55 protein-coding genes (2 of these 55 only partly in view) are annotated in these 56,610 nt (G+C 60.4%); 29 read left to right on the top strand and 26 right to left on the bottom strand.

Annotated features, from left to right (window positions below):
• The 3 genes in view from GVN17_RS22530 to GVN17_RS22540 are tightly spaced (at most 24 nt apart) and all read left to right on the top strand, a layout consistent with a single transcriptional unit that may run on beyond the window.
• Positions 1-28, top strand: partial view of a CidA/LrgA family protein gene (locus tag GVN17_RS22530; protein WP_166597469.1) — the 3' end only. The gene continues 335 nt to the left of window position 1, outside the view; only the last 28 of its 363 coding nucleotides appear in the window; its start codon lies off the left edge, out of view; its stop codon occupies positions 26-28.
• Positions 25-741 (top strand): LrgB family protein, encoded by a 717-nt coding sequence (locus GVN17_RS22535; protein WP_166597470.1) that lies wholly within the window; start codon positions 25-27, stop codon positions 739-741. The genes GVN17_RS22530 and GVN17_RS22535 overlap by 4 nt, the downstream gene beginning before the upstream one ends.
• 24 nt (positions 742-765) lie before the next feature.
• A complete protein-coding gene (locus GVN17_RS22540; protein WP_166597471.1) occupies positions 766-1,356 on the top strand; it encodes an LON peptidase substrate-binding domain-containing protein in 591 nt (196 codons plus the stop codon).
• 118 nt (positions 1,357-1,474) lie between these two features.
• On the opposite strand, the gene GVN17_RS22545 is transcribed toward GVN17_RS22540, so the two are convergent.
• Complete coding sequence (locus tag GVN17_RS22545; protein WP_166597472.1) at positions 1,475-2,791, bottom strand: bifunctional DedA family/phosphatase PAP2 family protein; 1,317 nt, start codon at positions 2,789-2,791, stop codon at positions 1,475-1,477.
• A 3-nt stretch (positions 2,792-2,794) separates the two neighbouring features.
• Positions 2,795-3,478, bottom strand: a complete 684-nt coding sequence (locus GVN17_RS22550; protein WP_166597473.1) for a DNA-3-methyladenine glycosylase — start codon at positions 3,476-3,478, stop codon at positions 2,795-2,797.
• A 232-nt stretch (positions 3,479-3,710) separates the two neighbouring features.
• Here GVN17_RS22550 and GVN17_RS22555 point away from each other — a divergent pair, with 232 nt between their 5' ends.
• From GVN17_RS22555 to lipA, 12 genes are all read left to right on the top strand, one after another.
• Positions 3,711-4,985: a glutamate-5-semialdehyde dehydrogenase gene (locus GVN17_RS22555; protein WP_166597474.1), complete on the top strand. Its 1,275-nt coding sequence runs from the start codon at positions 3,711-3,713 to the stop codon at positions 4,983-4,985.
• Between the two features lie 43 nt (positions 4,986-5,028).
• Positions 5,029-5,712: a nicotinate-nucleotide adenylyltransferase gene (gene nadD, locus GVN17_RS22560; RefSeq protein ID WP_371928602.1), complete on the top strand. Its 684-nt coding sequence runs from the start codon at positions 5,029-5,031 to the stop codon at positions 5,710-5,712.
• A gap of 17 nt (positions 5,713-5,729) precedes the next feature.
• Positions 5,730-6,158, top strand: coding sequence for a ribosome silencing factor (gene rsfS / locus GVN17_RS22565; RefSeq protein ID WP_166597475.1), 429 nt, complete (start codon positions 5,730-5,732; stop codon positions 6,156-6,158).
• Between the two features lie 9 nt (positions 6,159-6,167).
• A complete protein-coding gene (gene rlmH / locus GVN17_RS22570; RefSeq protein ID WP_166597476.1) occupies positions 6,168-6,635 on the top strand; it encodes a 23S rRNA (pseudouridine(1915)-N(3))-methyltransferase RlmH in 468 nt (155 codons plus the stop codon).
• A gap of 31 nt (positions 6,636-6,666) precedes the next feature.
• On the top strand, positions 6,667-8,568 hold the full coding sequence (gene mrdA, locus GVN17_RS22575; protein ID WP_166597477.1) for a penicillin-binding protein 2: 1,902 nt from the start codon (positions 6,667-6,669) through the stop codon (positions 8,566-8,568).
• A 31-nt stretch (positions 8,569-8,599) separates the two neighbouring features.
• Complete coding sequence (gene rodA, locus GVN17_RS22580) at positions 8,600-9,703, top strand: rod shape-determining protein RodA (RefSeq protein ID WP_166597533.1); 1,104 nt, start codon at positions 8,600-8,602, stop codon at positions 9,701-9,703.
• Between the two features lie 17 nt (positions 9,704-9,720).
• Positions 9,721-10,731 (top strand): lytic murein transglycosylase B, encoded by a 1,011-nt coding sequence (mltB, locus tag GVN17_RS22585; protein WP_166597478.1) that lies wholly within the window; start codon positions 9,721-9,723, stop codon positions 10,729-10,731.
• The gene (locus GVN17_RS22590; protein WP_166597479.1) at positions 10,731-11,762 is read left to right on the top strand and encodes a septal ring lytic transglycosylase RlpA family protein; all 1,032 of its coding nucleotides are present in this window, start codon (positions 10,731-10,733) and stop codon (positions 11,760-11,762) included. Before mltB ends, GVN17_RS22590 begins: the two co-directional genes overlap by 1 nt.
• Before the next feature lie 197 nt (positions 11,763-11,959).
• Positions 11,960-13,120, top strand: coding sequence for a D-alanyl-D-alanine carboxypeptidase family protein (locus GVN17_RS22595; RefSeq protein WP_166597480.1), 1,161 nt, complete (start codon positions 11,960-11,962; stop codon positions 13,118-13,120).
• A 97-nt stretch (positions 13,121-13,217) separates the two neighbouring features.
• On the top strand, positions 13,218-13,493 hold the full coding sequence (locus GVN17_RS22600; RefSeq protein ID WP_166597481.1) for a DUF493 domain-containing protein: 276 nt from the start codon (positions 13,218-13,220) through the stop codon (positions 13,491-13,493).
• Complete coding sequence (gene lipB, locus GVN17_RS22605; RefSeq protein ID WP_166597482.1) at positions 13,493-14,140, top strand: lipoyl(octanoyl) transferase LipB; 648 nt, start codon at positions 13,493-13,495, stop codon at positions 14,138-14,140. The genes GVN17_RS22600 and lipB overlap by 1 nt, the downstream gene beginning before the upstream one ends.
• A 1-nt stretch (position 14,141) precedes the next feature.
• A complete protein-coding gene (gene lipA / locus GVN17_RS22610; RefSeq protein ID WP_256665342.1) occupies positions 14,142-15,182 on the top strand; it encodes a lipoyl synthase in 1,041 nt (346 codons plus the stop codon).
• A gap of 240 nt (positions 15,183-15,422) precedes the next feature.
• Here lipA and GVN17_RS22615 read toward each other — a convergent pair whose 3' ends face one another.
• The 5 genes from GVN17_RS22615 to leuS all read right to left on the bottom strand — a co-directional run bounded on the left by GVN17_RS22615 (position 15,423) and on the right by leuS (position 21,610).
• Positions 15,423-16,757 (bottom strand): lytic murein transglycosylase, encoded by a 1,335-nt coding sequence (locus GVN17_RS22615; RefSeq protein WP_166597483.1) that lies wholly within the window; start codon positions 16,755-16,757, stop codon positions 15,423-15,425.
• Between the two features lie 87 nt (positions 16,758-16,844).
• Positions 16,845-17,003 carry an alternative ribosome rescue factor ArfA gene (gene arfA / locus GVN17_RS22620; protein WP_166597484.1) on the bottom strand — a complete coding sequence of 53 codons (159 nt, stop codon included), beginning with the start codon at positions 17,001-17,003 and terminating at the stop codon, positions 16,845-16,847.
• Between the two features lie 226 nt (positions 17,004-17,229).
• A complete protein-coding gene (holA, locus tag GVN17_RS22625; protein ID WP_166597485.1) occupies positions 17,230-18,267 on the bottom strand; it encodes a DNA polymerase III subunit delta in 1,038 nt (345 codons plus the stop codon).
• Between the two features lie 42 nt (positions 18,268-18,309).
• Positions 18,310-18,915 carry an LPS assembly lipoprotein LptE gene (lptE, locus tag GVN17_RS22630; protein ID WP_166597486.1) on the bottom strand — a complete coding sequence of 202 codons (606 nt, stop codon included), beginning with the start codon at positions 18,913-18,915 and terminating at the stop codon, positions 18,310-18,312.
• Positions 18,916-19,003: 88 nt separating this feature from the next.
• Entirely contained in the window at positions 19,004-21,610 is a 2,607-nt protein-coding gene (gene leuS, locus GVN17_RS22635) for a leucine--tRNA ligase (RefSeq protein WP_166597487.1), read from the bottom strand.
• 303 nt (positions 21,611-21,913) lie between these two features.
• Here leuS and GVN17_RS22640 point away from each other — a divergent pair, with 303 nt between their 5' ends.
• Complete coding sequence (locus tag GVN17_RS22640; RefSeq protein WP_166597488.1) at positions 21,914-22,285, top strand: hypothetical protein; 372 nt, start codon at positions 21,914-21,916, stop codon at positions 22,283-22,285.
• Between the two features lie 86 nt (positions 22,286-22,371).
• Entirely contained in the window at positions 22,372-23,133 is a 762-nt protein-coding gene (locus tag GVN17_RS22645; protein WP_166597489.1) for a YdcF family protein, read from the top strand.
• Positions 23,134-23,271: 138 nt separating this feature from the next.
• Here GVN17_RS22645 and lnt read toward each other — a convergent pair whose 3' ends face one another.
• The 5 genes from lnt to miaB form a co-directional block, all read right to left on the bottom strand.
• The gene (lnt, locus tag GVN17_RS22650; protein ID WP_166597490.1) at positions 23,272-24,792 is read right to left on the bottom strand and encodes an apolipoprotein N-acyltransferase; all 1,521 of its coding nucleotides are present in this window, start codon (positions 24,790-24,792) and stop codon (positions 23,272-23,274) included.
• Positions 24,793-24,822: 30 nt separating this feature from the next.
• Entirely contained in the window at positions 24,823-25,665 is an 843-nt protein-coding gene (locus tag GVN17_RS22655; protein WP_166597491.1) for an HlyC/CorC family transporter, read from the bottom strand.
• 5 nt (positions 25,666-25,670) lie between these two features.
• Entirely contained in the window at positions 25,671-26,171 is a 501-nt protein-coding gene (ybeY, locus tag GVN17_RS22660) for an rRNA maturation RNase YbeY (protein ID WP_166597492.1), read from the bottom strand.
• Complete coding sequence (locus tag GVN17_RS22665) at positions 26,164-27,168, bottom strand: PhoH family protein (protein ID WP_166597493.1); 1,005 nt, start codon at positions 27,166-27,168, stop codon at positions 26,164-26,166. The genes ybeY and GVN17_RS22665 overlap by 8 nt, the downstream gene beginning before the upstream one ends.
• A gap of 325 nt (positions 27,169-27,493) precedes the next feature.
• Positions 27,494-28,822, bottom strand: coding sequence for a tRNA (N6-isopentenyl adenosine(37)-C2)-methylthiotransferase MiaB (gene miaB / locus GVN17_RS22670; RefSeq protein ID WP_166597494.1), 1,329 nt, complete (start codon positions 28,820-28,822; stop codon positions 27,494-27,496).
• A 135-nt stretch (positions 28,823-28,957) separates the two neighbouring features.
• Between miaB and GVN17_RS22675 the strand changes: the two genes are divergently transcribed.
• The gene (locus tag GVN17_RS22675; RefSeq protein WP_166597495.1) at positions 28,958-29,284 is read left to right on the top strand and encodes a DUF1820 family protein; all 327 of its coding nucleotides are present in this window, start codon (positions 28,958-28,960) and stop codon (positions 29,282-29,284) included.
• Between the two features lie 15 nt (positions 29,285-29,299).
• On the opposite strand, the gene GVN17_RS22680 is transcribed toward GVN17_RS22675, so the two are convergent.
• The 4 genes from GVN17_RS22680 to GVN17_RS22695 form a co-directional block, all read right to left on the bottom strand.
• Positions 29,300-29,863, bottom strand: a complete 564-nt coding sequence (locus GVN17_RS22680; protein WP_166597496.1) for a tetratricopeptide repeat protein — start codon at positions 29,861-29,863, stop codon at positions 29,300-29,302.
• 245 nt (positions 29,864-30,108) lie between these two features.
• Positions 30,109-31,392, bottom strand: coding sequence for a glutamate-1-semialdehyde 2,1-aminomutase (hemL, locus tag GVN17_RS22685; protein WP_166597497.1), 1,284 nt, complete (start codon positions 31,390-31,392; stop codon positions 30,109-30,111).
• Between the two features lie 51 nt (positions 31,393-31,443).
• Positions 31,444-32,070: a thiamine phosphate synthase gene (gene thiE, locus GVN17_RS22690; protein ID WP_166597498.1), complete on the bottom strand. Its 627-nt coding sequence runs from the start codon at positions 32,068-32,070 to the stop codon at positions 31,444-31,446.
• Positions 32,071-32,094: 24 nt separating this feature from the next.
• The gene (locus GVN17_RS22695; protein ID WP_166597499.1) at positions 32,095-32,892 is read right to left on the bottom strand and encodes a hydroxymethylpyrimidine/phosphomethylpyrimidine kinase; all 798 of its coding nucleotides are present in this window, start codon (positions 32,890-32,892) and stop codon (positions 32,095-32,097) included.
• 329 nt (positions 32,893-33,221) lie between these two features.
• On the opposite strand from GVN17_RS22695, the gene GVN17_RS22700 reads away from it, so the two are divergent.
• The 4 genes from GVN17_RS22700 (at position 33,222) to GVN17_RS22715 (ending at position 39,327) form a co-directional block, all read left to right on the top strand.
• Complete coding sequence (locus GVN17_RS22700) at positions 33,222-35,177, top strand: hybrid sensor histidine kinase/response regulator (RefSeq protein ID WP_166597500.1); 1,956 nt, start codon at positions 33,222-33,224, stop codon at positions 35,175-35,177.
• A 114-nt stretch (positions 35,178-35,291) separates the two neighbouring features.
• Complete coding sequence (locus GVN17_RS22705) at positions 35,292-36,941, top strand: acyl-CoA dehydrogenase family protein (RefSeq protein ID WP_166597501.1); 1,650 nt, start codon at positions 35,292-35,294, stop codon at positions 36,939-36,941.
• 193 nt (positions 36,942-37,134) lie between these two features.
• A complete protein-coding gene (gene amn, locus GVN17_RS22710; RefSeq protein ID WP_178115759.1) occupies positions 37,135-38,631 on the top strand; it encodes an AMP nucleosidase in 1,497 nt (498 codons plus the stop codon).
• Between the two features lie 63 nt (positions 38,632-38,694).
• Positions 38,695-39,327, top strand: coding sequence for a pseudouridine synthase (locus GVN17_RS22715; RefSeq protein ID WP_166597503.1), 633 nt, complete (start codon positions 38,695-38,697; stop codon positions 39,325-39,327).
• A 154-nt stretch (positions 39,328-39,481) separates the two neighbouring features.
• Here GVN17_RS22715 and GVN17_RS22720 read toward each other — a convergent pair whose 3' ends face one another.
• From GVN17_RS22720 to GVN17_RS29830, 3 genes are all read right to left on the bottom strand, one after another.
• Positions 39,482-39,688, bottom strand: a complete 207-nt coding sequence (locus tag GVN17_RS22720) for a DUF2788 domain-containing protein (protein WP_166597504.1) — start codon at positions 39,686-39,688, stop codon at positions 39,482-39,484.
• A 45-nt stretch (positions 39,689-39,733) separates the two neighbouring features.
• A complete protein-coding gene (locus tag GVN17_RS22725) occupies positions 39,734-40,213 on the bottom strand; it encodes an Lrp/AsnC family transcriptional regulator (RefSeq protein ID WP_166597505.1) in 480 nt (159 codons plus the stop codon).
• A gap of 216 nt (positions 40,214-40,429) precedes the next feature.
• Positions 40,430-41,026 carry a hypothetical protein gene (locus tag GVN17_RS29830; RefSeq protein ID WP_306167759.1) on the bottom strand — a complete coding sequence of 199 codons (597 nt, stop codon included), beginning with the start codon at positions 41,024-41,026 and terminating at the stop codon, positions 40,430-40,432.
• Here GVN17_RS29830 and GVN17_RS22730 point away from each other — a divergent pair.
• A complete protein-coding gene (locus tag GVN17_RS22730; RefSeq protein WP_178115757.1) occupies positions 40,979-41,791 on the top strand; it encodes a DUF6515 family protein in 813 nt (270 codons plus the stop codon). The genes GVN17_RS29830 and GVN17_RS22730 overlap by 48 nt on opposite strands.
• Positions 41,792-41,959: 168 nt before the next feature.
• On the opposite strand, the gene GVN17_RS22735 is transcribed toward GVN17_RS22730, so the two are convergent.
• Complete coding sequence (locus tag GVN17_RS22735) at positions 41,960-42,865, bottom strand: cation diffusion facilitator family transporter (RefSeq protein WP_166597507.1); 906 nt, start codon at positions 42,863-42,865, stop codon at positions 41,960-41,962.
• A gap of 30 nt (positions 42,866-42,895) precedes the next feature.
• On the bottom strand, positions 42,896-43,321 hold the full coding sequence (locus tag GVN17_RS22740; protein ID WP_166597508.1) for a polyribonucleotide nucleotidyltransferase: 426 nt from the start codon (positions 43,319-43,321) through the stop codon (positions 42,896-42,898).
• Between the two features lie 143 nt (positions 43,322-43,464).
• On the opposite strand from GVN17_RS22740, the gene hrpB reads away from it, so the two are divergent.
• Positions 43,465-45,996, top strand: a complete 2,532-nt coding sequence (hrpB, locus tag GVN17_RS22745) for an ATP-dependent helicase HrpB (protein WP_166597509.1) — start codon at positions 43,465-43,467, stop codon at positions 45,994-45,996.
• 111 nt (positions 45,997-46,107) lie between these two features.
• On the opposite strand, the gene GVN17_RS22750 is transcribed toward hrpB, so the two are convergent.
• Positions 46,108-47,199, bottom strand: coding sequence for an endonuclease/exonuclease/phosphatase family protein (locus GVN17_RS22750; protein ID WP_166597510.1), 1,092 nt, complete (start codon positions 47,197-47,199; stop codon positions 46,108-46,110).
• Positions 47,200-47,208: 9 nt separating this feature from the next.
• The gene (locus GVN17_RS22755) at positions 47,209-47,871 is read right to left on the bottom strand and encodes a YciC family protein (protein WP_166597511.1); all 663 of its coding nucleotides are present in this window, start codon (positions 47,869-47,871) and stop codon (positions 47,209-47,211) included.
• A 192-nt stretch (positions 47,872-48,063) separates the two neighbouring features.
• On the opposite strand from GVN17_RS22755, the gene GVN17_RS22760 reads away from it, so the two are divergent.
• The 5 genes from GVN17_RS22760 to GVN17_RS22780 all read left to right on the top strand — a co-directional run bounded on the left by GVN17_RS22760 (position 48,064) and on the right by GVN17_RS22780 (position 52,730).
• Positions 48,064-48,870 carry a DUF2076 domain-containing protein gene (locus GVN17_RS22760; RefSeq protein WP_166597512.1) on the top strand — a complete coding sequence of 269 codons (807 nt, stop codon included), beginning with the start codon at positions 48,064-48,066 and terminating at the stop codon, positions 48,868-48,870.
• A gap of 186 nt (positions 48,871-49,056) precedes the next feature.
• Complete coding sequence (locus GVN17_RS22765; protein WP_166597513.1) at positions 49,057-49,536, top strand: NYN domain-containing protein; 480 nt, start codon at positions 49,057-49,059, stop codon at positions 49,534-49,536.
• A gap of 132 nt (positions 49,537-49,668) precedes the next feature.
• Positions 49,669-50,283 carry a PolC-type DNA polymerase III gene (locus GVN17_RS22770; RefSeq protein ID WP_166597514.1) on the top strand — a complete coding sequence of 205 codons (615 nt, stop codon included), beginning with the start codon at positions 49,669-49,671 and terminating at the stop codon, positions 50,281-50,283.
• A 155-nt stretch (positions 50,284-50,438) separates the two neighbouring features.
• Complete coding sequence (gene yedA / locus GVN17_RS22775; RefSeq protein WP_166597515.1) at positions 50,439-51,338, top strand: drug/metabolite exporter YedA; 900 nt, start codon at positions 50,439-50,441, stop codon at positions 51,336-51,338.
• A gap of 60 nt (positions 51,339-51,398) precedes the next feature.
• Positions 51,399-52,730, top strand: coding sequence for a DEAD/DEAH box helicase (locus GVN17_RS22780; protein ID WP_166597516.1), 1,332 nt, complete (start codon positions 51,399-51,401; stop codon positions 52,728-52,730).
• 164 nt (positions 52,731-52,894) lie between these two features.
• On the opposite strand, the gene GVN17_RS22785 is transcribed toward GVN17_RS22780, so the two are convergent.
• The 3 genes from GVN17_RS22785 to GVN17_RS22795 form a co-directional block, all read right to left on the bottom strand.
• Positions 52,895-54,316, bottom strand: coding sequence for an MBOAT family protein (locus GVN17_RS22785; RefSeq protein ID WP_166597517.1), 1,422 nt, complete (start codon positions 54,314-54,316; stop codon positions 52,895-52,897).
• 35 nt (positions 54,317-54,351) lie between these two features.
• On the bottom strand, positions 54,352-55,557 hold the full coding sequence (locus GVN17_RS22790; protein WP_166597518.1) for a hypothetical protein: 1,206 nt from the start codon (positions 55,555-55,557) through the stop codon (positions 54,352-54,354).
• Positions 55,558-55,767: 210 nt separating this feature from the next.
• Positions 55,768-56,610: the 3' portion of a glycosyltransferase family 4 protein gene (locus GVN17_RS22795; protein ID WP_166597519.1), read on the bottom strand. The gene runs 279 nt beyond the window's last position; the window shows 843 of its 1,122 coding nt (coding positions 280-1,122); the start codon falls outside the window, past its right edge — the gene reads right to left on this strand; it ends in the stop codon at positions 55,768-55,770.

A 56,610-nucleotide genomic window follows, 5' to 3' on the forward strand; every position in this document is an offset into this window, starting at 1 on the left:
CCAGTCCGCGCGCCGGGAGCCATCATGAGTCTGGATTGGCAAGGCGCCTGGCTGTCAGTGATTCACCACCCGCTGTTCGGCATCGCGATCACCCTGGGGGCCTATCAGCTGGTGCTGGCGGGTTATGAGAAAACCCGCTGGGTCTTTTTGCAGCCGGTGCTGGTGTCGATGATCGTTGTCATCGGCGTGCTGGTCGGTTGCGGCCTGGAATACGTTGAATACCGTAAAAGCACTGAAATCCTCAGCATCCTGCTCGGCCCCGCCACGGTGGCGCTGGCGGTGCCGTTGTACTTGAATCTGCGGCGGATTCGGCAGTTGTTCTGGCCGGTCTTGACTACGCTGGTGATTGGCGGCGTGGTGGCGACCGGTTTGTGCCTGATGATCGGGTGGGGGCTGGGCGCCAATCACATGATCCTGATGACCATGGCGCCGAAGTCGGTCACCTCGCCGATCGCCATGCTGGTGGCCGAGCAGATCGGCGGCGTGGCGGCGCTGGCAGCGGTTTTCGTGTTGATCACCGGCGTCATTGGAGGCATATTCGGCCCGGGCCTGCTGACCCTCGCGGGCGTGCAAAGCCCGGAAGCGAGAGGCATGGCGTTGGGGCTGACGGCGCATGCGGTTGGCACCTCGGCCGCATTGCAGGAAGGCGAAGAGTGCGGGGCCTTTGCGGCGCTCGCCATGAGTTTGATGGGTGTCGCCACGGCGCTGTTCCTGCCGCTGGCGGTGTCTCTGGTTGCTTGAAGATGGGTGCTTGAGGATAGATCTATGTCGTTGCCGCTGTTTCCGCTGAACGCCGTGCTCTTTCCGGGGTGTGTACTCGATTTGCAGATTTTCGAGGCGCGCTACCTGGACATGATCAGCCGCTGCATGAAGCAGGGTGAAGGCTTCGGCGTGGTGTGCATCACCGAGGGCAGTGAAGTCGGTGACGTGCCTGAAGGATTCTCGCAGGTCGGTTGCGAAGCACTGGTGACTGACTTTCAACAGCAGAACAACGGCTTGCTGGGCATTCGCGTAGTGGGCGGTCGACGTTTCCGCGTTGTCAGCGCCGAGGCCCAGCGCGACAACCTGTTGTTGGCGGACGTCGAGTGGCTGGAAGAGCCCCAGGACAAGCCGTTGCAGGAAGAAGATGACGATCTGGTCGCGTTGCTGGCCGCTCTGGCCGAACATCCGATGGTGGCGGCATTGAACATGGGGCTCACGGCCAGTGGGCAGCAATCATTGTCGAACCAGTTGGCGTACCTGCTGCCGTTCGCGGAAGAAGACAAGATCGAACTGCTGGAAATAGACGACGCCGAAGAGCGGCTCGACGCGATTCAGGACCTGCTCGATGAGATGCAGGGGGATATGCAAGCCTGACTTGCATGCACTCCCCTGTGGGAGTGAGCTTGCTCGCGGTGACGGCAGGTCATTCAATACATCTGTGCCTGCCACACCTGATCGCGAGCAAGCTCACTCCTACATGTTCAGCGGTGCGTCAGTATTCGTACCTGACCAACCCATGGGTCAGCGAATGCGCCGCAAACCCACCTAACACCAGGACTATCGCTGGCAATATCAACCACCACACCCGCAACGGCAGCGCAGGCAACGACTGTTTGTTCTGCACGAACGCCAGGCTCGTCGCGCAGGTGAAAAACGCCAGCAGCATCCCCGCCAGCACATCCGTAGGCCAGTGCACGCCCAGATAAACCCGCGACACGCAAATCGACGCCGCCGGGATCACCCCCAGCGCCAGCCACGTCAATCGCAATCGCGCCGGTTGCCCGCGACCCGCCAGCACTGCCAGCGTCATGAACAGCGCAAACGAAGCCGAGGCATGTCCGCTGGGCATGCTGTACGTCACCAGTGGCTCGGCCAGGACCTCGGGGCGGGCACGAGCGAAGGTGTTTTTCATGGTCTGGTTGAGGATGGCCGCACCCAGCGTCGTCGAGCAGGCGAAGATCGCATGACGCCACTGGCGGGTGGCCACCAGAATGAGCAGCAGCACGGCAGCTGCACAAAACTGGGTTCTGAAATCCCCCAAGCCAGTCACCAGCACCACGAAGTTTTCCGCGGCGGCGCTGCGATGCTCCTGCACCAATGTCATGACGCCTTGGTCGAGGTGCGCCAGATACGGCCAGCCGAGAAACACCGCGATCAGCAGGATCAAGCTGAGCACGGCGATCAGCCGGATGGCGTAGGGCTTGCCTTGCACGCTGGCATGAATGGCGACGCCCAGGGACACCGCCAGCGCGGCAGCGACAACGCCGGCCTCGGGCCAGAAGCCTTCCGGCAGCGGCAAGCGAAAGGCTGCCCCGGTCGCCCAGCCGGGCAGGATGTACGCCACCGACCAGCCCGCCGCCGCGATGACGCTGACGGCCGCGAAGCGCACGAACGGCATGTCGCACATCCCGGCCACCATCGGCAGCATGGGGCGCAATGGACCAATGAAGCGACCGACCAGAAGGCTTGCGATGCCGTAGCGCTGAAAGTAGGTCTCCGCCCCCGCGATCCATTCGGGGTGGTGCCTCAATCCAGGAAGCCGTCGAATGTTCTGGTGGAAACGTCGCCCCAGAAAGTAAGAAATGAAGTCACCCAGCAAACCGCCGAGGAATCCCAGCAGCAGCGCTTCGCTCAGGGGCAGGATGCCACCGCCCGCCAACGCGGCGATCGCGAACAGCGCGACGGTGCCGGGCACGATGATTCCGGCAATGGCCATGCATTCGAGAAACGACACGAGAAAGACCGCTGCGCCCAGCCAGGAGGGGTTGGCGCTCAGCCATGAGGTAATGCCGTCGAGCCATGAGCCCATGGGTCAGTTTCCTTGCTCGATGATCAAGTAGTCGCGGCCTTCGACTTGGCCACGTCGTAACGGGTTCCGCGTGCAGAAACGCGCGTACGCGGCATCCACGAAGCGGTACATCAGGTGTTCGTCTCGACCGGAGGGAATCCCGAGGCGAGTGGCCTGGATGATGCGCTCAGGCGGCTGGCTCACGTCTTCCACGAAAATCTGCTCGTGATCGAAGCGCTTGCCGTCCCACATCGGCACTTTCAGACCCAGTGCCTTGCACAGCAGCGTCTGTCCCGCGCACAGACGCTCGGGTGCTCGCAGATTGCCGCTGGCGTCGGGATTGTTCAGCTGCATCTGCGCGAGGCTGTTTTCATCGGAGAAGGCGTCGACCCACGGATAGGCCGATTTGATCAGCACGGCGTTGCCTGGCCCCCCGGCGCTGAAGTTCAGCGAATCGCCACCCCTGGCGTAATACATATAGATGTGGCCGCCATCCAGAAACAAAGCCTTACGTTTTTCTGTGTAGCCCAAGGACGCATGGCTGCCTTTTTCCTCCAGGTAATAGGCCTCTGTCTCTATGATGCGTGCCGACAGCCATAATTCGCCGACCTTGTGCCGAACAACCTTGCCCAGCAAATCGCGGGCGAGGGTCTGGGCATCGCGGTTGAAGAAGCGGTCGGGCAAGGCGCGGTGGGCGTGATCGGGCATGGGCGGGCAACGTGAAGGTGTGGCTGGCGATGATAGCAACCCCGGCCTTAATTGCAGCTGAATGGCTGCACGCCGTTCTCGCACATTCATCGTTCCCACAGAAGCTCCGGAAACCGAGTGCATTCCTTCGACAAAACCGGCCTATTTCGACCATCCGCCTGTCGCCGCTGTCGTTCGTCACGCCCGACAGCTATAATCGGCCGCTTTCTTCTCTGCCAAGACCTCTGAGACCATGACTGAGTCCGTTCTTGACTACATGACCCGTCTGGGTCGCGCCGCCCGCGAAGCTTCGCGCGTGATCGGCCGCGCCAGCACCGCGCAGAAAAACCGCGCCCTGGCCGCCACCGCCGCTGCGCTGGATGCTGCACGCGACGAACTGACCGCTGCCAATGAGCAGGATCTGGCGGCTGGTCGCGCCAACGGTCTGGAACCCGCTCTGCTTGAACGTCTCGCCCTGACCCCGGCTCGCATCGACAGCATGATCGCCGGTTTGCGTCAGGTCGCCAGTCTGCCGGACCCGATCGGCACTATTCGTGACATGAACTTTCAGCCTTCGGGCATTCAGGTCGGCAAGATGCGCGTTCCACTGGGCGTGGTCGGCATCATCTATGAGTCGCGTCCGAACGTGACCATCGACGCCGCCAGCCTGTGCCTCAAGTCCGGCAACGCCACCATCCTGCGCGGCGGCTCCGAAGCCATTCACTCCAACCGTGCCATTGCCGCCTGCATCCAGCGCGGTCTCGATGAAGCCGGTCTGCCTGCCGCCGTCGTGCAAGTCGTCGAGACCACCGACCGCGCTGCCGTGGGCGCCCTGATCACCATGCCGGAATACGTGGACGTCATCGTTCCCCGTGGCGGCAAGGGTTTGATCGAGCGCGTCAGTCGCGATGCCAAAGTACCGGTCATCAAACACCTGGATGGCATCTGCCACGTCTACGTCAGTGCCCACGCAGACCTCGCGGCCGCCCAGCGCATTGCATTCAACGCCAAGACCTATCGCTACGGCATCTGCGGTGCGATGGAAACGCTGCTGGTCGATCAGGCCATCGCCGCTGATTTCCTGCCGCAAATGGCTGCCCAGTTCCGCGAGAAAGGCGTCGAACTGCGCGGTTGCGAGCGCACCCGTGAGCTGATTGAAGCCATCCCCGCAACCGAAGAAGACTGGCACACCGAATACCTGGCCCCGATCCTCTCGATCCGCATCGTGACCGGGCTGGATCAGGCCATCGAACACATCAACCACTACGGCTCGCACCACAGCGACGCAATCATCTCCGACTCTCAGGCTCAGACCCGTCGTTTCATGGCCGAAGTCGATTCCAGTTCGGTGATGATCAACGCGCCGACCAGTTTTGCGGATGGCTTCGAATACGGCCTTGGTGCTGAAATCGGGATTTCCACCGACAAGATTCACGCGCGTGGCCCGGTCGGTCTTGAAGGCCTGACGTGCGAGAAGTACATCGTGGTGGGCGACGGTCGTCAGCTGCGCGGGCAGGGGCCTGCCTGACTTGGCCGACGTTCGGCAGCACGCAGGCAATGATGCGAACGCTGTGGCCGAGCCTGCCGGAGAAGGGGTTTCTGTCCCACGCACGCCGAGACGTATCGGGATGCTGGGCGGGACGTTCGATCCTGTGCACATCGGTCATTTGCGCGGCGCACTGGAAGTGGCCGCGTTGCTTGAACTCGATGAGTTACGCCTGACGCCCAGCGCCAGGCCGCCTCATCGCGACACGCCCAGTGTGTCGGCGCAGGACCGTCTCGCGATGGTCCAGAGTGCTGTCCAGGGCGTTTCGCCATTGACGGTGGATGACCGTGAACTGTTGCGGGACAAGCCGTCGTACACCATCGACACGCTGGAATCGATGCGCGCTGAGCTGGCCGTCGATGATCAGCTGTTTTTGTTGCTGGGATGGGATGCCTTTTGCGGGCTGCCCACCTGGCATCGTTGGGAAGAGTTGCTGGAGCACTGCCATATCGTGGTGCTGCAACGCCCGGACGCCGACAGCGAGTCGCCGGACGCCATGCGTAACCTGCTGGCGGCGCGCGCAGTCAGTGACCCAAAAGCCCTGAAAGGGCCTGGCGGACACATTACATTCGTCTGGCAGACACCGCTTTCGGTGTCTGCCACCCAGATCCGCCACCTGCTGGCCAGCGGGAAGTCGGTACGTTTTCTGGTGCCAGACGCAGTACTGGCCTACATCGAGGCACACGGGCTGTACCGTGCGCCCAATTGAAACTGAATGAGTTTTTTATGACACAGCAAAAAATCACCCTTTCCGGCGAAACGCTGGTTGAACTGGCCAAGGCTGCGCTCGAAGACGTCAAGGCCCTGGACATCCTGGTCATCGACGTCAAGGACAAGCACAGCCTGACCGACTACATGGTGATCGCCACCGGTACGTCGAACCGTCAGATCAATGCGATGCTCGACAAGGTTCGCGAGAACGTCAAAGCCAAGGGCGCGCAGCCTCTGGGCGAAGAAGGCAAAGGCGAGAGTGACTGGGTGCTGCTCGACCTGGGCGACGTGATCGTACACATGATGACTGCCGCCGCTCGTCAGTTCTACGACCTGGAACGTCTATGGCAGGGTGCCGAGCAGAGCCGTGCCGCCAGCGCTGCACACCACAGCCCGGAGACGCCGCACGAGCACTTCGACAAGCTCAGCAAAGACCAGAATTAAGGGTTCGTTGTGCGCCTGCGTCTGATTGCTGTCGGTTCACGCATGCCCAAGTGGGTGGAAGAGGGTTGGCACGAATATGCCAAGCGTCTGCCATCCGAGCTGGCCCTTGAACTGGTAGAGATTCCGCTCAACACCCGAGGCAAGAACGCCGACGTGGCACGCCTGATCCGACAGGAAGGCGAGGCCATGCTGGCGAAGGTGCAACCGGGCGAGCGGATCGTCACGCTTGAGGTTCACGGCAAGCCGTGGAGCACCGAGCAGCTGGCAACGGAGCTTGATCGCTGGCGACTGGATTCGCGCACGGTCAACCTTATGGTGGGCGGTCCGGAAGGACTGGCGCCAGAGGTGTGCGCCCGCGCCGAGCAGCGTTGGTCGTTGTCGCCGTTGACGTTGCCGCACCCGTTGGTGCGCATCCTCATCGGTGAGCAGATTTATCGTGCCTGGACGGTATTGTCCGGTCACCCTTATCACAAGTAGCGCTGCTGCCTTCACTGTGAACACGCCCTAAATGTCTCAGCCGATTCGCCTGAAAGACCACGAAAAGGACGCACGCCTTGTGCGCAACCGGGTCGTGGTCGGTGCCGTGATCGTGATCGTGCTGATCTGCGTGCTGGTGGCGCGTCTGTATTTTCTGCAGGTCATTCAGTACGAGTACCACTCGACGCTGTCGGAAAACAACCGGGTGCATGTGCAGCCGATCCCGCCAAGCCGCGGGCTGATTTTCGACCGCAACGGCGTGGTCATCGCCGACAACCGGCCCAGCTTCAACCTGAGCATGACCCGCGAACGCTCTGGTGGTGAATGGGCCAAGGTGCTCGACACCATCGTTGAGGTGCTGGAGCTGACGCCGGATGACCGGATCATCTTCGAGAAACGCATGAAGCAGGGGCGTCGGCCGTTCGAGCCGGTGCCGATTCTGTTTGAGTTGACTGAAGAGCAGATCGCCCGCATCGCCGTGAATCAGTTCCGCCTGCCAGGCGTCGAGGTGGTGGCGCAATTGATGCGCCACTACCCACAGGGCGCGCACTTCGCGCATTCGGTCGGCTACATGGGCCGGATCAACGAGAAAGAGCTGAAAAGCCTCGATTCGGTGAATTACAGCGGCACCCACCACATGGGTAAGACCGGCATCGAACGTTTCTACGAGCCGGAGCTGCACGGTCAGGTCGGTTACGAGGAAGTCGAAACCAACGCCCGTGGCCGCGTGCTGCGCGTGCTGAAACGTACCGACCCGGTGCCAGGCAAAGACATCGTCCTGAGCCTCGACATTCAACTGCAGGAAGCCGCCGAAGCCGCATTGGCCGGACGTCGCGGTGCGGTCGTGGCGCTGGACCCGAACACTGGTGAAGTGCTGGCAATGGTCAGTCAGCCGAGTTTCGACCCGAATCTGTTCGTCACAGGCATCAGTTTCAAGGCCTATTCCGAACTGCGGGACTCGGTGGACCGTCCGCTGTTCAACCGTATCTTGCGCGGCCTGTACCCACCGGGTTCGACCATCAAGCCCGCCGTAGCGATTGCTGGCCTGGACTCCGGCGTCGTCACCGCCAGCACCCGGGTGTTCGACCCCGGCTACTACATGCTGCCGAACTACGATCACAAATACCGTAACTGGAACCGCACCGGTGACGGCTGGGTCGATCTGGACACCGCGATCATGCGGTCCAACGACACCTATTTTTATGACCTCGCCCACAAGGTCGGTATCGATCGGCTGTCTACTTACCTGAACAAGTTCGGCATCGGGCAAAAGGTCTCGCTGGACATGTTCGAGGAATCGCCGGGCCTGATGCCGTCCCGCGACTGGAAACGCATCACCCGCCGCCAGGCCTGGTTCCCGGGCGAGACGCTGATTCTCGGGATCGGTCAGGGCTACATGCAAGCCACCCCACTGCAACTGGCGCAGGCGACCGCACTGGTGGCGAACAAAGGCAAGTGGAACCGCCCACATTTGGCCAGGACCATTGAAGGCCAGAAGCCAGTGGATGAAAACCCGATGCCTGACATCGTGCTGCGCGATCCGTCCGACTGGGCGAAGGTCAATCACGGCATGCAACAGGTCATGCACGGTGCGCGCGGCACCGCACGCAAAGCTGCGATTGGTGCGCAATACCGCATTGCGGGCAAGAGCGGTACGGCCCAGGTCGTGGCCATTCGTCAGGGCGAAAAATACGACCGCTCGAAAGTGCAGGAGCGTCACCGCGACCACGCCTTGTTCGTGGGCTTTGCGCCTGCCGACAACCCGAAAATCGTTGTGGCGGTCATGATTGAAAACGGTGAATCCGGCTCCGGCGCCGCGGCTCCCGTGGTGCGACAGGTCATGGATGCCTGGCTGCTGGACCCGCAAGGTCGTCTGAAACCTGAATACGCCGCCAACACACAGCCTCCGGAGACCGCGGCCCGTGAAGAGTAATTTCGACCGCATCCTCTCCAGCGAAGACGTGATGCGCCGACGCGCCACGTTCTTGCAGAAAATCCATGTCGATGGCCCGCTGCTGATCCTGTTGCTCACGCTGGCCGCCGGCAGCCTGTTCGTCCTGTATTCCGCCAGCGGCAAGAGCTGGGATCTGTTGATCAAACAGACCACGTCGTTTGGTATCGGGCTGGTGTCGATGTTTGTCATTGCCCAACTGGAGCCGCGCTTCATGGCGCGCTGGGTGCCGATTGCCTACGTCCTCGGCGTGCTGTTGCTGGTGGCGGTGGACGTGATGGGCCACAACGCGATGGGCGCGACCCGCTGGATCAACATTCCGGGGGTGATTCGCTTCCAGCCGTCGGAATTCATGAAGATCATCATGCCGGCGACCATCGCCTGGTACCTGTCCAAGCGCACGCTGCCGCCGCACTTGAAGCACGTCGCTGTGAGCCTCGCGCTGATCGGCCTGCCGTTCATTCTGATCGTGCGCCAACCGGACCTCGGCACGTCGCTGCTGATTCTGGCGTCCGGGACGTTCGTGTTGTTCATGGCGGGCTTGCGCTGGCGCTGGATCATCGGCGTGATCGCGGCCGCCGTGCCAGTGGCCGTGGCGATGTGGTTCTTCTTCATGCACGACTACCAGAAGCAGCGAATCCTCACGTTCCTCGACCCGGAAAGCGACCCGCTGGGCACCGGCTGGAACATTATTCAGTCCAAAGCCGCGATAGGTTCGGGCGGCGTGTTCGGTAAAGGCTGGCTGCTCGGCACCCAGTCGCACCTGGACTTCCTGCCGGAAAGCCACACCGACTTCATCATCGCGGTACTGGGTGAAGAGTTCGGCTTGGTGGGGATCTGCGCGCTGCTGCTGATCTATCTGTTGCTGATCGGTCGCGGGCTGGTGATCACTGCGCAAGCGCAGACGCTCTACGGCAAGTTGCTCGCGGGCAGCCTGACCATGACGTTTTTTGTTTACGTTTTCGTCAACATCGGTATGGTCAGCGGTCTGCTGCCGGTCGTGGGGGTGCCGTTGCCCTTCATTAGTTACGGCGGAACTTCGCTGGTGACGCTGCTGTCAGCGTTTGGGGTTTTGATGTCGATCCATACCCACCGCAAGTGGATCGCTCAGGTTTGATTAAGGTGAACAACTCAATGCAAGTAGTGCGTGGCTGGGCTGCTCGATATGCGCCGCTGGTCGGTCTGATGGGCATCCTCGGGTCCGTGCAGGAATCGCTTGCCGGTGATTATGAAGGCTCGCCTCAGGTCGCCCAGTTCGTCAGCGACATGACCCGGGATTACGGGTTCGCGGGCGAGCAGTTGATCGAAGTTTTTCGCAACGTCGAGCGTAAACAGTCGATTCTCGACGCGATTTCCCGGCCCGCCGAACGGGTGAAGCCGTGGAAGGATTACCGGCCGATGTTCCTCACCGAGGCGCGCATCGCACGGGGTGTGGATTTCTGGCGGCAGCATGAGGCGACCCTTGCACGCGCCGAGCAGGAATACGGCGTGCCAGCGCAGGTGATCGTGGCGATCATCGGTGTTGAAACGTTTTTTGGACGCAATACCGGAAATTATCGGGTGATCGATGCATTATCGACCCTGAGTTTCGATTACCCTCCGCGTGCTGACTTCTTTCGCAAAGAGCTGCGCGAGTACCTGTTGCTGTCGCGTGAGGAGCAGGTTGACCCGCTGACGCTCAAGGGCTCGTATGCCGGGGCAATGGGGTTGCCGCAGTTCATGCCGAGCAGTTTCCGGGCCTATGCGGTGGATTTCGACGGCGACGGCCACATCAACATCTGGAACGACCCGGATGATGCAATCGGCAGCGTCGCGAGTTACTTCAAGCGTCACGGCTGGGTCGCGGGTGAACCCGTGGTCAGTCTTGCGACCGCGCGTGGTGACCGTGCCGATGAGGGGCTGAGCCCCGGAATCGAGCCGGTAAAGACCGTCGGGGAGTTGCGAGCCTTGGGGTGGGCGAGTCATGATGCGCTGCGCGATGATATGCCGGTCACGGCGTTTCGCCTCGAAGGCGACAAAGGCCCTGAATACTGGATGGGTTTGAAGAATTTTTACGCAATCACGCGTTACAACCGCAGCGTGATGTACGCCATGGCCGTGCATCAGCTGTCTGAACTGCTTGTTCAAGCTCGGGGCGTCAAGTAATGCGGTCATTGCCGATCAAACAACCATTGAAGCTGATGGCCTTCACGGCGCTGACATTGCTCGTCGTCAGTTGCTCCACCAGTCGACCGACGCAGCAAGGCAACATCATCCGCTCGCAGCCGGGACTGGACATCAACCGGGCACACAAAGATGGCGCTCCGTGGTGGGACGTCGACGTTTCGCGCATCCCCGATGCCGTGCCGACCCTGCACACTGGCCCTTATAAAGCCAACCCATACACCGTGCTCGGCAAAACGTATTTCCCGCTGACCGATTCCGCGAGCTACAGCCAGACCGGCACCGCGTCGTGGTATGGCACCAAGTTCCATGGCCAGAACACCGCCAACGGCGAAGTGTATGACCTGTACGGCATGAGCGCGGCGCACAAGACCTTGCCGCTGCCGAGCTACGTTCGCGTGACCAACCTGGACAACAATCGCACGGTGATCCTGCGGGTCAACGACCGTGGGCCGTTCTATTCAGACCGGATCATCGACCTGTCCTACGCCGCCGCCAAGAAACTCGGGTATGCCGAGATCGGCACGGCGCGCGTGAAAGTCGAAGGCATCGACCCCGCTCAATATTGGGCGCAGCGTGGCAAGCCTGCGCCGTTGATGCTGGATCAGCCGCAAGTTGCGATCAGCGGTCCGACCGCGAGGCCACAACCTGCTGCGCCGGTGATCACGGCATCGGCGGGTACCATCGAGCAATGGACGCCACCCCCGCAGCAGCACGCCGCACCCGTATCGCCTGTACCGATCGACGCAAAAAAAAACGCTTCCGGACAAGTGTCTGGGCTGTTTCTCCAAGTGGGAGCCTTCGCCAACCCGGACGCTGCGGAACTCCTGAGGTCGAAACTGAGCGGGATGGTTCGGGCCCCGGTTTTCGTGAGCTCGATAGCGCGCAATCAACAGACGCTCTATCGCGTGCGGATGGGACCGGTCGACACGCCGGGTGAAGCCCAGCAGCTGCAGAACAGCGTCAGGTCGGCGAATCTGGGGTCGCCGAGTGTCGTGACGTCCGATCAGTAAAAAAAGATCGATGATTCGAACCTTGGCAATGAGGCCGGATCAGAACTTGCCCGACGGACAACTGGCCGTCGGAGAGAGCGTTGTCAGCAGCATTTCACGGGGGCATCTGTAGAATGTCACCCCGTTCGCCAGGGTAGCCTGGCATTACCGCTTTGCCCGCGAGGGCATGTTTGCCCATTAGCAATTTCGAGAGACGGATGAACATCACCACCTTTGCAAAACGCCTTTGCCTTTTAATCCCGCTTTTCACCGCGCCTGCCGTGTTTGCGGCAGAGCAGATGACGCCATCGGCACCGCAACTGGCGGCCAAGGCGTACGTGCTGATGGACGCCAACAGCGGTAACGTGCTGGTCGAGAACAACGGCGACCAGCGTCTGCCACCGGCCAGCCTGACCAAGCTGATGACCGCCTACATCGCGACTCTGGAAATCCGTCGCGGGCAAATCGGCGAAAACGATCCAGTGACCGTCAGCGAAAACGCCTGGCGCACCGGTGGTTCGCGGATGTTCATCAAGGTGGGCAGCCAGGTGACCGTCAGCGACCTGCTGCACGGCATCATCATCCAATCCGGTAACGACGCCAGCGTGGCCCTGTCCGAGCACATCGCGGGCAGCGAAGACGCGTTCGCCGACATGATGAACAAGACCGCTGGCGACCTGGGCATGGTCAACAGTCACTTCATGAACCCGACCGGCCTGCCGAACCCTGATCACTACGCCACCGCCCACGACATGGCGCTGCTGGCCCGTGCGATCATCCACGAAGACCCGGCTCACTATGCGATCTACTCGCAGAAAGAGTTCTTCTGGAACGGCATCAAACAGCCAAACCGTAACCTGCTGCTGTGGCGCGACAAGACCGTTGACGGTCTGAAAACCGGCCACACCGAAGAAGCGGGCTACTGCATGGTGTCCTCGGCCGTTCGTGATGGTATGCGCCTGATCGCCGTGGTCTTCGGCACCAACAGCGAACAAGCCCGTGCCGCCGAAACCCAGAAGCTGCTGACCTACGGTTTCCGTTTCTTCGAAACCCAGACCTTCTACCAGAAGGGCACCGAACTGGCTCAAGCGCCGGTCTGGAAAGGCACCGAGCGTCAGATCAAGGCCGGCCTGGCTGACGATCTGTCCATGACCATGCCTAAAGGCGAGATGAAGAAGCTCACCGCCAGCATGAGCATCAACCCGAAACTGGTTGCGCCTATCGCCAAGGGCGACGTGATCGGCCAGGTTGAAGTGAAACTGGAAGACAAGGTCGTGCGCACCGCTAATCTCATCGCCATGGACTCCGTTGAGGAAGGTGGTATCTTCCGCCGCCTGTGGGACAGCATTCGCATGTTCTTCTACAGTCTGTTCAACTGATCACGGGTTACTCACCGACTGACCGTTGACCCTATGCCCCTGCCGCTGATCGCGGTGGGGGACTGTCCGTTTTCCGGCTTACGAGGCCGTTACTGCCATGACAGATTCCGACGTTAAAGCACCAAAAATCGAATTTCCGTGTGCCGATTATCCGATCAAGATCATCTGCGATACCGGCGCGGGCAACAAAGACAAAGCCATCGAGATCGTTGGCAAACACGCCAAGATCAACGATGAACGCGTGGACGAGCGCCAGAGCAGCAACGGCAAGTACACCACCGTGCAGCTGCATATCCTCGCCACCGACCAGGATCAGCTCTACAACATCAACAGCGAGCTGCGGGCCACAGGTTTCGTGCACATGGTGCTGTGATGGGCGAGCGTCTGGGCTTTCGCGATCTCGGATTGATCGACTACGAGCCTACCTGGCAAGCCATGCAACGCTTCACGGACGGCCGCACTCGCGAGACGCCCGATGAAGTGTGGCTGGTCCAGCATCCCCCGGTTTTCACCCAGGGACAGTCTGGCAAGCCCGAGCATCTCCTCCTTCCGGGTGATATTCCGGTGGTACAGGTCGATCGCGGTGGCCAAGTGACTTATCATGGGCCCGGTCAACTGGTGGCTTATCTGCTGCTGGATGTGCGTCGCCTTGGGTTCGGCGTGCGCGAACTGGTCACCCGGATCGAGCACAGCCTGATTGAGCTGCTGGCCAGTTATGGCGTCACGGCAGCCGCCAAACCCGAAGCGCCGGGGGTCTATGTCGACGGGGCGAAGATTGCCTCTCTGGGCCTTCGTATCCGCAACGGTTGTTCCTTCCATGGTCTGGCGCTCAACGTCGACATGGATCTGGACCCGTTTAAACGGATTAATCCCTGCGGGTATGCGGGGCTGGCGATGACCCAGCTGCGTGAACAGGCAGGCCCGATTGAATTTGCCGAGGTTAGTGCCCGGCTGCGTGCGCAGCTCGTCAAACACCTCGACTACGCTGAGCAGACGACCCTAACGGGCGGAATCGATTGATATGACTACTGCGCATGAGACGGCCGATGCCGTGCAAACCCTGATCCCCACTGTGAACGTGGTCACACCTGAGCGTGTGGCGCGTCCGAAAGTTGAAGCGGGTGTAAAGCTGCGTGGCGCGGAAAAAGTGGCGCGCATCCCGGTGAAGATCATTCCTACGGTTGATCTGCCGAAGAAACCTGACTGGATTCGCGTCCGCATCCCGGTTTCTCCCGAGGTGGATCGCATCAAGGCCCTGCTGCGCAAACATAAGCTGCACAGCGTGTGCGAAGAGGCGTCCTGCCCGAACCTGGGCGAGTGCTTCTCCGGTGGCACCGCTACCTTCATGATCATGGGCGACATCTGCACCCGTCGCTGCCCGTTCTGCGACGTGGGCCATGGTCGTCCGAAAGCACTGGACGTGGACGAGCCGAAGAACCTGGCTGTTGCCATCGCTGACCTGAAACTCAAGTACGTCGTGATCACTTCGGTGGACCGTGATGACCTGCGTGACGGCGGCGCCCAGCACTTCGCCGACTGCATCCGCGAAATCCGCGAACTGTCGCCGAACGTGCAGTTGGAAACCCTGGTTCCGGATTACCGTGGTCGTATGGACATCGCGCTGGAAATCACCGCAGCGACGCCGCCAGACGTGTTCAACCACAACCTGGAAACCGTGCCGCGTCTTTACAAGGCCGCGCGTCCGGGTTCGGACTACCAATGGTCGCTGACCCTGCTCAAGCGCTTCAAGGAAATGGTCCCGCACGTTCCGACCAAATCCGGCCTGATGCTGGGCCTGGGCGAAACCGACGAAGAAGTGATCGAAGTGATGCAGCGCATGCGCGAGCACAACATCGACATGCTGACTCTGGGCCAGTACTTGCAACCGTCCCGTAACCACCTGCCGGTTCAGCGCTTCGTGCACCCGGACACCTTCGCCTGGTTCGCCGAGGAAGGTTACAAGATGGGCTTCAAGAATGTCGCTTCGGGCCCGCTGGTGCGTTCCTCGTACCACGCTGACGAACAGGCCAAGCTGACCAAGTCGTTGCTGACCGCGGGCTGATTTTTCTCGGTATTGCACGCAATAGAAAAGGGCCGGATATCGCTATCCGGCCCTTTTTTTTGCGCGTGTTGTATGGAACGCCGCTGCCTTCTTGTAGGAGCGTGGCTTGTCCCGCGACCTGACGCGAAGCGGCAGTGAATCCGCTTGACGCGCGATATCAGGAAAACCGAGTGATCGATGCTTCGACGACTCCGTCGCCGATCGCGGGACAAGCCGCGCTCCTACAGGCCCATGCTTTCCTTATGGCTTACGCAAACTCTCCAACAACTCCTGCGTCGGGTAACCGTCCGCTGGCCAGCCAAATGACTGCTGGGCGCTACGAATGGCTTTGCGGGTATTGGCGCCAATGATGCCGTCCGGCGCGCCTGCGTCGTATTGGCGGGCCGAGAGCAGGGTTTGCAGTTCAATGCGCTCAGTGCGGCTCAGAGGACGATCTCCGCGCGGCCACTGGCCAATCACATAACCGCCGCCCGTGAATCGCTCAGACAACAGCCCAATGCCCAGCCCGTAGGACGACGAGTTGTTGTACTTGAGGATCGCCCGAAAGTTATCCATCACCAAAAATGCCGGGCCTTTATAGCCCGCAGGCAGCAAGAGTGCCGCCTGCTGTTGCAGCAGGTTGGCGGGGAGGGGGGCGCCGTTGGGCAGCTTCAGACCCAACTGCTGCCACTCAGCGATGGTTTTGCGGGTAGACGCATCGGCCATGGCGTAGTCGAAGCCTTGCCGCAGTTGCACCTCGAAACCCCAAGGCTGGCCTTTCTGCCAACCCGAGCTTTGCAGGTAGTGCGCAGTAGAGGCCAAGGCATCGGCGGGCGAATTCCAGATGTCGCGTCGGCCGTCGCCGTCGAAGTCCACGGCATGGGTGTTGTACGTCGTGGGAATGAACTGCGTCTGCCCCATCGCCCCGGCCCAGGAGCCGAGCATGTTTGGTGCATCGATGTCGCCGTGCTGAATGATTTGCAGCGCGGCGATCAGTTGATCCTGCGCGAACTGAGGACGGCGTCCTTCATAGGCCAGCGTCGCCAGCGAGCGGATCACCGATTGGGTGCCCTGGAACTGGCCGAAGCTGCTTTCCATGCCCCATACGGCGATCAGTGCCTGACGATCCACGCCATAACGCTGCTCGATGGCGCTCAGCACGTCAGCGTACTGCGCGAGCAAGGCCTGGCCCTTGCGCACACGCACAGCCGATATGGCGCCGTCGAGGTATTCCCAGACCGGGCGCGTGAACTCAGGTTGGCTGCGATCGGCTTTGACCACGCTCATGTCCGGCGTCACGCCCGCGAAGGCACTGTCGAAGACGTCCGGGCGAATGCCCGCGCTCAACGCCTGATTGCGAAACATGGATTGCCATTCGGCGAAGCTCATGGCCGGCTGGATTTCAAAATTGGTGTCGTCGGGAGCGGCCACAGCGCTGGAAGGCGTGGGCGCGGCTTTCGCGACGTTCAGAGGGGCGGCTTGAAGCGGGGTGGCGACGGCAGCGGTGGGTTGCTCCGCACAGGCGACCAGTACGAAGAGGCTGGAGGCGGCGATCAATTGGCGGACATGCCAACGACGGGGAAAACTAAAGGGCATTCTGGGGTCCACAGGGATAAACCGTAAGGTGCAGACCTTACCATGTCGGCCCTGTCGGCGGGGCGCCGGTCAGTCACCTGAAATGTTTCAAGCTGCCATAACGGAAGAAGCCTCCCAATCTCTCGACTGGAAGGCTTCGCGGCGGTAGCTGCCTTTGCCCTTGGTGGGTTGTTCCTGACGGCTGCGGAACAGGGGCTGGGCAATGATGGATTTGGCCTTGTTCGGCCGCTTTTTGGCTTTGCTCATGGCGATACTCTCTTTGAGTGGTGGGTGGAGCGGCGGGGATGATCGGGCAGATTGGCGCACAGGTCTAATTGATCTGTCCTATGAATGCTTAGTCCCGAGCTATGGAAATCCCCGTGGGAGCGAATTCATTCGCGAAAAATCCGACGGCCGACAGAAATGCGTGGGTGGTAACGACGTCTCGCGATTGAGTTCGCTCCCACAGCTCGTCGGTGTTGCCCTGTGAGATCTATTCCGACGGCAACGCCAATCGCTGGCCGGCCATCTGGATCGACAATCGGCTGAGGCTGTTCCACACCGAACCCTGTGCCTGACCCTTGATCTGCGCGTCGATGTGTTGAGCGTCCATCAACAGCTGTGCCCAGCGTCGGGCGGAGTGGCGTTGCAGAGCTTTGCTCATCAGCGGTTTGCGCTTGTCCCAAATAGGCGGGCGGGCCTGGCTGAAGGCTTTGTCCAGCGGCACGCCCTGGCTGAACTGCAACGCCAGATTCGCCAGCACCCGCAGCTCCCGAGACAATGCCCAGAGAATCACCGGCGGCTCCACGCCTTCCCCGCGCAGGCCTTCCAGCATGCGCAGCGCGTGAGACGCTTCGCCGTTGAGGATCGCGTCGGTCAGCCCAAACACGTCGAAACGCGCACTGTCCGCCACGGCTGCCTGCACGGTTTCGACGGTAATCTGGCCTTGCTCGGCCATCAGTTTGAGCTTTTCGATTTCTTGAGCAGCCGCCAGAAGGTTGCCTTCCACGCGAGCAGCGATCAGCTCCACCGCGTCGGGGCTGGCGGCCAGCCCGGCCTGCGCCAGACGCTGTCGAATCCATTGTGGCAACTGGCTGGCGTCCACCGGCCAGATTTGCACGAACTGGGTTTGCGGTCCCTCGACCAGCGCTTTGCCCCATTTGGTCTTCTGCGCAGCACCGTCCAGCTTGGGGAGGCTGATCAGCAGCAAGGTATCTTCAGCCGGACGACCGCAGTATTCCAGCAACGCGGCGGCGCCTTTGTCCCCCGGTTTACCGGATGGCAGGCGCAGCTCCAGCAGACGACGTTCGGCGAACAGCGACATGCTGGCCCCGGCTTGCAGCAGGGTGCCCCAATCGAAGCTTGAGTCTGCACTGAAAACCTGACGCTCATCAAAACCCTGCTGACGGGCAGCGGATCGGATGGCGTCGCACGCTTCCTGACATTGCAGCGGGTCATCGCCGCTGACGATGTAGACAGGCGATAACGCACCTTGAAGGTGTTTGGAGAGCTGGGCGGGGGCGAGTTTCATGGGTCAGAAAAGATCAGGGCCGGCGAACCGGCCCTGATGCCATCACTTGGACGGGATTTCGATCGGAGACTGTTGAGGCGTCTCGTCGCGAACACGTTGAGCGGCGGCTTCGGCATCGGCCTGGGCACGAGCGGCGGCGTCAGCCTTGGCTTGCAGTTCGTCCAGACGCTGCGGCGACAGCTGCTGCAGGCGGGCAATCAACTTCTGCACCAGGTCGCTGCGCATTTCCTTGCGGATCTGCTCGGCTTCCTGGTCGGAACCGATCAGGTTGTTGCCGTCATGCACGTAGGTCTTGGTGGACTGTACGTTGTCATCGAGCAGCAGCACGTTCTTGGTGCCGTGGATTTCGTATTTCACCACGGTGGTCAGCTCATACTCGGCCGAGTTGCCGGAACCTGCGTAACTCGCGGTGCGCTGGGTCTCGTCTTCACGGGCCAGGAACAGCTTGTATTGAGCACCGGTGTAAACGTGCACGCCGCTGTTGGTCAGGGTGTTTTTCAGCTCAGTGACAACCTGGCCGTAGACGTCGCGGGCGCTGACGTCCAGCTCCTTGATCGACAAGGCGTTGGTGCCAGTACCGCGCAGCTGGAAACCGCAGGCGCTCAGCAATACCGCGAGGCCCATTACCAGCAGATTGCGTTTGATCATCTTGTTGCTCCCCTTGAATCCGTTTGAGCCCGAAGTGCGGGCTCTGGAAGTGTGTTGGGCGCCTGACCGTGTCAGGCGCCTGATCCAATCAGCTGGCGACGATGTTCACCAGTTTGCCGGGTACGACGATCACTTTGCGAATCGTCAGACCGTCGATGAAGCGCAGCACGTTTTCGTTGGTCCGTGCAGCGGCTTCGACGTCCTCGCGGCTGGCACTGGCTGGCATTTCGATCTGACCGCGCAGCTTGCCGTTGACCTGTACCACCAGTTGCAGCGTGTCCTGCACCAGAGCGGACTCATCCACCACTGGCCAGCCCGCGTCGATCACCGGATCAGCGTGACCCAGCGCGTTCCACAGTTCATGGCTGATGTGCGGCGTGATCGGGGCGAGCAACAGGGCGACGGTTTCCAGACCCTCCTGCAACAGCGCACGATCCTGTTCCGACGCCTGCGGTGCTTTTTCCAGCACGTTCATCAGCGTCATTACCTGAGCAATGGCGGTGTTGAATTTGTGGTGCTGACCAACATCCTGACCGGCTTGCTTGATGGCCAGGTGGATGGCACGGCGCGCGGCTTTTTGATCGTCGCTCAGTGTTGTTTTGTCCAGCGCGCCCGGCAGGCCAGCGGTGACGTGGGCCTGGCCCAGACGCCATACGCGCTTGAGGAAACGGTGCGAACCTTCGACGCCGGAGTCGGACCATTCCAGGCTCATGTCAGGCGGCGAGGCGAACATCATGAACAGACGGCAGGTGTCGGCGCCGTACTGATCGATCATCGATTGCGGGTCAACGCCGTTGTTCTTCGACTTGGCCATTTTTTCGATGCCGCCGATTTCCACCGGCAGGCCATCGGCGATCAGCTTGGCGCCGATGATCTTGGCCTTGGTGTCGCGTTCGAATTCGACGTCAGCCGGGTTGAACCAGGTTTTGCTGCCGTTGGCTTCGAGACGGTAGAACGTCTCGGCAACGACCATGCCCTGGGTCAGCAGATTCTTGAACGGTTCGTTGGAACTGACCAGACCTTCGTCGCGCATCAGTTTGTGGAAGAAGCGCGCGTACAGCAGGTGCAGGATCGCGTGTTCGATACCGCCGATGTATTGATCGACCGGCAGCCAGTGGTTCGCGGCTTTCGGATCGACCATGCCGCCTTCGTAGTGAGGGGAGGCGTAGCGGGCGAAGTACCACGACGACTCTACGAAGGTGTCCATGGTGTCGGTTTCACGCTTGGCCGGTGCGCCGCATTTCGGGCAGATGCACTCGTAGAATTCAGGCATGCGCGCCAGTGGCGAACCTGCGCCATCCGGTACGACGTCTTCTGGCAACTTGACGGGCAACTGGTCTTCAGGGACCGGCACGTCGCCGCAGGTGTCGCAGTGGATGATCGGGATCGGGCAGCCCCAATAGCGCTGACGGCTGATGCCCCAGTCGCGCAAGCGGAACTGAGTGCGCGACTTGCCGAGTTCTTTCTTGGCGAGGGCGGCTTCGATGGCGTCGAAGGCGCCGGCGAAGTCCAGACCGTCGAACTCGCCGGAGTTGATCAGCACGCCGTGCTCGTTGTACGCGTCCTGCCAAGGCGCTGGGGTTTGATCACCCGCGCTGGTGCGCACCACCGGTTTGACCGGCAGGTTGTATTTGGTGGCGAATTCGAAATCGCGCTCGTCGTGAGCCGGAACAGCCATGACCGCGCCGTCGCCGTAGTGCATCAGCACGTAGTTGGCGACCCACACTGGCAGCTTCTCGCCGGTCAGTGGGTGCTCGACGAACAGAGAAGTCGGCAGGCCTTTCTTTTCCTGCGTGGCGACGTCAGCTTCCGCGACGCTGCCGCTTTTGCATTCGTGGATGAAGGCTTGCAGCTCAGGATTGTTCTGCGAAGCCAGGGTCGCCAGCGGGTGCTCGGCGGCCACGGCCACGTAGGTCGCGCCCATCAGGGTGTCGGCGCGGGTGGTGAAGACTTTCAGGGCACCGGCTTCGCCGATGGAAGCCTGGTCGTACGGGAACTGCACTTCCATGCCGCGGGATTTGCCGATCCAGTTGCGCTGCATGGTCTTGACCTGTTCAGGCCAGCCCGGCAACTCGTCGAGGCTCTCCAGCAGTTCATCGGCGTAGGCCGTGATCTTGAAGTAGTACATTGGGATTTCGCGCTTTTCGATCACCGCGCCCGAACGCCAGCCGCGGCCGTCGATCACTTGCTCGTTGGCCAGAACGGTCTGGTCGACCGGGTCCCAGTTCACGGTGCCATTCTTGCGGTAGATCACGCCTTTTTCGAACAGGCGCGTGAACAGCCATTGTTCCCAGCGGTAGTAATCAGGCTTGCAGGTGGTGACTTCGCGGGACCAGTCGATCGCCAGACCGAGGCTCTTGAGCTGGGTCTTCATGTAGGCGATGTTTTCGTAGGTCCACTTGGCCGGTGCGACGTTGTTCTTCATCGCGGCGTTTTCTGCCGGCATGCCGAACGCATCCCAACCCATCGGCTGCAGCACGTTCTTGCCCTGCATGCGCTGATAGCGGGCGATCACGTCACCGATGGTGTAGTTGCGCACGTGCCCCATGTGTAGCTTGCCGCTAGGGTAAGGGAACATCGACAGGCAGTAGTATGTGTCCTTGCCTGGCTGTTCACTGACTTCAAAAGACTTTTGCTCTTCCCAGAAGGTCTGGGCGGCGGCTTCGATTTCGCGGGGCTGATAGAGTTCGTGCATGGCTACTTTTGACTAGAGATTGGTGACCCTTGACCGCTTCGCTGCCGTCCCGGACTGGAGGGGCGTCACGTGTCAGGCTGTGCCTTTGCCAACGCGACGGGTTCGAACCCGGAGGAGCGGAAGTGGAATAACAGGAAGCGCCGTAGCATACATGAGGGCAGACTATCGAGGGAAACCTTTGATTGCATGCGCGAGGCCCTCCAACCCCCGTCATTCGCCGTTGGTCGCGGCATCGCGCCGGTTTTTGCAGTGCCGCTAAGCTCATTGTCGAGGGTATGTGTTTATCTTCAGTGAGGTGAACGGATGGCAGAGCTGCGGCACCAAGTAGAGAAACCTGATCTGTATGACCGTTTGATTGATCGTCTGGGGCTGGCCCTGGACATGGCGAAAACAGCAGTCCGGCTTCGCAACGAGTACCCCACCGAACTGGAACTCCGTGGTTTGAGTCAGGCTGAGTTTCAGTTGATCGAGGCCTATCTGGATCGCAAGGACGTCGTTGTAAGAGAGGAATCACCGAACATCAAGAAAGGGAGTTTCAGCAGTTCCCGGGAGCCTTCGGAGTCGGCCCGCGGCCCGCAACTTTCAACCAATGTCATCTGGTTGAAGGACCAGCGTCGCGCCAAGGTGTCGGCAAAGTTGAGTCGCTACAGTTCCAGCAAACATTTCAAGCGGTAACGTTTACGGGTCCCAATCCCGTCTGATTAAGCATTGTTGCTTAGCGTCAATCCTTCTAGGCTTCGGGCATCTTCTGGAGATGCCCGATGCCTTTTCGTTACGCCATCAAGAACCTGCTCCTGCCGCCCGGCATCTTTCTGCTGCTCCTCTTATTCGCCTGGTGGTTGAGAACGGCTCGACCGCGTCTGGCACGAGCGCTGTTTGTGATCGGCTTCGGTGGACTGCTGTTGACCAGTCTCCCGGTGGTAGTGGAGTGGTCGGCCAAAGGCATCGAACGCATTCCGCCCCTGCAACAGGACCAGTGGGCAACCCTCGCCCAGCACGCCGACGCTATCGTGGTGCTCGGTTCCGGCCGTGAGCGCAACGACCCCAGTTGGGGCAGTGACATCCCGACGGGAACGGCCCTTGAACGGATGCGGTATGCGGCGCGTTTGTCCAAGGCCTCTGGCCTGCCGATTTTGACCACGGGCGGGTTGCATTACGGCGAGCCGCCAAGTGAAGCGGCGATCATGGCCGATTCGTTGCGCGACGATTTTGGAGTGACCGTCCGCTGGCAAGAAGGCGAAAGTCGGACCACTTGGGAAAACGCGACGATGACGGCGGCCGTGTTGCAGCCCTTGGGGATCAAACGAGTGGTCGTGGTGACGCAGGCCTGGCACATGCCGCGTTCGGTCTGGAGCTTTGAAAAGGCCGGTTTTGCGGTCGTGCCCGCGCCTGTCGGCTTTTTGAGCACGGACAACGCCAGACCGTTTGCTGGCTGGCTGCCAGAGTCCAAAGCCGTGTGGCAGATGGGGCAGTTGATCAATGAAGCGGCGGGGTTGGTGGGGTATCGGGTGTTTTATCGGTGATTTGGCGGGCTCTGCATTTCCCTGTGGGAGCGAATTCATTCGCGAGAGGCCGGTAAATCCAACATATCTCCATTGGATGTACCACCGCATCGCGAATGAATTCGCTCCCACAGGGGGCGCGTTTCAGCAGATCCTGCATCAAACCGTCTTGGAAATCCGGCTCGCCAGCAGCGCCCAGCCAATCAACAACACCGACAAAATGATCAGTGGCCACGAACGCCAGTGCAGGTACGGCGTCAGGTTGTGCATCGGCGTGACTTCGCCGTACATCACCGCCCGTTCGAACTGCGGCACGGTGGTGGTGATCTTGCCGAACGGGTCGATCAGTGCGCTTTTGCCATTGTTGGTGGCGCGGATCATCCAGCGACCGGCCTCCAGCGCGCGCATCTGCGCCATTTGCAAATGCTGCAGCGGACCGATGGACGTGCCGAACCACGTGTCGTTGCTCACCGTCAGCAGCAGATCGCTCTGGGCGGAAAGGCTGGCTGCGAATTCGGGGTAGACGACCTCGTAACAAATGAACGGCGCGATCTGGTAACCCTTGGCTTGCAACAATGCCTGTTCGGCCGGGCCGCGTGCAAAGTCGGACATCGGCAGGTCGAAGAACGTGATCAGCCCGCGCAGCAGGTCTTGCAATGGCACGTACTCACCGAACGGCACCAGTTTCTGTTTCAGGTAGGTGCCGTCGCCTTCGCCGGTGACGGTGATGGCGTTGTAATAACGGAATTCACCACGCCCGCCTTTCTGCCGCAGCGGCACGCCTGTGATCAGTGCTGAGTCCCGATCTGCAGCAAACTTGCCCATCATCGTCAGGTAGCCCTCGACGGACTCCTTGAGCACCGGCACAGCGGTTTCCGGCCAAACGATCAGGTCGGCTTTTTGGGACGTGAACGTCATGTCGCGGTAAAGGGCCAACTGAGCGTTCAGCGCAGCCGGGTCCCATTTCATGCTTTGTTCGACGTTCCCCTGCATCGCGGCAACTTTCAACGGCGCGCCTGAAGGTTCGGTCCAGGCATGGCTTTTCAGCGCCAGACCCACCACCCAAGGCGCCAGCAGCAGAGCGATGCCAGCAGCGAAGAAGCTTTTGCGTGCACGCAGTCGAGGCAGGTTGCACAGCAGGGCAGCGGTCAGCGCGAGGCTGAACGAAATCAGCCACATGCCCCCCAATGGCGCCAGACCTTTCAGCGGGCCATCGAGCTGGCTGTAACCGGAGTAAAGCCAAGGAAAGCCTGTGAGGAACCAGCCGCGAAACATTTCCTGACCGAACCACAGCGCAGCGAACGCCAGCGCATCGGCCAAAGGCGCTTCGTTGCGGCGAATCCAGCGAGCCCAGAGCCAGGCGGGCAGGGCGAAGAAGAAGGCGACAGAAGCGCAGAACAGCACCATCAGGAACCCGGCAAGCCAGACCGGCGCTTCGCCGTACGTGTGAATGCTGACGTAGATCCAGCTGGTGCCGCCGCCAAACAGGCCAAACCCGTACGACCAGCCCCGCCACAACGCTTGGCGAGGTGTCAGTTCGCGCAACCCGAGGTAGAAAACCACCAGCGCGACAATCGCCAGCGGCCAGATATCGAACGGCGCCAGGGCCAGGGTGACGAGTGCGCCAGCCGCCACGGCCAGCAGGTTACCGGGCCAGCCGGGGCGGGTGATCCAGCGCATTTACATTCCTTATGACAAACGGATACGACGTTACGAGCGCGAAATCGGACTCAGGCGCAGCAGGTGAATCCGGCGGCTGTCCGCATTCAGGATGCGGAAACGATACGCGCCGATTTCGGTGATTTCATTACGCTTTGGCAGGTGCCCGAACGCATTCATCACCAGACCGCCGACCGTGTCGAATTCATCGTCAGAGAACTCGCTGTCGAAGAACTCGTTAAAGCTGTCGATGGGGGTGAGCGCCTTGACCAGGAAGTCGCCGCTGGGCAGCGGTTTGATGTAGCTGTCTTCCTCGACGTCGTGCTCGTCTTCGATGTCGCCGACGATCTGTTCCAGCACGTCTTCGATGGTCACCAGACCCGCCACGCCGCCGTATTCGTCGATGACGATGGCCATGTGGTTGTGGTTGGCGCGGAATTCACGCAGCAGCACGTTGAGACGCTTGGATTCCGGCACGAAGGTCGCCGGACGCAGCAGGCTCTTGATGTCGCCGACGTCGCCGTTTTCCTTGAGGATCAAGGGCAGCAGGTCTTTCGCCAGCAATACGCCGAGGACGTCGTCGTGGCTTTCGCCAATCACCGGGTAGCGAGAGTGGGCGGAATCGATCACTGCCGGGAGCAGCTCGCGAAGGCTCTGGCTGGCCTTGATGCTGACCATCTGAGAGCGCGGGACCATGATGTCCCGGACCTGGAGGTCAGCCACCTGAATGGCGCCTTCGGCGATGGCCAGCGCTTCGCTGTCCAGCAATTTGTTCTGATGGGCTTCGCGCAGCAGCTCTAACAGCTCCTGGCGGTTCTTCGGCTCATGGGCAAATGCCTGGGTCAGTTTGCCCAACCATGACTTTTGCCCGTTGCTCGATCGGTCTTCGCTCATAGCCCTTACTCGTGGTCCTTGCCTGGTGTTTCTGTAGGTGGTGTGTCGACGATTTCGTCGTCGGCGTAGGGATCGGGATAGCCCAACTCTGCAAGCAACTCCCGTTCCAGTGCTTCCATTTCTTCGGCTTCGTCATCGTCGATGTGATCGTAGCCCAACAAATGCAGACACCCATGAATGGTGAGGTGCGCCCAGTGTGCGTCCAGCGCCTTGCCCTGTTCGGCTGCCTCGCGGGTCACGACCGGCACGCAGATCACCAGGTCACCCAGCAACGGAATGTCGAGGAGTTCGTCAGGCACGTCCGCAGGAAAGGACAGCACGTTGGTGGCGTAGTCTTTGTGACGCCAGGTGTGGTTCAGTTCCCGGCCTTCAGACTCGTCGACCAGGCGAATGGTCATTTCCGAGTCGGCGACGCGCTGGCGCAAGCCCATCTCACACCAAAGGCGGAACTGGGCTTCGCTGGGGGCGCTGGCTTCACTCGCGACTTGCAGATCCAGCTCAAGCATCGCGGCGGTATTCCCGAGGGGCACTTTGCTCGTTGCGCTCCTCGAAGCGCTCGTAGGCTTCGACGATGCGTTGCACCAATGGATGGCGCACCACGTCCTTGGGCTTGAAGTGAGTGAAACTGATGCCCGGCACGTCCTTGAGCACTTCGATGACATGATTCAGCCCGGATTTGGTGCCTTTCGGCAGGTCGATCTGGGTGATGTCACCGGTGATCACGGCGGTGGAGCCAAAGCCAATACGGGTCAGGAACATCTTCATCTGCTCGACGGTGGTGTTCTGACTCTCGTCGAGAATGATGAAGCTGTTATTAAGGGTGCGTCCGCGCATGTAGGCCAGCGGTGCAACTTCGATCACTTGCTTTTCGATCAGCTTGGCGACGTACTCGAAGCCCAGCATCTCGTAAAGCGCGTCGTAGAGCGGTCGCAGGTACGGGTCGATCTTCTGTGCCAGATCGCCGGGCAGGAAACCGAGCTTTTCGCCCGCTTCGACCGCCGGACGCACCAGCAGGATGCGGCGAATCTGCTCACGTTCCAACGCGTCGACGGCAGCCGCGACGGCGAGGTAGGTCTTGCCCGTACCGGCCGGGCCGATGCCGAAGTTGATGTCGTTGGCGAGAATTTCCTTCACGTACCGCTGCTGATTCAAGCCGCGTGGCCGAATCATGCCTTTCTTGGTCCGCAGGGCTACGCCGACTTCTGCAGCAGGGTGGTTGTCCAGCTCTTCGACGCCGGATTCCTGCAGGAACAGATGAACCATGTCCGGGGACAGCTCGGTACTTTTGGTTTCCCGATACAGTCGGCGTAACAGGTTTTCTGCCGAAGTGGTCTGTTTGCGCTCGCCGATCATCTCGAACTGGCCTCCGCGATTGCGGATTTCGATGTCCAGGCGCTGTTCGATCAGGCGCAAGTGCTCGTCGAATTGCCCGCACAGATTGGCGAAGCGGTGGGCCTCGATAGGTTCGAGGCTGAAACGATGTGGTTCGATAGGTGCGTTCAAAGTGGTTTTTAGCCGCCCGACGGCAATAAAGGTGAAATGAAGGATAACCCCTGTGGGCAGTGTCCGAAAGGGCTCACTTACTAATGGTTGAGTCGGCAGCCGCCATAACCTCGGTAGGAGTGAGCTTGCTCGCGATTGCCGGCTGTCAGACACGGGCATGGTGGCTGAAGAAACGCAATCGCGAGCAAGCTCACTCCTACAGGGTTCGTGCGTCGGTTCTGTAGCAGTCCGGCTTGCCGGCGGTGGCGGATTCAAAATCGTCACCGCCGGCAAGCCGGGCTGCTACGGAAGGGTTCGATGCAGCGTTAGATGAGGGCGTCTGGCCTTACTGCAACAACGACCCCCGCAGCGAGTGCGGTTGCGCGCTGTCGATGTAGACGTCGGCGAATTGCCCGATCAGCTTGGGGTTGTCGCAGCGGAAGTTGACGATGCGGTTGTTCTCGGTGCGCCCTTGCAGTTCGCCGGGGTCTTTCTTCGAATAGTCGGTGACCAGAATGCGCTGGACAGTGCCCGCCATTTTGCGGCTGATCTCGAAGCCCTGACGGTTGATCAGGTCCTGCAACTGCTTGAGGCGCTCTTTCTTGGTTTCTTCCGAGGTGTCATCGGCCAGATCCGCTGCCGGGGTGCCAGGGCGCGAGCTGTAGACGAACGAGTAGGAGAAGTCCATGCCGACGTCTTCTACCAGCTTCATGGTCTGCAAATGATCTTTTTCGGTCTCGCCGGGAAAACCGACGATGAAGTCCGAGCTGATGCAGATGTCCGGCACCGCTGCACGCAGCTTGCGCAAACGGGATTTGTACTCAAGCACGGTGTGGTTGCGCTTCATCGCCGCCAGAATGCGGTCTGAACCCGACTGGACCGGCAAATGCAGATGTTTGACCAGCTCCGGCACGTCGGCGTGGGCCTGAATCAGGCTGTCGGAAAACTCCAGCGGATGCGACGTGGTGTAGCGAATGCGGTCGATGCCGTCGATGGCCGCTACCACGCGGATCAGTTCGGCGAGGTCAGCCACGCGACCGTCGTGGGTCGTGCCGCGATAGCCGTTGACGTTCTGGCCGAGCAGCGTCACTTCACGCACGCCGTTTTCGGCGAGGTGGAAGACCTCGGTGATCACGTCATCGAAGGGCCGACTGACTTCTTCACCCCGCGTGTAAGGCACCACGCAGAACGTGCAGTATTTGCTGCAGCCTTCCATGACCGAGACATAAGCGCTCGGGCCATCGACGCGAGGCTCGGGCAAATGGTCGAATTTTTCGATTTCCGGAAACGACACATCCACCTGCGGCAAGCGGGTGATGCGTGCGGCGTCGATCATGTCCGGCAGGCGGTGCAGGGTCTGCGGGCCGAACACGACATCGACGTAGGGCGCCCGATCACGAATCGCCGCACCTTCCTGACTGGCGACGCAACCACCGACGGCGATCACCATCTCCGGGTTGGCAAGCTTCAGCTCGCGCCAGCGGCCAAGCTGGGAGTAGACGCGGTCCTGCGCCCGCTCGCGGATGGAGCAAGTGTTGAGCAGGATGACGTCGGCGTCTTCCGCGCGGGCGGTGACTTCCAGCGCTTGATGTTCGCCCAGCAGATCGACCATGCGCGAGCTGTCGTACTCGTTCATCTGGCAGCCGTGGGTTTCGATATAAAGCTTCTTGGCCATGCGGGTTCGGATTCATCAGGTGATTCGAAGAACCGCGCATTATAGGGACCCTGGCCTCGGGTTCCTAGCGTTGCCTAACCAGCGGCATGCTATAGTTCGCGCCCTTTTCAAAACACCGATCATTGCCTGCCTGTTATGACCAAACGCGAAGCTCCAATCTATAAGGTGATTTTTCTCAACCAGGGCCAGGTGTACGAGATGTACGCCAAGCAGATCTATCAAAGCGATCTGTGGGGGTTTCTTGAGGTTGAGGAATTCGTCTTCGGTGAGCGCACGACCGTGGTGGTAGACCCCAGCGAAGAGAAGTTGAAGCAGCAGTTCGACGGAGTGGTACGCAGCTTCGTGCCGATGCATTCGATCGTGCGTATCGATGAAGTCGAGCGGATGGGCACGGCGAAGATCAGTGAGGCGCGTCAGACTGGCAATGTCATGCCGTTCCCAATGCCGATGCCGGACAAATAAGGTCCGGCGACTCGATCAGGGTTTGCTGGTATCCGGGAAGGGCGCGAATGGCGAGCGCCCTTCGGCGGTTTGCAGCTCCAGAAGATACTTGCGGAAGATTTGCCCCAGCACTTGGGTCGCGACTTCCAGATCTTCCTTTTTCATTTGGCCCGAAACTTCGTCGGCCTGGTCGAGCGCATCTTCCGACCCGTTGACCGCCGCCATCTTCAGGACGATATAAGCCTGAATGTTATTGGCTTGCACACCCTCACCACGGAAGAACATCAGGCCCAACTGATACTGCGCCTGCGCATGGCCCTGCAATGAGGCCTGTTCGAAGTAGTTGAGTGCCTGAGTGAGGTCGCGCGGCGTGTTCTTGCCGTCGTAATAGAACTGTCCCAACTCGTATTGCGCCTGCGCATCCCCGCCTTTGGCCGCCTGCTGACACGCCGACAAGGCGGCTGGCAGGTTGTCTGGCTGGGTATTCAGGGTGCAGCGACCCACCGCTGGTATTAACAACGAGTTGCCACCTGCATTCGCCAGCAGGGGATGAAGAAGCAACAGGCAGCCCAATGCAAGGGTGCGGCCGGTGCGATTCATGGAAGTCGACTTACCTCTGAAAAAGGTGCGGGCATGCCCGTCCAGCTAAACGTGCTGGCTGCGCATTATGAAATAAGCGGGGCCTACCTTACAAAGTCTTTACTGATTTTCTGCTGCACGGGCTTGATTCGCCTGTATTCAGGGGGCTCGAAGCGCCGCATACAACTAACGTTTAAACAAAATAGCCGAATAACACCGTCAATCAACCGTGGGAGCGGGCAAGCGCGCTCCCACAGGATGTCGTGTTACTTCAACTGCGCGAAGGCTTTTTCGGCTGCGTCGAGAGTCAGTTGCAGCTCCGCGTCGCCGTGGGCAATGGAGGTGAAGCCGGCTTCGAAGGCGCTCGGCGCCAGATACACGCCACCTTCCAGCATCAGGTGGAAGAAGCGCTTGAAGCGGTCGGCGTCGCTGCTCATCACGTCCTGGAAGGTAACGATCTCTTTCACGTCGGTGAAATACAGGCCGAACATACCGCCCGCCTGAGTCGTCACGAACGGGATGCCCGCTGCGTCGGCACGCTGTTGCAGGCCTTCGAGGAGGCGCGTGGTGAACGCGCTCAGTTCATCGTGGAAGCCTGGGCGGCTGATCAGGCGCAGCGTGGTCAGACCGGCTGCCATGGCCAGCGGGTTGCCCGACAGCGTGCCCGCTTGATACACCGGACCCAGCGGCGCGATGTGGGACATGATCTCGCGCTTGCCGCCGAAGCAGCCCACCGGCATGCCGCCGCCAATGATCTTGCCGAAAGTGCTCAGATCAGGCTTCACGCCGTAATAAGCCTGAGCGCCGCCGAGGGCAACGCGGAAACCGGTCATCACTTCGTCGAAAATCAGCACCACGCCGTGCTTGTCGCACTCTTCACGCAAACCTTGCAGGAAACCCGGCGCTGGCGGCACGCAATTCATGTTGCCTGCCACCGGCTCAACGATGATGCACGCCACTTCCTGGCCGACGTCCGCGAGCATTGCCTTGACCGCCCCGATGTCGTTGAACGGCAGGGTCAGTGTGTGTTTGGCGAACGCCGCCGGAACGCCCGGCGAGCTCGGCACGCCCAGGGTCAGCGCCCCTGAACCTGCCTTGACCAGCAAGCTGTCGGAGTGGCCGTGGTAGCAGCCTTCGAACTTGATGATGCTGTCGCGACCGGTGTAACCACGGGCCAGGCGAATCGCGCTCATGGTCGCCTCGGTGCCGGAGCTGACCATGCGGACCATTTCCATCGACGGCACGATCGAGCAGGCCAGGTCCGCCATCTCGGTTTCCATCGCGGTCGGCGCGCCGTAAGACAGGCCGTGCTCCAGCTGTTTGCGCACGGCGTCCAGCACGTCCGGATGGCTGTGGCCCAGAATCATCGGCCCCCACGAGCCCACGTAATCCACATAGCGCTTGTCGTCTTCGTCGGTAACATAGGCGCCCGCCGCGTGTTTGAAGAACAGCGGGGTGCCGCCGACGCTCTTGAACGCACGAACTGGCGAATTGACGCCGCCGGGGATGTGTTTCTGGGCGTTGGCGAACAGGGTTTCAGAACGGGACATGATGAAGGTCTCTGCTTGAATCGAATGGGGGGACGTCGGCCCGACGCGGGATCAGGCCGATTTGAACAGGTCGTTGAAGGCGCGAGCGCGACGGGTCACTTCCTGTGTGGTCTCGGCGCCGAACAAACCCTGCACCACGGCCAGCAGGTCGGCGCCATGAGCCACCAGCGGGGCCGCGTTTTCCAGCGTGACGCCGCCGATAACGGCGATCGGCAGCGAGATACGCTTGCGCGCCTCAGCCAGCATTTCGAGGCTGCATGCAGGTGCGCCGGGCTTGGTGTTGGAGTTGAAGAAACGCCCGAACGCCACATAGGTCGCGCCGTCGGCCTTGGCTTTTTCTGCCAGTTCGAGCTGGGCGTGGCAGGTGGCGCCGACGATGGCCTTGTGACCGAGCAGGGCGCGGGCGTCGGGCAGCGAGCCGTCAGTCTGGCCAAGGTGCACGCCAACGCCGAGGCGTGCAGCCACCTCGGCGTCGTCATTGATGATCAGGCGGGTCTTGTAGCGCTCGCACAATTTCAGCAGTTCCGAGGCCTCACGCAGACGGCGGGTCTCGTCACCGGATTTGTCACGGTATTGCAGCAGGGTCACGCCGCCATCAAGGGCAGCCTCGACGTAGGACAGGAATTTGCCGGCCAACAGTTGGCTGTCGGTAACGGCATACAGGCCACGCAGTTTCATCGGGGGTGCCTCTTGTTCGTGGCGTTACGAGCAGAAATCCAGCGGCAAACGACGAGGAACGAACTGGCCTTTGCCCAGTTGCTCAGCGTCGCGCAACGTGCGCCAAGTGTAGTCCAGGGCGGTTTGCACAGCGCTGATCACGTCTTGCCCGAGGGCCAGTCGACCGGCCAAGGCGCTCGCCAGCGTGCAGCCCGAACCGTGATAGCTGCCGGGTAAGCGCTGACAGGTAAAGGTGCGCGATTCGCCGTTGCGAATGTACAACCGGTTATGGACTTCGTGCTCGTCGCCATGGCCGCCGGTGATCAACAAATGTTCGCAGAACGGCAACAGCTTCTCGGCGCACTCGTCGGCGGTGCCTTCCGGCAGCTCCGCCAGAATGCGCGCTTCGGGCAGGTTTGGCGTGGCAATGGTGGCCAGCGGCAGCAACCGCTCGCGCATCGCATAGCCGACTTCATCCTTGCCCAGTCGCCCGCCGCCACCGGCGCGCAGCACCGGGTCGCAGACCAGCGGCAGGTGCGGGTTCGCTTGCAGCAGTTCGACGACGGTGTCGACCATCTCCAACGAGCCGAGCATGCCCAGCTTCACCGCCGCGACCTGCGAATCGTTGAGCACGGCATTGGCCTGAGCCAGCACCCACTCGCGATCCAGCACGCGGAAATCGGTGACGTTGACGGTGTCCTGCACGGTCAGCGCGGTAACCGCAGGGGCGGCATGACAACCCTGAGCGAGCAGGGCTTCAATATCTGCCTGCAAACCGGCGCCGCCACTGGGGTCGTGGCCGGAGAGACAGAGGACAACGGGGCGGGAGCTATAGATATTCATGGTGCGCGAGCTTACCACTAAAGCTTTTGCCGGGCCGCTGGTCGGCGGCAGATTTTTCTCCGGCAGCCCTGTACGGCCACAGGGGCAGCCCTTTCCTGCTGAATGACGATAATAATCCTAAAGAAAGTCATGAAAGTCTGACGTGTGACGATACAGATGGTATCACCCAGCTATCAGTGGCTATGCTGTCGGCTGTAAGTCTCATTTTTGTCCGAAGAGTAAATGCAAGTGCGTTGCCCGTTGCCTCCCTTTATTGCCTCAAACCTAGCGTCGTTTCCTACAGTCTGGGCGAACAGCATGGCCGCCCCCATGAATGTCGGCGGTGTTGTATGCGCGTTCTGCTGACGTTGTTGTTGATCCTGTTGCCTACGTTGGCCAGCGCGTTGGAGTTCGACGAAACCACGCGCACCTTGTCGCTGGGCCGCGCGACTCAGGTGTTCGAAGACCCGAGCGGTTCGGCGACGATTGAACAGGTAGCCTCGCTCGAAGGCCAGGCGCAGTTTCACGCGCTGGATGCCGGTGCGCTGAACGCCGGTTACTCCGAGTCCGCCTTCTGGTTAAAGGTGCAATTGACCTACAGGCCCGCGAACCCGGTGGCCTCGGCCGACTGGTTGCTCGAACTCGCCTACCCACCCATGGACCACGTAGATCTGTACATGGCCAGCGAGACCGCCGAGCCGAGCCTGACGTGGCGAACCGGCGACATGCTGCCATTCCAGAGCCGTCAGATAAAACAGAACAACTACCTGTTCGACCTGAACCTGAAGGCCAACGAAACCAAGACCGTCTACGTTCGCGTCGCCAGCCATGGCTCCGTTCAGGCGCCGCTCAATCTGTGGGCCAGTCACGCCTACATCGAAGATCAGCCGTCGCGGCTGTATATCCTCGGCATGATCTACGGCGTGTTGTTGGTGATGCTGGTCTACAACCTGTTCATTTACGTGAGCGTGCGCGACACCAGCTACCTCTATTACATCCTCTACATCAGCTGTTTCGGGCTGTATCAGGTGTCGGTCAACGGTGCCGGTATCGAATACCTGTGGCCGGACAACCCGTGGTGGGCCAACGTCTCCACGACGTTTCTGATTGCGGCGGCGATCCTGTTCGCCAGCCAATTTGCGCGTAAGTTCCTGCAAACGCCGGGGCTGGGGCGTTGGCTCGATTCCCCGCTCGTGCTGATGATGCTGTGCGCCGCCGTCATCATGATTCTGTCTTTGACCATGGATTACGGCATCGCACTGAGGCTGGTGACCGGGCTGGTTCTGTTGTTTACCCCGGTCATTCTGCTGATCGGCATCGTCGCCTGGCTGAAGGGGCGTCGGGTTGCCCGTTATTTCATCTTCGCCTGGTCGGCATTTCTGTTGGGCGGGGTGATCAACGCGACCATGTTGTTGGGGCACTTGCCGAACAATTTCTGGACCATGTACGCCAGCCAGATCGGCTCTGTCGTGGAAGTCGCACTGCTGTCGCTGGCGCTGGCGGACCGCATCAACACCATGCGCGACCGGCAGACCCAGATCATGGCGCAGTCGAGCAAGGAGCTGGAAACACTCAACCAGCAACTGGCGGTCAGCAACCGGCTCAAGGACGAGTTTCTTGCCACCCTGACCCACGAACTGCGCACCCCAATGAATGGCGTGATCGGTTCCCTGGAGCTGATGCAGATGGAGGTCTGCGATGAGGAAATCGCGCTGTACCGCCAGACTGCTGCGGATTCCGCGCAGAACATGATGGGCATCGTTAACGGAATTCTCACCCTGACCGAGCTGCAAGCGGGGCGCATCGGCGTGCAGTGTGAGGCGTTCAGCCTGCGGCATTTGTTGTTCCAGGTGCGCAGCACGTTCGAACCCTTGGCGCGGAACAAGGCGCTGTCCCTGAGTGTCGAGCTGGACGAAACCTTGCCGGACAGCTTGCTAGGGGACTCTCTGAAACTGCGTCAATGCCTGGATTGTCTGCTGGACAACGCCATCAAGTTCACCAAAAGTGGGGCGATCAGATTGTGCGTGGGTGGCCATGCTCACGACCAGCAAGTGCGTTTGCTGCTGGACGTGATCGACACCGGCATCGGCTTCGTGCGGTTGGACGAAGACACGCTGTACGCCAACTTCTATCAGGTCGACGGCTCCATGACCCGCGAGTACGGCGGCCTCGGGATCGGTCTGGCGATCTGCCGCAAGCTGATCGAGCTGCAGGGCGGGCGCTTGAGTCACCAGTCCGAACCGGGCGTTGGCAGCCAGTTCCGGTTGAGCGTGGACGTTGAGCGAGCGACGTTGTCGGTCACGTAGGTGACAACCCCGCCGTGATTTAGTCGGCTATGGCACTTTTTTCGGCTTCTCGTGCGTGATTCACTGGCTCACATCTGCGCCATTGCCGTGCACCGATCAGAACCGGAGGCCGCCATGAACCTGCATCAGTTCGCCGAAACACACGACGTCACCAACCAGCCGCCCTCGCTGGACGGGGCGAACCTTTACCGCATTGACCTGCCGTTGCAGGAGTGGTCCAGACGCTACGGCGCGGGCTGGGCGGAATCGAAGATTGACGCTTACGGTGCGCTGGCAGGCGGTCCGCTGATGGAGGCGGGCTTTCTCGCCAACCAGAACAAACCCGTGTTCGCCAGCCATGACCGCTACGGCCATCGCATCGACCTGGTGGAATTTCACCCCGCCTATCACCAACTGATGCAAACGGCGGTCGAGCAGGGCATTCCCTCGTTGCCCTGGACCGATCCCCGGGAAGGCGCCCACGTCGCCCGCGCGTCCATGAGCTACCTGCACAGCCAGGCGGAAGCGGGGAGTGGTTGCCCCCTGACCATGACCTTCGCCAGCGTTCCCGCCTTGCGCTTGCAACCGGATCTGGCCGACATCTGGCTGCCGAAAATTCTTGCCACCCAGTACGACCCGCGCAACGTCGGCATCGCTCACAAAGCGGGAGTGACCATTGGCATGGCGATGACCGAGAAACAGGGCGGGACCGACGTGCGCGCCAACACCACTCGCGCCTATCCCGTCGGCCAGCCCGGCCCCGGTCAGGCGTATGAGCTGGTCGGCCACAAGTGGTTCTGCTCGGCACCGATGTGCGATGCCTTTCTCACGCTGGCGCAGACCGACAAAGGCCTGACCTGTTTCCTGCTGCCGCGCCATCGTCCGGACGACACCCGCAACGAGTTCTACATACAGCGCCTGAAGAACAAACTCGGCAACTGGTCGAATGCGTCCAGCGAAGTCGAATTCCGGGGCGCGCTGGCGTGGATGGTGGGCGAGGAGGGGCGCGGTGTGCCGACCATCATCGAAATGGTCGCCATGACCCGCTTCGATTGCATGACCGGTTCCAGCGCGTTGATGCGTCAGGCACTCACTCAGGCAGCCCATCATTGCGCGCACCGGGCCGTCAGCGGGCGAGTGTTGAGCGAGCAGCCGCTGATGCAGAACGTGCTGGCCGATCTGGCGCTGGAAAGCGAAGCGGCGCTGGCGCTGACCCTGCGCATGGGCCGCTCGCTGGAGCGGCTGGACGACTCACACGAAGCGCGTTTCGCGAGGCTGGTCACGGCGGTGGGCAAGTATTGGATCTGCAAACGCGCTCCGGCCATGATCAACGAAGCCGCCGAATGCATGGGTGGCGCGGGCTACGTCGAGGACACCATCCTGCCGCGTCTTTACAGAGAAGCGCCGGTCAATTCGACGTGGGAAGGCTCGGGGAACGTGCAGTGCCTGGACGTGCTGCGTGCCTTGTCTAAAGAGCCGGGCGTGCTCGACGCGTTGTTCGATGAACTGGGGGATGGCCATGGCGACGCTCGACTGGCCGCGCACATCAATCAATTGAAAACCGCATTCAAGGACACCGCCGACATCCAATACCGTGCCCGTCAACTGACCGAAGACATCGCCGTCGGCTTGCAGGCCAAGCTGTTGCTGGAGGCGGGGAACTCGGTGGTCAGCGACGGGTTTATCGCCGGGCGTTTGCAGCATCCGGGGCGCGTGTATGGCGCTCTCCCGCGAGGGGTGGATGTGGAAGCGCTGGTGGCGCGTTCAACCCCAGCGATTTGCTAGGCCTGTAGGAGCGTGGCTTGTCCCGCGATCGGCGACGCAGTCGTCGTAAACCCGTATACGCGATGGGACTGACACACTGGTGCGTATGTTGTTGCGACTGCTGCGCAGCCGATCGCGGGACAAGCAACGCTCCTACAGGGACAGCGTTTTTCCGCTGCATCAGTTCGTGCCTTCCCCCGCCGTTGCAGGCAAGATGGAGCCTTGCAAGATCAGAAGGATGCGCATCGTGACTGAAGCTTTCATTGTCGTAAAAACTGCCGAGCAAGCTGTGGACCGGCTTGCCGAGCTGCACGGACGTGCGACCACTGCGTTGAGCCAGGCGCTCAAGCGTTACCTCAAAGACCGCGTTGAACCGGACGCCGACGAGCGTCTGCAGTTCCGCTACCCCGAATTGCGTCTGACCTACCACTGCCACGGCGAAGTGCCGCTGACCACCCGCGCATACGCCAAGGTCCAGCTGCCGGGCACCTACAGCGTCACCGTCACTCACCCGGCGGCGTTTCGCAAATATCTGATCGAACAGCTCACCCCGCTGATGAACGACTTCACCGTCACCGTCGAAGTGGGCGTCAGCGTGCAGAACATTCCGTATCCCTACGTCGTTGAGCAAGGCGATGAGCTGGCAGGCACCGGGGTGACCGCCGCGACCCTGGCTCGCGTGTTCCCGAGCACCGACCTGTCGGCCGCCACTGATGGCATCGCCGACGGTCTCTATGACTGGGCGAACACCGACCCACTGCCGCTGGCGCTGTTCGACGCCGCTCGCGTGGATTTCTCCCTGCGCCGTCTGGTGCATTACACCGGCAGCGACTGGCGCCATGTGCAGCCCTGGATTCTGCTGACCAACTACCACCGCTACGTTGACCAGTTCATCGTCCATGGCCTGGAAAAACTGCGCGACGATCCGCGCTTTGTGAAGATGGTGCTGCCGGGCAACGTCGTCGTCGACAAGAGCATGGACCACGGCGAGGCGCAGGCCATCGTGTCCAGCGTCGTCTGGCACCGCTATCAGATGCCGGCCTATCACCTCATCGCCGAAGACGGCCATGGCGTGACACTGGTCAACATCGGCGTCGGCCCGTCCAACGCGAAAAACATCACTGACCACCTGGCCGTGCTGCGTCCGCATTGCTGGCTGATGATCGGCCACTGCGGCGGCCTGCGTCAGTCGCAGACCATCGGTGACTACGTGTTGGCTCACGCTTACATGCGTCGCGACGGCATTCTCGACCGTGTGCTGCCTCCGAACATCCCGATTCCGGCGCTGGCCGAGGTTCAACTGGCGTTGCAGGAGTCGGCGGCACAAATCACTGGCGAACGTGGCGACGACCTGAAAAAGCGTCTGCGCACCGGCACCGTGCTGACCTACGACGACCGCAACTGGGAACTGCGCTGGGCGCAAGAACGCCCGCTGATCAACCTGTCCCGCGCTGTCGCCGTGGACATGGAAAGCGGCACCATCGCGGCTCAGGGCTATCGTCTTCGGGTCCCGTACGGGACGCTGCTGTGCGTGTCGGATAAACCGCTGCACAGCGAAATCAAACTGCCGGGTTCGGCCAACGCCTTCTATGAGCGCGCTGTGACCCAGCATTTGAAGATCGGCATCGCCGCGCTGGACCTGATGCGCACGCAGCTCAACTCGCTGCACTCGCGCAAACTGCGCAGTTTCGACGAACCGCCGTTCCGTTGAGGCTAGGCGTTTAGCGAAAGGGCCACTAAAGTGGCCCTTTCTGTTTCCGCGCCTTGAGTTGTCATGTCCCGTCATCAACGCCCCGTTTCCCGCCGTCCTGCGCCTGGCCCTTCCAGTGCGCCTCGTCGTGTCGCCAAGGCCCCGCCTGCCGAACCCCGTTTGATTCTGTTCAACAAGCCGTTCGACGTGCTGACTCAGTTCAGCGACGGAGAAGGGCGTGCGACCCTCAAGGACTTCATCGACATCCCCGGTATCTATCCGGCCGGGCGGCTGGACCGCGACAGCGAGGGGCTGTTGCTGCTGACCAACGACGGGCAATTGCAGGCGCGTATCGCCGACCCTAAACACAAACTGGCCAAGACCTATTGGGTGCAAGTCGAGGGCGAACCGAGCGACGAGCAATTGCAAAGGCTGCGTGACGGCGTCGAACTGAACGACGGCCCGACCTTGCCTGCGCAGGCTCGGCAGCTGGACGAGCCTGAACTGTGGCCACGCAACCCGCCCGTGCGGTTTCGCAAAAGCGTGCCGACGAGTTGGCTGGAACTGGTCATCAGAGAGGGGCGTAACCGGCAGGTGCGCCGGATGACGGCGGCGGTAGGGTTGCCGACCTTGCGACTGGTGCGGGTGCGGATTGGCGACTGGAGCATTGAAGGGCTGGATCAGGGACAGTGGCGGGAAGTGCCCGCGAAGCTGTAATGCCGATTTTGGCCGTCACGCTGCTGCGATTGACATAACGCCGTCCATTGTAGGATTGAGCTTGCTCGCGATACGGTCTATCAGACACTTTTTGTGTGTCTGGTGAACAGCATCGCGAGCAAGCTCACTCCTACAGGACCTGTGTTCAGCCGACCTATTTATGCTGCTCGATGTACGCAATCACCACGCTCTTGATCACAAACGCCAGCACGCCCAACCCCAGTACACCGAACAAAATGATCGTCCCGAAGCGTCCAGCTTTCGATTTCTTGGCCAGGTCCCAGACGATGAACCCCATGAAACCGATCAGCACGGTCACCAGAATGGTCATCATCCATTCTTCGAACACCTCGGGTTCCATGGTCGTCTCCTTCGAATCGGCAGTGCGGGGTGAATGGAACGGGAATCAGCTTCTCAGGTGCACCAGCGGCAATTCAGTGCTCGCCAGCACCTGATTGAGCACGAAGCTCGAACGCACGCTGGTCACGCCGTCGATACGGGTCAGGTGGCCCAGCAGAAATTTCTGATAGTGGTCCATGTCCGGCACCACGACCTTCAATTGATAGTCGGCGTCGACGCCCGTCACGAGGCTGCACTCCAGCACTTGCGGCAGGCTGCGGATCTGCTGCTCGAAGTGTTCGAAGCGATCCGGGGTGTGACGGTCCATGCCGATCAACACATACGCCGTCAGGCTCAGCCCCAGCTTCTTGCGATCCAGCAGAGCCACCTGACGAACGATGTAGCCGTCGTCTTCCAGCTGTTTGACCCGCCGCGAGCAAGGCGATGGTGACAGACCGATGCGCTCGGCCAGCTCCTGGTTGGAAATGCGCGCGTCACGTTGCAGTTCGGCCAAAATACTCAGGTCATATCTATCGAGCTTGCTCACGACGGGTACCTTTATGAGATCGATTGCGCTGAATTATTCATCCGAAGGGAAAAATTGCGCAAGTGGTGTTTTCATCAGCAACATTCGCAATCCTGTGTCGCATGCTCAGGCCTATTCTTTTAACCAGAATCACTGCCCGGACACAGCGTCCAGCGCGGCCCGCCGAATCAGGCCAGCCGCGGCCTCCAATCCGACAGGGTTGACCAGGCCACCGGGCTACGCACTGTCCAGAAGACGATGCGAGGTGAGCCGGCGCCAAAAGCGTCGAGCCAGGACGAAGTATTCGAAAGAGGGCTCCCCAAAGGGCCCTCTTTTTTTGTGCACGCTTATAGAGTGCTGCGAACGGCGCACCCATAATGCAGTCCTACCATCAAGTATCCGCGCCGCAGTGAGGAAAGCATGAACATGCGCATCTGGCGTTTGGCAGGTGTCAGTCTTTTGGCCTTGAGCATCAGCGCTCAGGTGTTGGCCGACGATAACAATCAACAACAGCAGCGCAATGAGCAACGCCAGCAACAGCAGCGGGGCTTCGAGCAGCGGCAGCAACAACAGCAGCAACAACAACAGAACCAACAGCGCAGCTTCAATATGGATCAGCAGCGCGAGCAGCAGCAACAACGCCAACAGCAACAGCAGCAATACCAGCAGCAGCGCCAGCAAGAACAACAGAACCAGCAGCGGCAGATTCAACAGAACCAGCAACAGCGGGCGGATCAGCAACGCCAGCAGCAGGACCGTGAGCGCAACCAGCAGCGTCAGGATCAGGTGCAGGAACAGCAGCGCCAACAACAGCGCCAGCAGGAGCTTCAGCAACAGCAACGTCAGCAGCAGCAACAGTTGCAGCAGCGTCAGTTGCAAGACCGCCAGGGCAATCTGCCGATTCAGAGTCGCCCGGACACCGTGGTGCAGACTCAGCAGCCGCGTCAGGGTTTCTACCGTGATCAACCTCGGGACAACAATCCGTGGCGCGGCGGCGATAACCGTCCCGGCAACAACGGTCGTCCCGGTGGGCACGGCGATGGATGGGGCGGCGGGCCGCGTTATCGTCCTGGCTATGAGATAGACCGGATGCCGGGCGGTTACTCCCGCGTGCCGTATCACGGCAGCGACTATTTCTACTCAGGCGGCTATTGGTATCGCCCGCAAGGTCCGCGTTATGTGGTCGTTGCCCCGCCACGGGGTGTGCGTGTGCGGTATTTGCCGGACTATGCTCAGCAAGTCTGGCTCGGCAGCGCGCTGTTTTTCGTCGCGGCGGGCACCTATTACACCTACGAGCAGAGCTCTCAGGAATACGTCGTCGCCGAACCGCCGCAGGGCGTGGAGCCGGTCTATTCGCCGGAACAGCAGGTGCAGCAACAGCAACCTGCCGATCCGTACGATGTGGTGGCCTACCCGGCGAATGGTCAGACGCAGCAGCAGGTCGAGCAGGACCGTTACGACTGTTACCGCTATGCCGTGCAGCAGAGCAACTTCGACCCGGCCGCCGCGACCTACCAGCCAGCGCCAGAGGTGGTCGGGATTTATCGTCAGGCCATGGCAGCGTGTTATGCAGGGCGGGGGTATAGCGTTCAGCAGTGAGGGCTGAAGATCGGTGATGCCCTCAGGATGCCTGCTCGGTTGTCCCTGTGGGAGCGAATTCATTCGCGAAATGTCGGCATGGGCGACACATGTGTATCGGGTGTACCAACGCTTCGCGAATGAATTCGCTCCTACGGAGAACACCCTCGGTTCGAGGGGGGTACTGCTTCAATTCATCACCGGGCTGTTCGCCCGATTCACCACTTCCTGCGGGTCGGCGTGCACCAGCACTTCGGCCTTGGGAAATTCGGCGATGATCGCCCGCTCGACCTGCTCGCACAGTTCATGCGCCACCAGCAGCGTCAATGCGCCCGGCAATTCCAGGTGCAGCTGCACAAACCAGTGATTCCCTGAAATCCGGGTGCGCAAATCATGAGCGCCCAATACACCTGGCACGCCTTGCGCCAATTCCAACATCCGAGCACTTACGCCCGGTTCAAGCTCGGCGTCCATCAGCACCGACACCGTTTCTCGCGCAATCGAAATCGCGCTCCACAGAATGTAGAACGCGATCGCCAGACCGAAATACGCATCCAGTTGGTCATAGCCGAAATACGCCAGCCCTAGCGCGGCCATGATGCTGATGTTGAGCAGCAAGTCGGAGCGGTAATGCAACGAGTCGGCACGAATCGCCGCCGAGCCGGTTTCATTCACCACCTTGTGCTGCAACATCAGCAACGCCACGGTCAGCGCGATGGACAGCAGCATGACCAGCATCCCCAGCCCCGGGGCTCCCAGCGCTTGAGGGTGTTGAATGCGCTCGATGGCCTGAAAGCCGATCAGAAACGCACTCACCGCGATGAACAATGACTGCGCCATGCCCGATAAGGCCTCGGCCTTGCCGTGCCCGTAGCGGTGGTCCTCATCTGCCGGCCGCAGCGCGTAATGCACGGCCAGCAGATTGAGGAACGACGCCGCGCCATCGAGCAACGAATCGGTCAGGCCAGCGAGCAGACTGACCGACCCGCTCAACCACCAGGCAATCGCCTTGGCAATGATCAGAATGCTTGCGACGGCCAGCGACGCGCGGGTTGCCAGGCGCAATAACCGGGCGTGTTCAGGGCTGCTGCTCATGGCGCTTCCTTCAATCTAACCTCGAAAACATCAGGCGGACGGCACCAGACCCAGCGACGCCAGTTGCTCGACGCTGCCCTTGTGCTGGATCAGACGCGGGTCGTCCAGTGGCAGATTGCGGCCCAGTTCGGTCTTCAGAATGGCTTGCAGTCGCAGGTTGTCCACGGTGCCGTCGGTGCGCACGGCCGGTTGCAGTTTTTCCGGGTCGACTTGCGCTTGCTTGCCATCTGGCAGGTAAATCGCGCCGGTGGCGAAGTCGACGCCAAACGCGATCACGCCGGGCAGGATGTAGAACAGCAGGCCAATGGCGTCGAGGACCACGATGGCCGGGTCCATGCGGCCACTGCCTTGAATCTGACCACGACGTTCAGGGTAGAAAATACTGCCGCACGCGGTCAGTTGGGCCAGCAGGCTGACGACCAGGGCACCGCCAATCAAACGGGAAGGAATGCGCATGAAAATCTCCTCAGAGGAAGTCGCAACTATACAAGGCAAATGCCTAAGCAATAAGACTATCCAACGATGGAGACGGTTCTGTGTTGAGAGAAACAAAGCGGCGGCGCGCGCCCGTATAATCAGCGGTCTGTTTTGGAGCCCTCATGATTTCACTGCCCATTGATGCCGTCCTGCCTGCCCTGCGCCAGGCCCTTGTCGAACGTGACGAAGCCGTCCTCGAAGCGCCACCGGGAGCGGGCAAGACCACGCGCGTGCCCCTGGCGCTGCTGCAGGAGCCGTGGCTGGCGGGGCAGACGATTCTGATGCTCGAACCCCGCCGCCTCGCGGCCCGTGCGGCGGCGGAGCGGTTGGCGTCGGAGCTGGGCGAGAAGGTCGGGGAAACAGTCGGCTACCGAATTCGTCTGGAGAGCAAAGTCGGGCCGAACACGCGCATTGAAGTGGTCACCGAAGGGATTCTCACCCGTCGTTTGCAGGAAGACCCGTCGCTGGACGGCGTCGGCCTGCTGATCTTCGACGAATACCACGAGCGCAGTCTCGACGCCGATCTCGCCCTGGCCTTGAGCCTTAATGGTCGGGCCCTGTTTCGCGATGAACAGCCGCTGAAGATTCTGCTGATGTCGGCGACGCTGGAAGGCGAGCGGCTGTCGAGCCTGCTCGACGATGCGCCGGTGATCAGCAGCGAAGGCCGCATGTTCCCGGTGACGATGCAGTGGGGGCGGCCGTTTCAACCGGGCGAGTTCATCGAGCCGCGAGTGGTGCAGACCGTACTCGACGCGCTGGGCAACGAGACTGGCAGCCTGTTGGTGTTTCTGCCGGGACAGGCGGAGATTCGTCGCGTCAATCAACAGCTCGCCGACGCGTTAGGTGAGCGCAGCGACGTGATGCTTTGTCCGCTGCATGGCGAGCTGGACCTGAGCGCCCAACGCGCGGCCATCGAACCGGCCCCGAGCGGCAAGCGCAAAGTGGTGCTGGCCACCAACATCGCCGAGACCAGCCTGACCATCGATGGTGTGCGTGTGGTGGTCGATGCCGGGTTGGCGCGGGTGCCGCGTTTCGATCCGGGCAGCGGCATGACCCGACTCGACACCCAGCGCATCTCCCGCGCCAGCGCCACGCAACGGGCCGGTCGGGCAGGGCGTCTGGAACCGGGCGTGTGCTATCGGCTGTGGTCCGAGGCCCAGCACGATCAACTCGCCGCGTATGGCACGGCGGAGATTCTTCAGGCGGACCTCGCCGGTCTGGCGTTGCAGCTCGCTCGATGGGGCGTTGAGCCTGCGCAACTGGTCTGGCTCGACACACCGCCCGCCGCCGCATACGCACAGGCGCAGGATTTGCTCGGTCGCCTCGGCGCGCTGGCCCGTAAGCCGGGTGAAGAGTGGAAGCTTGCAACCCATGGTCAAGCGATGGCCGACGTGCCTGCTCATCCGCGCATCGCACATTTGCTGCTGCGCGGCCAGGCTTTGGGGCTTGGCGCGCTGGCCTGTGACGTCGCCGCGTTGCTGGGCGAACGCGACATTCTGCGTGGCGCAGGTGCCGATTTGCACAGTCGTCTGACATTGCTCGCAGGCACTGAAAAAGCCGGGCGCGGTGCCCAGGGTGGTGTGCAGCGGGCCAAGCAGCTGTCGCGGCAATATCGCGGCTATCTGAAAGGGGCGTCGACGCAGCCTGTTTCTAATCCCGATCACCCCCGCTGGCTGGGCGCCTTGCTCGCCTTGGCATACCCCGATCGCGTCGCGCAACAACGTAAGGCGGGTGGCGGTGAATACCGATTGGCCAACGGCCGCGCTGCGCTGTTCGCTGAGCCCGATGCGTTGATGAAAGAGCCGTGGCTGGTGATTGCCGACCTCGGCAGTCGGCAGGGGCAGCGTGAAGAACGGATTTACCTGGCAGCGGAGTTCGATCCGGCGCTGTTCGAGTCGGTCCTGTCGGAGCAAGTGACCACGTTCGATCAACTGGACTGGGACGAGCGCGAATGCGTGTTCCGCGCTGAGCGTCAGCGCAAGGCGGGTGAGTTGATCATCAGTCGCGAGCCGCTGATAGGGCTGGATGAATCAGCACGCAGCCAGGCCTTGCTGGCGCTGGTGCGACGCAAGGGGCTGGAGTTGTTGCCGTGGACGCCGGAACTGCGCCAATGGCAGGCGCGGGTCAGCCTGTTGCGCCAACTGGACCTGCAAAAACAGAACAGCAGCGAATGGCCAGATATCAGCAACGAAGCGCTGCTTGAGCGTCTGGAGCATTGGCTGATGCCGTACCTGGGCAAGGTCACGCGGCTCAGTCATTTCGGCAATCTGGACCTCTCGTCGATCCTGCACAACCTGCTGCCATGGCCGCTGCCGCAGCGACTGGACGAACAGGCGCCGCATCATTTGAGCGTGCCGTCGGGCTCCTCTGTGCGACTGGACTACAGCGAAACACCGCCAATCCTCGCCGTGCGTCTGCAAGAGCTGTTCGGCCTGTCCGACACGCCACGCATCGCGGGCGGCCGACAGATCGTCAAACTGCACCTGCTTTCGCCTGCGCGCAGACCGGTGCAAGTCACGCAAGACCTCGCCAACTTCTGGCGCAGCACCTACGCCGAGGTGAAGAAGGATCTGAAGGGACGCTACCCCAAACATTACTGGCCAGACGATCCGTTGATTGCCGAGCCGACCGCGCGGATCAAGCCGAGGAAGTAGCGTTACCCCTGTAGGAGTGAGCTTGCTCGCGATAGCTATCTTTCTGACTGATCAATGCTAGAGGGTGTAACGCTATCGCGAGCAAGCTCACTCCTACAGGTGAAGGTTGTGTTATGGCGCACCCGGCAATAAAAACCGCCCAATCACCGGCAAATGATCCGAAATCAGCAACGTATCTTCCTGCCGAACCTGCGCGTCGATTCGCTTCAGCGCCGGGCTGTAAAACAGATAATCCAGCGTGCGATCCGGTCCATTCACCCGTGGGTCGTTGGGGAAGCGGGTGTACCACTTTCGCGGACTCTCACCGTTGACGTCGTCGTTGCTGGGGATCATTGGGTACTTTTCCCACAGCGCATGCAGCTGACTCTCTGGCGCGTATTGTTCGCGTTGTTCGGCGGGCAGTCGCTGATACTGTCCTTGTGGCAGCAGGTTGAAGTCGCCACCGCTGACCCACAGCGTCCCGTTGGCTTCGAGCGTGTCCAGCCGTTGCGTCGTTGCAGCCACCTGTCTTTGAACGGTGTCATCGCCGGGTTTGAAATCCCCCAAATGCGTGTTCACCACCGCCAGTTGCCCACCATCGCGAAGCGGCAGATAACTCACCAGCAAAGCGCGCTTGGGTTCAAATAGACGACCCAGCCAGTTGGCACTGGGTGAGGGCAATTGCAGGCGCTCGGCCGTGTCCAGCCGATAGCGACTCAATGTCGCCAGCTTGGTGCCGACGCTGCCGTAGATATGCGGGTTAGGCACGAAATCCGATTTCCAGTAAAACGCCTCGGTGCTGCACGGGTACAGATCCGTCACTCGTTCCTGCAACAGCGCCAACTGATTGGTGTAATCGGTGTTCTTGGCGCCGTCGTCGACTTCCTGCAACAACACGATGTCGGGCTGCTCGTCACGAATCACCCGCGCCACTTCATCCAGGTTGTAAGCAATGTCTTCGGGAGTCGGGCGTTCATCAGGGCCGCTGCCGTCGGAGAGGTCGTACCAGAACACATAGCGTTTGCCCGCGAGGTACTGAATATTCCACGTCATGACTTTCAGCGTCTGACCGGGGACGAGGATGGGTGGCGTGGCGTCCTTTGCGTTGCAGGTGACCGGCATCTGCTCTTGTCGGGCGGGGTGCCAGGTCACGTCGTAGATCAGGCCCGCCGCCAGAACGACCAACAGCGCAAACGCGATGAGGTAGCGCAATGAACGTTGCATCGGCGCTCCTCAGGCCGGTCGGACGGGCTCGTCGATCAGCATGAACAGACGGAACATCACCACGCTAATGAACAGCTGCAAGAAGCTGGAAATGCTGTCCACTGCCAACGACAGCAGCGGGCTTTGCTGATCGGGCAGCACGTACAGGCTCAGGCCTTCAAGCACCGACAGCGGAATGTAAACGAACAGCACGCACGCCAGAATCCGTACCAGATGCCCACGTGTCATCTTGAAGCTTTCACGCATGGCGTCCAGTGGGCCCAAGCCTCGCAGCACCAGCAGGTACTCCGTGAACACCAGCTTGATCATCACCCACACGCCGGGAACGATGAACAGCGACAGACCGGCCATGATCAGCAGCGTACTCAAAGCGGTCAGGACAGCGAAGGTCGGCCAAAGGCGCAACGTGGCGGCCAGCAGGTCACGCTTGGCGGGCGTTTCGCCACGGGTCTTGGCGGCGAGGAACAGAATCAGCGCGCCGGTGTAGAGCGGGTAAAAGAGCAGGCCAATCAACAATTGCCAGCTCGCAGAACCGTCCGGCCCCACAGCGCTGGCGAGCAGTTGCTTGGTCAAGGCTTCGAGAATTACCAGCGGCAGGCACAGCGTCACGATGGTCGCGAAATGGCGGCGGAAAAAGTAAAGCGAGTCTTGAATGATCGTCAGCGGATTCATGAATGGGTCACAGGAAAAACCAGGCGGACACTTTAACGTATGAGCGGTCTTACGGGCCAATAAGGCAGGTCTGTCCCGCTTCTTAACTTTTTCTACACTCTATTGAAACGCCCTTGAAACGCCCCATTACTGTTTGTGTCTGACCATTGTGGTCACGTCACAGAATTCTTACGGCAATCTAACGAGGTCGCCATGAACAGCGAAGAGCAAACCCTGATCGACGGCTTGTTTACCAAACTCAAACAAGCGGAAACCGAGTCGGCCCCCCGAGACGCCCAGGCCGAGGCGCTGATCAAGGATCATCTGACACGGCAACCCGGTGCCCCGTATTACATGGCGCAGGCGATTCTGGTTCAGGAAGTCGCTATCAAACAGCTGGAAGCCCAAAGCCGTCAGCGCGATGAGCAGATTCAACAGCTCCAGGCTGAGCTTCAACGCGCCAAAGCCCAGACACAAGCCGCGCCGGCCCAGAGCAGCGGCGGTTTCTTGTCGAGCATCTTTGGCGGCGGCTCCCGCGATCCGCAGCCACAGCAGCCGGCGTCGTCCTTCTCGCGCCCATCGAGCCCTCCACCGGCATCGGGCAGCGGCTGGCGCGACGGCCCTGCCAGCCCACCTCCGTACAACCCGCCCCCGCAAGGCAACTACGCGCAGCCTCCACAACAGGCGCCCGCAGCCCCCATTGGCAGTGGCTTTCTCGGCGGTGCGTTGAAAACTGCAGCCGGTGTGGCCGGTGGCGTGATGCTCGCTGAAGGCATCAGCAGCCTGTTCCACCACAACAGCCAGCCCCAGGAAATCGTCGAAATCATCGAGCAACAACCGGCGCAACCGGCTGCCGATCATGATCTCGGCAATGGAAACAGCGGCTGGGGCGACGACCAGCAGCGCGTGACCAGCAACGATGGCTGGGGTAATGACTCCGGTGGTTTCGCGGACACTGACTACAGCAATGATGACAGTGGTGGTTTCTTTGGTGGCGATGACGACGATTCTTACGTCTGATGACTCACCCGTAACCGCATGTAGCCTTTCCGGCTGCATGCGGTTCCTTGTTAGATTGTTCGCAGAACGTTCACGCCTCGCCCCTCAACCGGCACACAGACCTTCAATCCCCTTCTCAAACTGGCATACTGAGCGCCGATCCGGCGTTCGGGTCGAAGTCGCTTGTCAGCGCATCGAGGAGTTCCGGTGAGAAGAATCGCGGTGTTTGCCGACGTACAGAACCTGTATTACACCGTGCGTCAGGCTCATGGTTGTCACTTCAACTATGCCGCCTTGTGGGCGGACATCAGTCAGCGTGGGCAGATCGTCGAGGCGTACGCTTACGCCATTGATCGCGGCGACGCCAAACAACAGCAATTCCAGCAGATCCTCCGCAACCTCGGGTTCACCGTCAAACTCAAGCCCTACATTCAGCGCAGCGACGGCTCGGCCAAAGGCGATTGGGACGTGGGCATCACCATCGACATCATGGACGTTGCTCCCAACGTCGACGAAGTCGTGCTGGCGTCGGGCGATGGCGACTTTGATCTGCTGCTCGAACGCATTATCAGCAAGCATGGGGTCGAGGCGGTGGCCTACGGCGTACCGGGCCTGACCGCGAACTCACTGATCCGTGCCGCCAGCCGATATGTGCCGATTGAAGGCGGGTTGCTGCTTAAAAGCTGAGGACTGTAGGAGTGAGCTTGCTCGCGATTTGGGTCTGCCTGACACCACAGTGTTGAATAATCTGCCGTCATCGCGAGCAAGCTCACTCCTACAGGTGAACTGCGTCAAAACGTAATATTTAAAGGTTTTTCCATGCAAGAACGCATCGCCGTCATCGACTTCGAAACCACCGGCATTTCTCCCAACAGCAATTGTCGGGCGACCGAGATTGCCGTGGTCATCATGGAAGAGGGCGTCATCGTCGAGCGTTATCAGAGCCTGATGAACGCTGGCGTGCGTATACCGTCGTTCATCGAATCGCTCACCGGCATCAGCAACAGCATGCTTCGTACCGCGCCCCCGGCAGAGCGAGTCATGAACGAAGCGGCAGAGTTCGTCGGGTTGACGCCACTGGTCGCGCACAACGCCGCGTTCGACCAGAAATTCTGGGACTACGAACTGTCCCGCATCAAACGTAACCGCGAGCAAAGCTTTGCTTGCTCCATGCTGTTGGCGCGACGTCTACTGCCTGCCGCGCCGAATCACAAACTCGGTACGTTGACATCCTGGGCGGGGCTGCCAGATACCGGCAAGGCTCACCGGGCCATGGCCGATGCCGAGATGGCGGCCAACCTCACGGCGCACCTGAGTCAGGAACTGCGCACCACACACGGTCTGGCCGGGGTTTCCCACCAATTAATGTGCACGTTGCAGATGGTCCCCGCGAAAAAAATCGCAGAGGCCATCAGCAAGCATCGTGGGTTCTGAGGGTTGATTAGATCTGGCTGAAAAAGTGTATGGGTCGAAAAATCTTCAGTTGTTACTGATTCTGTCAGATCAATCTTCCTACAATAGTGCTCCAAAAAATCCGAGTGACTGTCTTCCCCGCAGGACCAACACTCAGAATAAAAGTCGAGCCTTTCATGCCTGCTTCCCGCCGCTTTCCCTTGCTGCTCATCGGGGCCTTCTTCGCGCTGTACGTGATCTGGGGCTCGACCTACCTCGCTATCCGGATCGGCATTGAAACCTGGCCACCCTTGATGATGGCAGGGGTTCGCTTCACCATTGCTGGCTCGATACTGTTCGCGTTCATGCGCTGGCGCGGCGCGCCGATGCCCACGTGGAAGCAATGGAAAGCCGCAGGCATGATTGGTTTTCTGCTGCTTGCCTGTGGCAACGGCGCCGTGACCCTGGCCGAACATGCGGGGGTTGCGTCGGGGGTGGCGGCGTTGGCGGTCGCCGTTGTACCGCTGTTCACCCTGTTGTTCGGGCTGATCTGGGGGCATCGCAACACCCGGCTGGAGTGGGCAGGCATCGTGCTCGGGCTGATCGGCATCGCACTGCTCAACCTCGGCTCCAACCTGCAAGCCAGCCCCATGGGCGCGGCATTGGTCATTTTCGCTGCAGCCACATGGTCATTCGGCTCCGTGTGGAGCCGCTACCTGCCACTGCCCGCTGGCCCCATGGCCAGCGCCTGCGAAATGCTCGTCGCCGGTGCGATGATGCTGATCGGCAGCTACGTCAGCGGCGAACGAATGACCCAATCCCCCGGCCTGTCCGGCTGGCTGGTCATGGCCTACCTGGTGGTGTTCGGCTCCATCGTCGCGTTCAGCTCGTACATGTACCTCCTGAAAAACGTCCGCCCCGCTGCCGCGACCAGCTACGCCTACGTCAACCCGGCCGTCGCCGTCATGCTCGGCGTCCTGTTCGCCGACGAACACATCGGCCCGGCAGAATCCGCAGCCATGCCCGTGATCATCAGCGCCGTGGTGCTGATCGGGTTGCCGCAGTGGCGCAAGCAGAGTCCGGTGCAAGCAGGTTAAACTGCGCGCCATTGGCTCTTCACAGCCCTAATGCGCTGACCTTTTTCCAACGGTAATCCCATGACATTCGCTTCTCTCGGCCTGATCGAACCCCTGCTGCGCGCGCTTGATGCGCTTGGCTACCAGACGCCTACCCCTGTTCAGGCCAAGGCCATTCCTCCCGTGTTGGAGGGCCGTGATCTGATGGCCGCGGCGCAGACCGGCACTGGCAAGACCGCAGGTTTCGCTCTGCCGTTGTTGCAACGTCTGACAATGGAAGGCCCGAAAGTGGCGGCCAACTCGGTGCGGGCATTGGTGCTGGTGCCGACTCGCGAGCTGGCAGAGCAGGTGCATGAAGCGATTCGCCAATATGGGGAACACCTTCCGCTGGCCACCTATGCGGTTTATGGCGGCGTGAGCATTAATCCGCAAATGATGAAGTTGCGTCGCGGTGTCGATGTGCTGGTGGCCACGCCGGGTCGTTTGCTCGATTTGTACCGTCAAAATGCAGTGAAGTTTTCTCAGGTTCAGACGCTGATCCTCGACGAAGCCGATCGCATGCTCGACCTGGGTTTTTCGGAAGAGCTGCGCGATATCTACGCCGCGCTGCCGAAACGTCGCCAGACGTTGCTGTTTTCCGCGACATTCTCCGATTCGATCCGCGCGCTGGCTGGGCAGATGCTCGATAACCCGCTGAGCATTGAGGTCAGTCCGCGCAACGTTGCGGCGTCGTCGGTCAAACAGTGGGTGGTGACGGTCGACAAGAAGCGCAAGAGCGAGCTGTTCATTCATCTGTTGAAAAAGCAGCGCTGGAGTCAGGTGCTGGTATTCGCCAAGACCCGCGTCGGTGTGGACCAGTTGGTGGATCGCCTGCAGGGCCTGAGCATCAACGCCGACGGCATTCATGGCGACAAGCCGCAGGCGACCCGTCAGCGGGCGCTGGATCGTTTCAAAGCGGGGGAAGTGCAGATTCTGGTGGCCACTGATGTGGCGGCTCGCGGTCTCGACATCGATGATCTACCGACTGTGGTTAACCTCGACCTGCCGATCGTCGCGGAGGATTACGTGCACCGCATCGGTCGCACGGGGCGTGCCGGGCAGACGGGGGAAGCGATTTCGCTGGTCTGTGCGGACGAAGTCGAGCTGCTCAGCGCCATTGAAGTGCTGACGCGCCAGACCCTGCAACGCCGCGAAGAACCGGATTTCATTCCTGAACACCGTGTTCCCGCGACGGATGCCACCGGGCAGATCCTGAAAAAGCCAAAGAAGCCGAAGAAACCAAAAGTCAGTGGCAGCAAGCGCAATCTGGGCAAATGGGTCGATAGCGGCGAAGTGGCTGCCGACGTGCCCGCTGCAAAGCCCGTGCGAAAGGTGCCCGTGTTCAACACTGGGCCGAGAAAGCGTAAGCCCTGAACCCTATGTTCATGGGACTGGCGCGCAAGCGCGGTGAGACGAGCACCGCGGTCGCCCTTGAGACGCCGTGCCTAGGTTCTATCAGCTGCTCGTGCAGCAGCGCTGCTTCAGGCTTCAGTGTGCACGCCAGTATGATCCGGCGTGCAACGGCCGGTGCCTTACGATCAGAATTGGAAGTAAATGAACGGATTGAATCCTGACTCCACGACCGATATTGCTGAGCAAAGGTAAAGCGCCAGGCAACCAAGCGCGATGCATTTCCGGTAGCGGATGGCTTTGGTTCTGAGGCGATAAAAAGAACCGTCACTGACGAAGCAAATCACGACCGCCAGTACTAATAGAGCCAGTGTTTTGTAATCCTGCAATGCGCTGTTGCTGGCTACCCAAAGATGCAGCTCGTTCCCATGCCCGAACATGGCCGACCAAAACCTGATCGCCTCGTTCATGCTCCCCGCCCTGAAAGGCACCCAAAGCAGCGTTGCAAGAATGAAAACGGGAAAGCTACCCAGTTTGAGTGCGCGCAAGTTAATCCAGCCTGCACGTTCTGCGACGATCAATAGGCCATGACCCACGCCCCACACCAGAAATGTGTAAGCGGCCCCGTGCCACAGGCCGCAGAGCAGGAATACGATGAACAGGTTTCTCAGCGTCGTCGTTTTGCTGGCTCGGTTACCTCCCAGTGGTATGTAGAGATAATCCCGGAACCACCGAGACAGGGTCATGTGCCAACGTTGCCAAAACTCGGTGATACTCGTTGCTGCATAGGGGCGATTAAAGTTCTTGGGGAACCTGAACCCCATCATCCTTGCCATGCCGATTGCCATATCGGTATAGCCGGAAAAGTCAAAATAGATCTGGAACGAGTAGCAAACCGAACTCAGCCAGGCTGAATAAGTGGTCAGCTCAAGGTCCGGGCGATGACCCAGCGTCACGACATTCCCCAAAGGGTCGGCAATCAGAATCTTTTTGCTCAGGCCGATGATGAAAATAACCAGACCCCAAAACAGATCACTCTGCACGATTATTCGCCGACGCACATGCAGCTGTTCGGCAATTTCAGAAAAGCGGACGACAGGCCCTGCGATCAGGTGCGGGAAGAGAAAAATGTAGATCGCAAAGCGATGCAGCGCTTTCTCGGGTTTGATGCTGCCCCGGTAGACGTCGACGATGTAAGAGATGAAATGAAATGTGTAGAAGGAAATGCCAAGCGGCAGGGCCAACGTCCATCTTTCAATGACGGTACCCATGTTCATTCCGGTCGTATCCATCCACACCTGCAGGAAGAACAGCAGGTATTTATACATCGCCAGTGGAAGCAGATTCAGCGCCACTGCGGCCAGCAAGATCGTTTTACTGACCCTTCCGCCTGGCGAGCGTTTCCGTGACGCATCGAGGCAGAAGGCGATTACCCAGTTCGCCACCAGCATGACGATTGCGACAGCCGTCAAAGACCCGGCACCAAAGACATAAAACCCGATACTTGCGATCAGGATCAGGCCGTTTCGCAGTGTCTTGGGGACCACTAAATAAGTGAGATAGAACAACGGAAAGAAAATGAACAGAAAAACCGGTGAGGAAAAAACCATAAGAAGCTACCAATACCGTGACAGTTGATGTGGGCTCAGGAGCCCAGTCCTCTACGCTGGAACGCTGCCCAGTGCTGTATTTGCAAATCCAGAATCTGCACGATCAGGTACTTGCACCTGCCACGGATCAGCCCCGGGACTTCTGACATGTCACGTGTCCGATCCAGCTTGGTGAAGGATTGGAAGTAATCCGCGATCCCCGCTTCGAGCATGCCGTCGCTGAAACTGTTTCCGAACATGCATGCTGAAGGAAGCAGCCCCTTGTCGGTGATCGTATTCGTCTCGAACTCCAATCCGGTCTTCGAGGCATCCATCGGCGTTTTTTCATGCACTTCCGCCCAAGCATGATTCAGCTGTGGCTCGAATACAGAATCCCGTGCAAAAAGACGGGCAGAAAAACGCGCATCGGAACCCGCGTAGGGTTTGAGGCTGTAATCCGTAGAATGTGACCAGGACAGGGTTGTACCTTCCCAGCGTGCGATGGTGTTGACGATATCCTTCGAAACCGCCATCGCGGACATATTGGTCCAATGGAAGTCTTGCCTATAGAACGTCGGCGTCGTGACTTGAAGTTTGTCGAGAATGCCAACGACATCCACCACGTTCAGTTGCGGCTCATTATTCAGCTGCGTGTACAGGCTGAAGAACTGGCTCGAACGGTCGAGCTTGGGTGCGAAGAACGGAAGGCGGTTTGGCCAAAAGTATTCTTTCTGCAGGGGTGTAACGAACAGCGTCGTGACCCCTTCGGCCTTGAGTGCGTTGGAGAAACTAATCATTCCTCGCCGCACGTAGTCAGCGTTACCTGGAGTTGTCAGAAAATTCTCTACTGCAGGTAGCTCAATATCCAGAAGATGTCGGCCATAAATTTCTTTGCCCGATGCAAAGTACACGCGAGAGGACGATCTGAACAAACGATAGTCGAGTTCGTTTTTCGAGCGAATCATCAAGTCTCTGAAAGCGAGACGATCTCCGAACCATTTTTCGAAGTGGTGATAATTCTTATCGCTGTCGTACCAATGCCCCTCCCACGATTGTGGAAAAGTCGTCAAAGGTCGCAGCTCTTGAACCGGCTCCACAACAGAGTGATACCACCGAACTACGGAGTTGGACTCGATGCGGTCCTGTTTCCAGATCGAGATGATCGTTGCGATCAGTGGAATGATAGAAAGGAGCAGGAACGTTGTAACAAAATAAAGTTGAAATCGACTTCGATAGGCAAACAGATGGGCTTTCCGGCGCATTAAACGTCAAATCCTCTGACACATCATGAATAGATTGCGCCCCGTCATCGAATGAGGTGAGTTACCGTCGTTAGCGATATGAGGCGCGCGGAAGTATACAGGCCAAGCGGCTCTCAATGAGCTGTTTTCACACGAACCGTCTATGCCGTAAATTTTGTAAGCCGATGCTTCACCGGGCATAACGTCCTATGGCAAAAGCCCTTGTGAGGCTCACCGCCTGTTCACAACTTCCTGATACAGCGCCGCATAAGACCGCACCATCTTCTCCGCCGTGAACACTTCTTCATACCGTTGAGCCGCCTTGGCGCCCATGCGGCTGGCCAGTTCCCGGTCATGCCACAGGGTGTTCATGGCCGCTGCCAACGCATTCGAGTCACGGGGCGGGACCACCAGCCCGGTTTCATTGGCGATGTTGATGAACGTCGTACCGCTGCCCATTTCGCAGGAAATCATCGGCTTGCCGTACATCGCGCCTTCCAGCAGCGAAATGCCAAACGACTCCGAACGCAGGTGAGACGGGAAGACGAACGCTTCGCACAGCGCGAGCAGTGCGTTTTTGTCCTCGTCACCCAGTCCGCCCAGGAAGGTCACGTTGCTCAGCCCAAGCGCAGCGGCCTTTGCCTTCAATTGCTGCTCTTCGTACCCGCCGCCCATGATCACGACGGGCAGCTTCGTCTGATGTGCCGCTTCGAGGAGGAAGTCGAGGCCCTTGTAGTAGCGCAATGCGCCTACGAACAGGAAGAAACGCTCGCCCAATTGCTGTTTCCAGTGCGCCAGTTTAGAGGGCGAGGGCGCCGGGTAGGTCGCGCGGTCCAGGCCATACGGAATGACCTCGACCTTGTCTTTGAAGCGGGTCAACACCTCACTGCTGGCGGCGTAATTCGGGGACGACGCCACAATCCGGTCAACGCTCCCGAGAAAGCGATTCATCAGCGGCGAATACAGCTTGAGCAGGGTTTTCTGTTTGACGATGTCCGAGTGATAGCTCACCAACGAGGGCTTCTTCATCCGTGTCGCGAAGTGCGCTACGTCCATATAGGGCCATGGAAAGTG

Source organism: Pseudomonas sp. SLFW (assembly GCF_009905615.1).
GTDB classification, from domain to species: domain Bacteria; phylum Pseudomonadota; class Gammaproteobacteria; order Pseudomonadales; family Pseudomonadaceae; genus Aquipseudomonas; species Aquipseudomonas bambusae.

What these genes read in the sequence shown, in the direction of transcription:
- GVN17_RS22535 (WP_166597470.1), top strand. Translation starts at nt 25, where the DNA reads ATGAGTCTGGATTGGCAAGGCGCCTGGCTGTCAGTGATTCACCACCCG.
- GVN17_RS22540 (WP_166597471.1), top strand. Translation starts at nt 766, where the DNA reads ATGTCGTTGCCGCTGTTTCCGCTGAACGCCGTGCTCTTTCCGGGGTGT.
- GVN17_RS22545 (WP_166597472.1), bottom strand. Translation starts at nt 2,791, where the DNA reads ATGGGCTCATGGCTCGACGGCATTACCTCATGGCTGAGCGCCAACCCC.
- GVN17_RS22550 (WP_166597473.1), bottom strand. Translation starts at nt 3,478, where the DNA reads ATGCCCGATCACGCCCACCGCGCCTTGCCCGACCGCTTCTTCAACCGC.
- GVN17_RS22555 (WP_166597474.1), top strand. Translation starts at nt 3,711, where the DNA reads ATGACTGAGTCCGTTCTTGACTACATGACCCGTCTGGGTCGCGCCGCC.
- rsfS (WP_166597475.1), top strand. Translation starts at nt 5,730, where the DNA reads ATGACACAGCAAAAAATCACCCTTTCCGGCGAAACGCTGGTTGAACTG.
- mrdA (WP_166597477.1), top strand. Translation starts at nt 6,667, where the DNA reads ATGTCTCAGCCGATTCGCCTGAAAGACCACGAAAAGGACGCACGCCTT.
- rodA (WP_166597533.1), top strand. Translation starts at nt 8,600, where the DNA reads ATGCGCCGACGCGCCACGTTCTTGCAGAAAATCCATGTCGATGGCCCG.
- mltB (WP_166597478.1), top strand. Translation starts at nt 9,721, where the DNA reads ATGCAAGTAGTGCGTGGCTGGGCTGCTCGATATGCGCCGCTGGTCGGT.
- GVN17_RS22590 (WP_166597479.1), top strand. Translation starts at nt 10,731, where the DNA reads ATGCGGTCATTGCCGATCAAACAACCATTGAAGCTGATGGCCTTCACG.
- GVN17_RS22595 (WP_166597480.1), top strand. Translation starts at nt 11,960, where the DNA reads ATGAACATCACCACCTTTGCAAAACGCCTTTGCCTTTTAATCCCGCTT.
- GVN17_RS22600 (WP_166597481.1), top strand. Translation starts at nt 13,218, where the DNA reads ATGACAGATTCCGACGTTAAAGCACCAAAAATCGAATTTCCGTGTGCC.
- lipB (WP_166597482.1), top strand. Translation starts at nt 13,493, where the DNA reads ATGGGCGAGCGTCTGGGCTTTCGCGATCTCGGATTGATCGACTACGAG.
- lipA (WP_256665342.1), top strand. Translation starts at nt 14,142, where the DNA reads ATGACTACTGCGCATGAGACGGCCGATGCCGTGCAAACCCTGATCCCC.
- GVN17_RS22615 (WP_166597483.1), bottom strand. Translation starts at nt 16,757, where the DNA reads ATGCCCTTTAGTTTTCCCCGTCGTTGGCATGTCCGCCAATTGATCGCC.
- arfA (WP_166597484.1), bottom strand. Translation starts at nt 17,003, where the DNA reads ATGAGCAAAGCCAAAAAGCGGCCGAACAAGGCCAAATCCATCATTGCC.
- holA (WP_166597485.1), bottom strand. Translation starts at nt 18,267, where the DNA reads ATGAAACTCGCCCCCGCCCAGCTCTCCAAACACCTTCAAGGTGCGTTA.
- lptE (WP_166597486.1), bottom strand. Translation starts at nt 18,915, where the DNA reads ATGATCAAACGCAATCTGCTGGTAATGGGCCTCGCGGTATTGCTGAGC.
- leuS (WP_166597487.1), bottom strand. Translation starts at nt 21,610, where the DNA reads ATGCACGAACTCTATCAGCCCCGCGAAATCGAAGCCGCCGCCCAGACC.
- GVN17_RS22640 (WP_166597488.1), top strand. Translation starts at nt 21,914, where the DNA reads ATGGCAGAGCTGCGGCACCAAGTAGAGAAACCTGATCTGTATGACCGT.
- GVN17_RS22645 (WP_166597489.1), top strand. Translation starts at nt 22,372, where the DNA reads ATGCCTTTTCGTTACGCCATCAAGAACCTGCTCCTGCCGCCCGGCATC.
- lnt (WP_166597490.1), bottom strand. Translation starts at nt 24,792, where the DNA reads ATGCGCTGGATCACCCGCCCCGGCTGGCCCGGTAACCTGCTGGCCGTG.
- GVN17_RS22655 (WP_166597491.1), bottom strand. Translation starts at nt 25,665, where the DNA reads ATGAGCGAAGACCGATCGAGCAACGGGCAAAAGTCATGGTTGGGCAAA.
- ybeY (WP_166597492.1), bottom strand. Translation starts at nt 26,171, where the DNA reads ATGCTTGAGCTGGATCTGCAAGTCGCGAGTGAAGCCAGCGCCCCCAGC.
- miaB (WP_166597494.1), bottom strand. Translation starts at nt 28,822, where the DNA reads ATGGCCAAGAAGCTTTATATCGAAACCCACGGCTGCCAGATGAACGAG.
- GVN17_RS22675 (WP_166597495.1), top strand. Translation starts at nt 28,958, where the DNA reads ATGACCAAACGCGAAGCTCCAATCTATAAGGTGATTTTTCTCAACCAG.
- GVN17_RS22680 (WP_166597496.1), bottom strand. Translation starts at nt 29,863, where the DNA reads ATGAATCGCACCGGCCGCACCCTTGCATTGGGCTGCCTGTTGCTTCTT.
- hemL (WP_166597497.1), bottom strand. Translation starts at nt 31,392, where the DNA reads ATGTCCCGTTCTGAAACCCTGTTCGCCAACGCCCAGAAACACATCCCC.
- thiE (WP_166597498.1), bottom strand. Translation starts at nt 32,070, where the DNA reads ATGAAACTGCGTGGCCTGTATGCCGTTACCGACAGCCAACTGTTGGCC.
- GVN17_RS22695 (WP_166597499.1), bottom strand. Translation starts at nt 32,892, where the DNA reads ATGAATATCTATAGCTCCCGCCCCGTTGTCCTCTGTCTCTCCGGCCAC.
- GVN17_RS22700 (WP_166597500.1), top strand. Translation starts at nt 33,222, where the DNA reads ATGCGCGTTCTGCTGACGTTGTTGTTGATCCTGTTGCCTACGTTGGCC.
- GVN17_RS22705 (WP_166597501.1), top strand. Translation starts at nt 35,292, where the DNA reads ATGAACCTGCATCAGTTCGCCGAAACACACGACGTCACCAACCAGCCG.
- amn (WP_178115759.1), top strand. Translation starts at nt 37,135, where the DNA reads ATGGAGCCTTGCAAGATCAGAAGGATGCGCATCGTGACTGAAGCTTTC.
- GVN17_RS22715 (WP_166597503.1), top strand. Translation starts at nt 38,695, where the DNA reads ATGTCCCGTCATCAACGCCCCGTTTCCCGCCGTCCTGCGCCTGGCCCT.
- GVN17_RS22720 (WP_166597504.1), bottom strand. Translation starts at nt 39,688, where the DNA reads ATGGAACCCGAGGTGTTCGAAGAATGGATGATGACCATTCTGGTGACC.
- GVN17_RS22735 (WP_166597507.1), bottom strand. Translation starts at nt 42,865, where the DNA reads ATGAGCAGCAGCCCTGAACACGCCCGGTTATTGCGCCTGGCAACCCGC.
- GVN17_RS22740 (WP_166597508.1), bottom strand. Translation starts at nt 43,321, where the DNA reads ATGCGCATTCCTTCCCGTTTGATTGGCGGTGCCCTGGTCGTCAGCCTG.
- hrpB (WP_166597509.1), top strand. Translation starts at nt 43,465, where the DNA reads ATGATTTCACTGCCCATTGATGCCGTCCTGCCTGCCCTGCGCCAGGCC.
- GVN17_RS22750 (WP_166597510.1), bottom strand. Translation starts at nt 47,199, where the DNA reads ATGCAACGTTCATTGCGCTACCTCATCGCGTTTGCGCTGTTGGTCGTT.
- GVN17_RS22755 (WP_166597511.1), bottom strand. Translation starts at nt 47,871, where the DNA reads ATGAATCCGCTGACGATCATTCAAGACTCGCTTTACTTTTTCCGCCGC.
- GVN17_RS22760 (WP_166597512.1), top strand. Translation starts at nt 48,064, where the DNA reads ATGAACAGCGAAGAGCAAACCCTGATCGACGGCTTGTTTACCAAACTC.
- GVN17_RS22770 (WP_166597514.1), top strand. Translation starts at nt 49,669, where the DNA reads ATGCAAGAACGCATCGCCGTCATCGACTTCGAAACCACCGGCATTTCT.
- yedA (WP_166597515.1), top strand. Translation starts at nt 50,439, where the DNA reads ATGCCTGCTTCCCGCCGCTTTCCCTTGCTGCTCATCGGGGCCTTCTTC.
- GVN17_RS22780 (WP_166597516.1), top strand. Translation starts at nt 51,399, where the DNA reads ATGACATTCGCTTCTCTCGGCCTGATCGAACCCCTGCTGCGCGCGCTT.
- GVN17_RS22785 (WP_166597517.1), bottom strand. Translation starts at nt 54,316, where the DNA reads ATGGTTTTTTCCTCACCGGTTTTTCTGTTCATTTTCTTTCCGTTGTTC.
- GVN17_RS22790 (WP_166597518.1), bottom strand. Translation starts at nt 55,557, where the DNA reads ATGCGCCGGAAAGCCCATCTGTTTGCCTATCGAAGTCGATTTCAACTT.